A 55448-nucleotide genomic window follows, 5' to 3' on the forward strand; every position below is an offset into this window, starting at 1 on the left:
GGTGTGCCATCGCCTGCACTCATTAAAGTTCCGGCAATTGCCGATGTGATCGAGAAGGCGATGAGCTGCGTGGTGGTAATCGCCGCTGCTGCCTTGCCGCCTTCGGCGGGGTCGTTGGTACTGCTCATGGCTGCAACGCCGAGCAGCGGCCAGGAGATGCCAATTCCGACACCGGCCACGCCGAGCGCTATCGTCCATAGCAGCACTGTCGCCGTGGATGCATGATCGATGAGGAGCAGGCTGTAGGCGATCAGGCCAACTGCCAGCAGCAAAGGTCCGAGACGAATGGCACGGCGGCGGGTCACTTCTGAATTGATCGATACGGCAAAAAGCTGTGCGATCACCCAGGCGAGCGACAGAACCGCACCCAATAGCCCTGCCAATAGAGGGCTGAGACCGGCGAGTTGCTGGCTGAACAAGGGGATAAAGTTTTCGAGCATGACGCCAGCGCTCAATGCTGCGACGGTTAGGTAAGTCCATTTCAACGAATTGCCCGGTAGGTAGGTTATGCGGGGGAGGATCGTGTTTGTGGCACCGCGTTCAATCGATACGAAGACGATAAGCAAAAGAATGCCGATGCCGACTGCAATCAATGTGGGTAAGCCGATTGGCAGAATAGAGCTGACGCTAATTGCGATGATTGCCAGCAACAGAGGGATAAGTGAAGCAAATGGCACGGGCGCGCGATAGTCGCCGGTTTTTGCCTGTTTGAAGGAGCCACGGGCAATGACGGCCAGCAGGAGTGCAGCCACTGCCAGTGCAGCATAGGCCCATCGCCACAAACCAAATTCTGCAAACAAGCCACCCAATGACGGGCCGAACAGCGTGCCAAGCCCCCACATTGCGGAAACAACACCTGTCGCACGCGCCCAGAGCTTTTCAGGAAGGGCAGACCGGATCACAGCATAGCCGAGACCAGCGAGCAGACCACCGCCCAGTCCCTGAACAACGCGGGCCGCAATCAGCGATTCCATTGTAGGGCTGATCGCAGCACCAATCGCTCCGAGAGCAAAGATCGTGAAGGCGATAACATAGGCAGATGCGGCACCCTTCCAGTCGAGTACACGACTTACGAAAAGCGATGCAACAATGGCTGCAATGACGAAGGCAGTTGTGACCCACGCATAATAATTTTGCCCACCAATATCCATGACAATGGAAGGCATCAGCGCTGCCGTGAAATAAAGATTCATTGCATAGAGCAGAATGCCACCCGCCATGACGGAAACAACGGCCAGATGCCGACCTGAAAACAGATCAGCCCAGTTGGCTGAAGACGCGTCGAGGCTCCCGGCCTCGTGTGAGAGTCCAGTCATTGTAGTTCTCCATAGTGTAGAGCTTGAGTTAGTTTTCTGGGTGTACGCCCTGCGACAGAATGAACGTCAGCAATGACACGGTGAGCACGATCAGAGGTGCAATCGCCTGGTCGTATTCGGCATGAAAAAGCGTCGTGAGACTGGCTGCTGCCATGACAAAGCTGCCTATTGCAGCACCCAGTTTTCGTGTGGCTGGGTTGATCAACAATGCTGCGGCCGCCAGTTCCAGAGTAGCGGTTATATAGTGAAACCAGTCCGGATAGGCCCAGCGGGCATAGGAGGCCGCGTTCTGGGGTGAAAGCAAAAAAGCAAGGCCAGTGGTGAAGACGGAGCGGATAGTCATGTTGCGAATTCTCAGATTGGGCGCGACAAAACCCGTCGCCCGAACTGGTATTTTCGGGCGTGACATTTCGTCTGTACTGCTGTTTTAGGTGCATCTGCCGAGGCAGAATGGTATATTAGAGTTGTCACTCTATTTATGTTCGACCCGGTGTCAAGCATAATTAGAATGATCGATCTATTTATGGAGATATGAATGGTTCGCACCGTCAATCCTGAAAAGCACGAAGAAAAGCGGCTGGAAATTCTGGAAGCTGCACATCGCTGTTTTCTACGCGAAGGGTTGCAGGGTGCGTCCATTGCAAAAATCTGCAAGGAGGCGGAAATCAGCCCCGGCCATCTCTACCACTACTTCTCCAGTAAGGAGGAAATTGTGGAGCAAATGGCAGATGAATATCTGCGTAAGTTGCATGGAGATTTTGCAAGCCACCCGGAAGGGCAAGACACTGCCACCGTGTTGCTGTCAGAACTCTGGGGCATGAGCGGTTGGGGTGAGGTCGATCATTGCCGCATTCTGTTCGAGCTGTTGTCTGAGGCGGGCCGAAGCGAGCGTATCAGGGAAATTCTGCGCAACAATACGGCCAGCATTCGCAGAATGCTGGCCGATACCTTGAAAGCAGGGCAGGCTCGCGGCGAAGTTGATCCATCGCTGGATGTAGGGCATACGAGTGCGATGCTGATTGCGGTTCTGGATGCAGCACCCATGCTGCCTTTGATGGTGCCGGATGTGAGCTTTGAGGAGAGCCGCAAGCTGTTGACCACGATGATCACACGTTTCCTGCGGCCTCAATAATCTACTCTATCAGGGATGCAACTGTGCGCCCTTGATCGCTTTGTCGATGTGTTTCTTGGGGCCATGAAGAGCGAGGCCGACCAGATCCGGTGTATCGGCATTTTCGGCGCGGAAGACTTCGCGATTGGCAGCATCGTGGCCGGTTGCAAACATCGCACGGACATAGGCTGCACGCGTTAAATCCCGTTGCAGGGATTGCTGCCATGCGCGTTGAAGAATTTCGAGTGATGCCGAGAAAACGACCACCGGCTGACTGAACAGACGGGCATGTTCCCGCCCGAGCGCATCCACATATGGCTCGCCGATGCCATTTGGAACGGCACCGGCAATACCAGAGGCCAAAAAAGCCGTGACATTGAGTTTTTGCCAGATTTGCAGATCGCTTTGCACCAGAATGGCAATTTTTGTATCGAAAATCATAGGATGCTCCTTTTAAAAAGCGCATCCCGAAAAGTGTGTGATTGTTTTCGGAAAAGATGCGCGCTCAAAATGGAGCAGGTAGCGTAGCTAACGCGGCAAATCTGGAACGTTTGTGCGCCCACGACGATATTGTGCTGGCGTTAGTCCATAAGCGCGTCGAAACCATCGGCCCATATGGCTTTGATCGGCAAAGCCACTCAGCATGGCGGCCTGTGCAGGCGTTTCCTGCTCACGCAATAACCGACGTGCAGCAGCGAGCCGCAATTGCACCAGATAGGCGTGAAGCGAGGTTCCGTAGCGGCGTCGAAAACTGCGCGAAAGGGAGAAGCGATCGGTCGCGCCGACGGCTTCGACCAATTGCTCAAGTCCGATATCTTCTTCAAAATGTGCGCGGAGATAGTCCATCGCCCGTGCAGAAATATCAGATGCGATAATGTCAGGCTTAGGCTCTGCTCGTCCGAGATGTCTGCAAAGAAGTGCAATGATTTGGTCACGGCTTTCTTCAACCGACAGCCGTGTTGCGGCTTCAATAATCAGACTTGTGGTTCGCATCACTGCCTGCGCCAGTTGAGGGTCGTCGGTTAATGTGCTGCGAAATCCGATTGCAGCATCGTTGCCACCCATTTCCTGTCTAATCAGCGATTGCGGTAGATAAAGCATGGAATAGGCAAAGCCATCGTCCTGAATAGCCTGCCCATCATGCAATTCGCCCGGCTCAATGAGCATAATCTTTCCAGTGGTACTTTGACGTCGCTGTCCGCGACAGAAAAAATCCTGCACACCATAATGCGTCACGCCCACCAGCCATTCATCATGGAAATGCATGTCATAGGCATGGCTATGAAACCGTGCACCCAAAGCTTCAAGCCCCGTTGTCTGATCGCGCCGGAGCTGAAAAGCATCGCGCGCCGTATGACGGGTCTTAACCAAACACGCCGCCTTCATCAGCATCGACGGTAATCGATAATGTTACATGACGTGGGCGGGTGAGGGCAAAGAGCACGGATTCGACGATATCGCGACTGGTGGCCGCTTGACCTTTCTGACGGTTGGCCGAAGCTTCCCAACTATTATCCAGTGGCGAAGCGTCTTCGAGATATGGTGGATGAACGACGATGGAACGGACAGGTGTTCCCGCAAGCTTTTGCCGTAGGCCATCCGCGAGTGCGGCCTGCGCGCGCTTCGCGGCATAGAAAGGCACCGAAACAGTCTGTAACGGCGCGTTGGGCAAACCACTGATCGAGCCGATTGTTATGATATCCGGGCTGTTTGAATTATTGAGTGCAGGCAGAAGCCCCTGTGTGAACAGGAACGTTCCTGTGACAGCGGCATTGATGACACCTGCAACTTCCGCCTCTGAATAGTCTTCCTGTCTGTCTTCAAGCCACATCGCGCCGTTGTTTACGAGAATGTCGATTGCAGGATGGCTCGCTTTAATGGCGTCGATGGCAGCCGTGACGCTTGCCATATCGGCGAGATCAACCTGCACGGTATCAACTCTGCGTCCGGTATGTTTTGTAATCTTATCGGCAGTCTCTTCGAGAGCTTTCAGACTGCGTCCGCAAAGCACGACATTGCATCCGGCTTCGGCCAGTGAGAAGGCGAGCGCTGCGCCAAGGCCGCGGGCAGCACCTGTTACAACGGCGGTGGTTCCTTCAAAGCGGGACATAGGCTCTCCAGTCATTTTGTATGCGATGCGTTCTGCGTCGAATTATAGCATTTCCAGCAAAAGTGCGAAGCGGTTTTGCGTCGGATAATGCGTAAAAACAAATAGTTACAGTGGTTCCAACGATTCATTTCTAACTGGAACCGCTGTATGTGCGGATAGATAGTGCGAATGGAAGCGCGATGCGAGCTTTCAAAAGTCCCCTCCCACAAGTGTTACAGCAGATAGGCTTCCTCAATGATCGAATCAGTAGTATAGTCCCCTATACTATATCTTCAGCAGCAGGTTCTCATGTCGCACACCATCCACCAGAAGGAAAAGCTCATTGCCCGCGTTCGCCGCATCAAGGGGCAGCTCGAAGGCGTTGAGCGCGCACTGGCTTCGGAAGCAGCCTGTGCCGAAGTGTTGCGGCAGCTTGCATCAGCGCGCGGAGCGCTGACCGGACTAACAGCGGAGGTGATGGAGGATCATCTGCGTGAACATGTTGTCGAAATCGACGACGCTGGTGAACGTCGAAAGGGTGGTGACGAGATGATCGAAGTCATCCGCGCCTATATGAAATAGTAAGGAGCGTCCCATGGCTGGGAACCATCACCACGCACACCATTCAGTTCATAATTTATCGGCGTCGCATGAACACGTCTTTCTCGGCGAAGACCATCATCGAAACGAACGCAAGGTCTGGCTTGTTATTGCTCTGACTGCGACCATGATGGTCGTCGAAATCATTGCGGGCTCGATTTATGGTTCAATGGCTCTCGTGGCTGACGGCTGGCATATGTCCACCCATGCAGGCGCCATGCTGATCACCGCGCTCGCCTATTTCTATTCACGACGTCACGCGCATGATCCGCGTTTCAGCTTCGGCACCGGAAAGCTGGGCGATCTCGCTGGCTTCGCTAGCGCCGTAGTGCTGGCCTTGATCGCCTTGCTGATTGGGTGGGAGAGCTTCCTTCGCCTGACAAACCCAATTGAGATCAGCTTTAATCAGGCAATTGCAGTTGCCGTGGTGGGACTGGTCGTCAATCTCGTGAGTGCATGGCTGCTGAAAGACGATCACGGCCACCACCATGGGCACAACCATCATCACGAACATGACCATGACCATGACCATAATGATGAAACAGGTCATACGCATGAGAAGGTGCGGGATAACAATCTCCGGGCGGCCTATCTGCATGTTTTAGCTGACGCACTGACCTCTGTGCTTGCGATTGCCGCACTTCTGGTTGGCAAAAGCTATGGCTGGCTCTGGGCCGATCCATTGATGGGCGTTGTTGGGGCGCTGGTTATTGCGCGCTGGTCGTGGGGACTGATCCGTGATTCCGGTCAGGTTCTGCTTGATGCTGTTCCAGAAGCGGCGCGCCTCAAGAACGAAATCACGAACCACCTTGAGCGCTCGGGGGATCACATTACCGATCTGCATATCTGGCAGATCGGTCCGGGACATCATGCGGCGATTGTTGCGATTGCCTCGCATAGCCCCAAGTTGCCGTCGGTTTATAAGGAACGCCTTGGTCATATCCATGGATTGTCTCATGTGACTGTCGAAGTGGACGCAGCCTGATCTTTGCATCAAGGGTTGAGTCTGCATCCTTGGTCTGCTAATCCGCCGCCTCCTGAAAATCCCCACCATCAGAGGCAGATCATGACGACAGTGAACCAGAGCCAGTTTGACGGCGTCACACTGGGCATCGACTTCGGCACGACAAATACTGTTTTGTCGCTTGCATCGCCCGATGGTTCGACTGCAGTGCTGAGTGTGCCGAAAGATGGCGTCGATATCACCGGTTATCGCTCGATCCTGTGTTTCTGGCAGGATCGGGAAACCGGCGAACGCACATCGGAAAGCGGGCCGTGGGCGATGGATGCATTTGTGAATGCGCCGCATTCGACCCGTATGCTGCAGTCTTTCAAGACGTTTGCGGCTCAAAAATCTTTCACCGACACACCGGTCTTCGGCAAGCGCTTCAAGTTTGAAGATATTCTTGAGACGTTTCTGGAATCAGTTGCTGCGCGCCTTGGCGATCGGCTGCCCCCAAAGGGCAATCGTGTTGTCATTGGACGCCCCGTCATCTTTGCGGGGGCAACGCCGGACGAAGAGCTGGCCATGCAGCGTTATGAAAAAGCGTTCCGCGCTTTTGGCTTCACAGATATTCACTATGTCTATGAGCCGGTGGCGGCTGCATATTTCTACGCACAGGAACTGAAAGCCGAATCGACTGTTCTCGTTGCTGACTTTGGTGGCGGCACGAGCGACTTCTCCATTGTGCGGTTCGAAGTGGGCGCGGATGGCCTGAGTTTCACGCCACTGAGCCAGACGGGTCTCGGCATTGCGGGCGATACGTTCGATTATCGCATCATCGACAATGCGGTATCGCCGCTGCTTGGCAAGAATGGTGAATATAAATCCTTCGGCAAGCGCTTGCCGGTGCCCAAGCACTATTATGCAAATTTCGCACGCTGGAACACATTGTTCCTGATGAATTCGCCCGCAACCATTCGCGCGCTGACCGATCTTGCCAAGAATGCTGTCGATCCGGAGCCGCTCGAACATTTCATTCACCTGATCGAAAATGATTATGGTTATGAGATCTATCGCGCGGTCTCAAATCTCAAAGTCCGTTTGTCATCGGAAAGAATTTCCGAGCTTCACTTCAAGGCGGACGATTTCGAGATCCGCTCAGACATTACCCGCAACGACTTCGATAATTGGATCGCCGATGATGTGGCGAATATCGAGCAGTCGGTCGAGCAGGCTGTGGAGAATGCAGGCCTGACGTTTGACGGGATCGACCGCGTGTTCCTGACGGGCGGCACTTCCTTTGTGCCCGCGATCCGTACCGCTTTTGAGAAGCGTTTCCCCGACGCGATGGTGACAAGCTCGAACCAGTTTGATTCGATTGCCAATGGTCTGGCATTGATTGGTCAGAGCACAGACATCGAACGTTGGGCTGTTAAAGCAGCTTAAGGCATGATGGTAATCGGGGTGCCATTTGGCACCTTGGACCATATTTCGCGCATTTCAGCATTGGTCACGCCGATGCAGCCATCCGTCCAGTCCCAAAGGTGATGCACCGGTGCAAGCAAGCCCCAACCATTGGGCAAGCCGTGGATCATGATATTGCCGCCGGGCGAATACCCGGCCGCATCGGCGGCGTTCTGATCTGCTGCATTCGGGTAGGAAACATGCAAGCTCAGATGTGCCATTGAGCGCGGATTGCGCCAGTCGATGATGTAAGCGCCTTCGGGCGTCTTCTGATCACCTTCGCGCGCCTTGTGTCCTCCATCGCCATTCCCACCAAGCGCAATGCGATATGTGCCAATCACGGCGCCATCCCGAAGCAGGGTCATCCGGCGTTCGCCTTTATTGACCTCTATGGCATCGGCTTGTTGTTCGGCGGGAGCAGGCTGCGGTGGTTCGCCAGAACCAATGCGCGCCATAACCTTTGTATAGCCAAACAAAGCAACAGCGATGACAACGACAGCGAAGAGGATTTTCTTGATCATATTGCCCGCTTATTTCTGCTCTGTGGCCTGTTCAAGACCGCTTTTTCCAGATGTCTTTTAAAAGCACAAGTCTCGCCGCTTCGCATTGTGATGATCGGGATGGGCGGCTAAGCTTACTTGAAGTCCTCAAGAATGCGGAGCCAAGGCCCACTTATGTCGATAATCACTGAACAAAAATCGGAACGATTTTCCGAAAATTTGCGCAAAAGCGCTGAGCCATTCTGGTCCGAGGCCGTTCAACACCGTTTGGTGCAGGAAATGTTTGATGGCTCTGTTCCACAGGAAGTTATGAAGCGCTATCTCGTTCAGGATCATCGCTTTATCAATTGCTTCCTGTCGCTTCTGGGCGGCGTACTCGTCAATTGCGATAATATGAATGCCAAGCTGACACTTGGGCGCTTCATCGGCATGATTAGTAATGACGAAAATTCTTATTTTGAACGCGCTTTTGCTGCGCTCGATGTAAGCCATGTTGAACGTTATGATGCACCAGACGCGGAACCAACCGCAGCCTTTAAAGCATTAATGCTGGAAGCTGCGACTTCGGGTTCGTATGCCGCCTGCCTCTCCGTTCTGACGGTTGCAGAATGGCTTTATCTTGATTGGGCGCAAAAGGCTCCCAAGAACCTACCCGAAAGTTTTGTTTTCTCTGAGTGGATTGTTTTACACGACAACCCTTATTTTTCAGATTTTGTTGCTTTTCTGAGATCAGAACTCGATCGAGTTGGGCCTCAGAAGGAAGCAGAATGCCGTAGCTTTTTTCAGCGCGCCGTAGAGCTTGAGAAGGCCTTCTTCGATTCAGCCTATGAATAACTCAGGTTAGTTTCGCAGGCAGTCAATGATTGTTGTCTCACAAACAGGTGTCTGGGCGCGGCTTTCTGGGTTGTCGCGCCAATGCTTGTACGTGATCCAAAACTCCACATCCTTATAGGCATAGGTTTTGGCTTGCTTCTGAGTGCGACTCTTATCGAGTGCGTCGGGCGTAATGACCATATGGTGAGCGAGCCGTTTGAACACCCAGGGCTTAGCCCCTTTCTTATGCTCGAACACTTCCAGATGATAGTAAGGGTCATTGTGTGCCGGGTCAGGCACCTGATGAATGTCAGCCCAACGCGTTAACTTCACCGTATCAGCAAGAATGATTGTGCGCTCTGGCGTCTGAGCATTCACTATTGGAGCCGCAAAGGGGAGGGCTACCAGCGCCAATATAAGAACTTTCGATCGCTTTTTGCCCATTATTCAAAATTCCTTCGGCATCCGAGTTAAAGCGCAGGCGTTTCACCCTGCGCATATTTGCTATTGAGAAGGCTAAAAAAGCAAATGAAAACAAACAGCCATTAAATGCCGTTAATTCAAAATTAATCAATCTTTTCAAAGGGTAAACAAAGGCGCGTTAACGATCCATCAAGGTTAATACTCCATTATTCGCTATAGTTAAGTAATCGTTGCGAGTGGAGTTTGCGGTGCGTTTTGGTTCCATACGAGCGCTGTTTGGCCGGTCGAAGGCCGTAGCCGAGCCGGTATGGCACTATCCGGTCACGGGCTATTGCCCGGAGGATGGTCGCTATTACGCCGTACGCGCAAAACCGCGTCAGGTGCTGCATAAGCCGCATCGTCTCGTGCCGCTGGTTCTGGCGGCAATTACCTATCTCTTCAATTCCAACGCAATCGCCTTTCAGGACATGGCCAGCCTTGTTCCGACGGCTGATGTAGCCGGTCATCGCTGGACCGCGTTTGTTGCCAAAGCTCCCGTCGGATCGCTCCATCAGGCAGAAATGCCCTTTGTCGATGCCACGACCGTCACTGGCAGCATCGCCAGCAGCGGTATCGAAGTTCCGGGTATTGGTCGCGTAGCGCTTTCGGGTGGCAGGAAGACTGCCAAGCTGGGTGTTGACGATCCCAATCCCGATGAAAACCGCATCAATCGCTCCGATAAGACCGGTCGTCTTGTCTCTGTGAAGCCGAAAGCTCCCGCGCGGACTTTCAACGCAGGTAGCATGTTTGAGAAGATCAGCATGATTACTGCCCCTCGTGAGAAGATTGATGCGCGTATGGCTTTCTCCAAGTCCAGTGTCGAGGGCAAGGAGGTCGAAATCGCAATGGCGTTTCATGCGGTCAAACCGCCCAAGCCCAAACCGGACATGCCGGTGCAACTGGCAAAGCTAATCAACAATGATCAGCCCGACGTTCTCGCGTTGGGCTATGCGCCTTCTAAGCCTGACTATGGCAAAACCTCTCCCTTCGAGAGCATTCTGACACCGGAGGCCGATGCAGGCCGCTTCGTGCCGCCAATCAGCGATCAGGATCATGCATGGGCTGCAACGCCTCTGCCTGCAGAATCATTTGGAACCAAAGAGCAGAAGTGCCTCGCCGAAGCGGTTTACTACGAAGCGCGCGGAGAAAACGTCAAAGGGCAGGTGGCTGTTGCTCAGGTAGTGCTCAATCGTGTGCGTAATCCTGCTTATCCCGGCACGATCTGCGGCGTTGTCTATCAAAACCGGAACTGGCTCAATGCCTGCCAGTTTTCCTTCGCCTGTGACGGTCAGAAGCATCGTGTAACCGAGATTCCGCAATGGCGTCTTGCACAGCAGGTGGCAAAGACTGTGACTGCAGGCCAGATCTGGTTGCCGGAAGTTGGTTCATCCACCCATTATCATGCAACCTATGTCAGCCCATTCTGGGCGCCGACCATGAAGAAGATGACCAAGATTGGCCTTCATGTGTTCTATCGCACCTATGGCGGCGGTTGGAGCTGATAAGCGACAGCATGGGTGCGATCACTTTCGGACACATTTATTTGTCTGAAGGGTCGCTTGAAACGCGTGCACAATGATGAATCTATGTGCTGACTTTCGCCCAATTCGATTCCAATTTTGAGGCCGAATTGCCGCCTGTTCTCCGACTTTGATCGGAAAATGAGTCGCACCAATAGCTAAATTATTGTATTTCCAAGAGAAAAAACCTTCTGAAGCAACTGCTTGACTGCCTTGACTAGCGGGCGGTGTGTCAATATGTTGCGCGCAACTTGGAAATGGGCTTGTAGCGCCCGCATTTCTTGCAAAAAGGAGCTGCCAATGACGAGCGGCACTGAGCCGGGAAAAACACCCGGTCAAAGCAGGAATGTGGACAGCAAAACTGTTTCCGGGGGGCTGGATCAGCGTTTGAATCGCCTTGAGGTCGAATTGGCCAAAAAAGGTGTACTCAAGACACCGGCTTCCGAGGATGAGCGGTCGGAAACATCCAGTTCCGTCGCGCAGGCCATGAAACTCTCCAGTGAGTTTATCGCTGGTATCGTGGTTGGTGCGGTAATTGGTTGGGCTCTTGATCGCTACGCGGGCACGTCGCCATGGGGGTTAATCGTATTTCTCCTTCTAGGCTTCGGTGCAGGCACCCTCAATGTGCTCCGTTCCGCAGGTTATGTCGCCGATCAAGGCAACATTAAGTCTAGCGTGGAAAAGAGCGATAAGGAATAAGTCTTCGCGGACATCACGAAAATGTTCGCGTATAGACATTTGAGACAAAGCGGGCGGTTCGCCCGAGACTGAAACGCCTTAGGGCAGGAACGACAGACGAGGTTAAGTTGGCCAACGATCCGATCCATCAGTTCCAGGTTTCCCGGTTGATTCCTATCGACGTCGGTGGTTTGGACCTGTCGTTTACCAATGTTTCGGCTTTCATGGTCGCAACTGTGGTGCTTGCATCAGGCTTCCTCTACTTCACATCGTCGAGCCGTGGTCTGGTTCCAAGCCGCCTTCAGTCGGTTTCGGAAATGGCATATGAATTTGTGGCGTCCAGCTTGAGAGATTCAGCTGGCTCAAAGGGTATGAAGTTCTTCCCCTTTGTTTTCTCGCTGTTCATGTTCGTGCTCGTCGCAAACTTCATTGGCCTGTTCCCTTATTTCTACACGGTCACAAGCCAGATCATCGTAACCTTCGCTCTTTCTTTGCTGGTTATCGGTACAGTCATCATCTACGGTTTCTATAAACATGGTCTCGGCTTCCTCAAGCTGTTCGTACCAAGCGGCGTTCCGGGCATCATCGTGCCGCTGGTTGTTGCCATTGAAATCATTTCGTTCCTCTCGCGCCCAATCAGCCTCTCGGTTCGTCTTTTCGCGAACATGCTGGCAGGCCACATCACGCTCAAGGTTTTCGCAGGCTTCGTTGTCTCGCTGAGCTCGCTTGGTGCACTGGGTGTTGGCGGCGCTATCCTGCCTCTCATCATGACGGTCGCGATCACCGCGCTTGAGTTCCTGGTTGCATTCCTCCAGGCCTACGTCTTCACCGTTCTTACCTGCATGTACATCAACGACGCAGTACATCCGGGTCACTAAGGTTCTCGCCGGCGGGTTTCCGCCAGAACAGAAATCCGCACTAATTTGCAATCCAGAAGGAGCTTTAACATGGAAGCGGAAGCAGCAAAGTACATCGGCGCCGGTCTCGCCTGTTTCGGTATGGCCGGTACGGCTCTCGGCCTCGGCAACATTTTCGGTAGCTATCTCTCGGGCGCTCTGCGTAACCCATCCGCTGCTGACAGCCAGTTCGGCCGTCTGGTATTCGGTTTCGCTGTGACGGAAGCTCTGGGCATCTTCTCGCTGCTCATCGCGCTTCTGCTCCTCTTCGCTGTTTAATAAACAGTCGCAAGAAACTGGCCTGCCGCGATCTGTATCTTAAAATGCAGCGCGGCTGGCCTTTGCATATGAAGTCTGAGTGAGCATGTTTAATGCCGGAAATTCTTTCTGGTAAGAATATGCTGGATTAAAGGGGAAATCTGGATGTTCGTGTCCACGGCGTTTGCCCAAACCGCCACCGAATCGCAACCGGCACCTGCTGCTGGCGAGCACGGCGCAGCCGATGCTGTGCACACCGAAACCGGGGTCGCGCACGATGCCGGACACGGCAGCGGCGTATTCCCGCCGTTTGATTCCACCCATTATGCATCGCAGCTTCTGTGGCTGGCGATCACTTTCGGCCTTTTCTATCTGTTCCTGTCGCGTGTGGTTCTCCCACGCATCGGTGGCGTGATCGAAAACCGTCGTGACCGTATCGCACAGGATCTCGAGCAGGCTGCCCGCCTTAAGCAGGATGCAGACAACGCTATTGCTGCCTATGAGCAGGAACTAGCCGCTGCCCGCACCAAGGCTGCTTCGATTGCCGAAGCTGCTCGCGAAAAAGGCAAAGGCGAAGCAGACGCAGAACGTGCGACTGCGGAAGCTGCTCTTGAAAGCAAGCTGGCAGAAGCTGAAGAACGTATCGCCGCAATCAAGGCCAAGGCCATGAGCGATGTCGGTACGATCGCTGAAGAAACCACGTCTGCGATTGTTGAACAGCTCCTGGGTACCAAGGCCGACAAGGCTGACGTAACAGCAGCAGTCAAAACCGCAAACGCCTGAGGAGACGAAAATGGATTCAACATTTTGGGCATTTATTGCTCTTCTTCTCTTCATTGCTCTGATTGTTTACTTGAAGGTTCCAGGTATGATCGGTCGTTCGCTTGATGAGCGTGCCGAGAATATCAAGAAAGAACTGGAAGAAGCCCGCACCCTGCGCGAAGAAGCACAACAGCTTCTTGCTGAATATCATCGCAAGCGCAAGGAAGCGGAAAAAGAAGCTGGCGACATCGTTGCCGCCGCTGAACGCGAAGCCAAGGCTCTTCTTGAAGATGCCAAGCGTGCGACCGAAGAATATGTTGTTCGCCGCAACAAGCTTGCTGAGCAGAAGATTGCAACTGCTGAAACCGACGCAATCAATGCAGTTCGCGCTTCGGCTGTTGATCTGGCAGTAGCCGCTGCTGGCAAGATCGTTGCCGACAAGGTCGACGCAAAGGTTGCAGGTACCTTGTTCAAGGATGCACTCGGTCAGGTTAAGACCAACCTGAACTAAGTTCGGCAATTTGATAGTTTTAAGAAACGCCGCCTCAAAAGGGCGGCGTTTTTGTTTTCTGTTCTGTCTTCTTTTTCAAGGAAGCAGTTCTTAATCCCCGTCCGGTTCAGCGAGTTGGCTGAGCGCCAGTTCCCCTTGAGCCTTGACCGTCTGGATCGCGAAATTGCTGCGGATATCTATAACGCCTGGAAGGCGCAATAAAGTGCCGGTTAGAAAGCGTTCATAGGCTGCGAGGTCAGCCACGACGACTTGCAACAGGAAGTCGGATTCTCCCGATACAAGATGGCAGGAAAAGACTTCAGGCAGGTTCTGCACTGACGTACGGAATGCTGTTGCTGTTTCCTCATGATGGCGCTCTACACGGATGCCAACAAAGACAGTCAGTCCCAGTCCTATGGCATTGCGGTCGAGTGCCGCGTGGTAGCCTTGAATGACGCCAGCTTTTTCGAGGAGTTTGACTCGTCGCAAACACGGGGAAGGGGATAGCCCTATTTTATCGGCAAGCTGAACGTTTGAAAGACGCGCATCGTCTTGCAGTGCAGCGAGTATCTTACGGTCCGTTGCGTCTAGTTTTAATTTTGGCATAAGCCACCATTCTGAAAAGTCATATTGGCAGATTATATCAACTTCGATCCACTCCGCACCATAAAACGCAAGGACACGGACTGCACTTACGAGTTAGCTTCGGAAAGCTCTATCAGCTGTAGCTCATTCATCATATGCAATGAGCCAACCCGATGGCAGCTGCGTGAATTTTAGCTGTTCGGGGCGATATTGATGAGCGAGACGTGGTTATTTGCAAGCGCACTGGCGGCTGCATTTCTTCTTCCTGGGCCGGACATGATTCTGCTTCTACAGACGGGAGCGGCGCAGGGCAGAGCTCATGCACTAGCTGCTGCCGCAGGGCTTGCAACGGCCCGTGCTTGCCACGTCCTGCTCGCTGCATTTGGTTTGGCCGCTCTCCTGCACGCATTTCCAATCGCGTTTCAATTCTTGCGGATCGTGAGTGCCTGTTATCTGGTCTGGATTGCGATCGGCATCTTGCGTCACCCATTGGCGTCCCTCGATACAGCAACCAACGGCATTGAACGACGCTCTTATTTGGCGTCCGCCCGTAAGGGTTTACTCACCAATCTGCTGAACCCGAAAGCTTTGCTTTTCTGCTCGGTTCTATTGCCGCAGTTCGTTCATCCAGACAGAGGCAGTATCATGATGCAGTTTGCATTTCTGGGTGGGATGATGACCATCGTCGGGCTGTCGTTCGATACGATCTATGCCTTTGCAGGATCGTCACTCGGCAACCTGTTCAAGCGATATCCGGTCATACAATCTATTCAGCGTTGGGGCTTTGCGGCTCTGCTTTTTGGCTTTGCAGCCAAACTGGCGACGGTTTAAGCCTTTCATTGATCTATGATTTAGACACTATAGCGCCCTTTGATCGGCGCGAACGTATAGCGGTGGATGCCGGGCACCGGCCCATCTGTCTCAATAGCCGCTCGATGCTTGGCCGTACCGTAACCAGCATGTACCTCGAGACTGTATGGTGGATGGGCTAGACCGGCACGGATCATCATTCGGTCACGTGTAACTTTCGCAACGATTGATGCGGCCGCAATTGAAATAGAACGTTGATCGCCTTTCACCAATGCAGAACCGGGGCAGGGCAAACCGGGCGGCACATCGCGTCCGTCAATCAAGGCATGATCCGGGCTGAGTGTCAGCCCCATCAATGAACGGCGCATTGCTTCAAGCGCTGCTTTACGAATGTCACTGGCGTCTATACTTCGCGCGCTTAGGCTTGCAACAGAAACGGTCAGTGCTTTGGCGAGGATGATTTCGTAAAGCGCGTCGCGCTTGGCAGCTTTCAACCGCTTTGAATCATCTAGCCCTTCTGGCAGGTCATTCGGATCAAGCACCACCGTCGCCGCAACGACCGGACCGGCGAGTGGGCCGCGGCCAGCTTCATCAATGCCTGCAATATGGCGAAGCCCTCGCGACATATGCCTTCTCTCTTCGGAGAAGTCGGGGGCAAGCGGGATTTCAAAGAGGAGCGGAGAATCAGAACTCAAGCGTTTCATTTGGCGGCAATGCTCGCATTGCTTCTGATTCTCCGCAAGGTCCCTGCCGAGGATAGTGGCGTAAAAGCAGGGGCCTTCCGCCTGAAAAAACCAGACGGGGATCAAACTCACAACTGACAACTCATGCACACTTAAAGCCAACAAGACACAGGGCTCTTTCACCTCACTTTGATGATAGGAGCGCCGATATCCAGAAGTAGTGCCGCTTAAAAAAGCGAAAGCTGTTTGCCACCCTTCTCAACAGGCTCAAACAGATCCGTGCGCAGGGGAATACGCTTTGAATTGAAGCCGAGCTTGCGTGCAGCGATCTCGAAGCGACGGCCAATCTGCCAAGCATAAGGGCCTGTTCCACGCATACGCTTGCCCCATTCGGCATCGTAGTCTTTCCCGTCACGCATGGAGCGGACGAGCGACATGACATGGCGGTAGCGATCAGGATAATTGCGCAGCAGCCAATCTTTGAACAAAGGGGCTACTTCAAGCGGTAAACGGAGCAGTACATAGCCTGCTTCGCGTGCGCCCTGTGCGTAAGCTGCATCCAAAATACGCTCAATCTCATGATCGTTGATGCCGGGTATAATCGGTCCCATCATCACATTCGACGGAATGCCGGCATCGGCGAGCTTGCGAATGGCCTGCAGGCGCAAAGTCGGCGTTGATGCGCGGGGCTCCATTGTGCGCGCAAGATTGGCATCAAGCGTGGTGACTGAAAGCGCTACCTTGGCCAGCCCTTTTTCAGCCATGCGAGACAGGATATCAATATCCCGCACGACCAGAGCTGACTTGGTGACGATGCCGACAGGATGATTGGCAGCCTCCAGCACTTCAAGAATCTCGCGCATTACGCGCCATTTTTTCTCGATGGGCTGATATGGATCGGTATTGGTGCCAATTGCTATGGTCTTGGCCTGATAGCCGGGTTTTGCCAGTTCACGCTCCAGCAGGCGTGGTGCATCTGGTTTGGCGAACAGACGCGCCTCGAAATCAAGTCCGGCTGAAAGCCCCATATAGCTATGTGTTGGCCGCGCAAAACAGTAAATACAACCATGCTCGCAACCGCGATAAGGGTTAATCGAACGGTCGAAGCTGATATCCGGTGAATCATTGCGCGTGATGATGGTGCGGGGCTTCTCAACCTGAACATCCGTCTTGAAAGGTGGCAGGTCTTCAAGTGTCTCCCAGCCATCATCAAATTCGTGTCGTGTGGTTGGTTCGAACCGGCCGCTAGGATTGATGCCTGCACCGCGCCCACGACGTCGCGAGTGGTCAATGCGCAGGCCTGCTTCACCGACAAGCGCGTTGGCATGTTCCGCCCGTCCTGTTCCGAATGCTGCCTTGTCTGCCTGCTGGATAATTTCCATAACCGACTCTCTCGTTTCAGAATCTATTCGTAATCCAACGTCGGGAACAAAGCAAGAACATATAATCCGAAAGCTTTTCGATCACGCGGCCTTGATATAAAAGAAAGCATGTTATCAGTTCTGATTTTCACGCGAAATTCTGAGGGGCTTCTGGCCCAAACACTGTCAGCACTGGTGCCGGCAGTTGTGGAAGGGCTATTGCGTCGTGTTGTCGTTGTGGATAAGGCGTCCACTGACGAGACAAGGTTGGTTGCAGAGGGGGCAGGTTGCTCACTTTACGACGAAACGGATTTGCAGTCGGCTTTTGATGATCTGCGAGCGGACTGGCTTTTGTTGCTGAAACCGGGTGCTATTCTTGCAGACGGTTGGGAAGACGCGGTGCGTCGGCATATGGAAATGAGCCAATCGCCTGCGCGGTTTTCATCGCCTCAGGATTTAGGCCTGATGGGTAAGCTTTTGGGCGCGAAACCTTCACTCGATAATGGGCTTCTGGCGCCCGTCATAACAATTCGACCCGTAGTCGGAGATGGAGGCGTTCCTGGCGCTGTCTTGAAACGACTCAAGCCAATCCGGCTTCCGCATCAGATTTTACCACCAAAAACAACAAAAGGCGGAGCCTGAGGGCTTCGCCTTTTTGTATTCTACCGGCTTGCGCCGATATTAGTTCTGATAGCTTGAAGGCGATGCGTCGCCAAAGCGATGAGCAGAACCGTCCTGATAAGTGGTCGTCTGACCGATAGAAGCGGTTGCAGTGTTATCAACCTGCTGTGTTGCAACTGGCGTGCGGTCATTTGCATAAAGATCGGCAGGTTCACCAACATGTGGGTTTTCAGCGAAAGCTGCACCGGCGCTAAGAGCAACGGCTACGGCAGCAAGAGCAAACTTTTTCATTTTTCTATTCCTTCTTCATCGCCCTTTGGATGGCATCAGTGCTTCCGGGGCACCGGGGTGGCACCAATGCCATCCACCGGGGAGATAACTCGTATGCGTTGATCTGATGTAGTCAGATTGAAACGCGGTTTGGTAAGCTGGGCTTAGTTCTGGAAGCTCGAAGGCGATGCATCACCGAAGCGATGAGCCGAACCGTCCTGAAACGAAGACTGACCAATCGAAGCGGTTGCAGTGTGATCGACCTGCTGGGCTGCAACTGGTGTGCGGTCATTTGCATAAAGATCGGCAGGGGTGCCAACATTTGGATTTTCAGCGAAAGCTGCACCGGCGCTAAGGGCAACGGCTACGGCAGCAAGAGCAAACTTTTTCATTTTCTATCTCCTTGGTTTTGTGAAGCGACGTTGTGTTCGTCGTTTCGATGACCAAGAGATAGGCCTTTCAATCGGCTGCGCCTAGCTACCGTTTGGTTCACAGATTGTATCTCAAAGAGTAGACAATAAACCCTTGAAACGGGCAAAATGTCCAAGACAACACGGTTTATTCAAGTATATGTGAACAGTGTGAGGCGAGAAAATGACCGTTTTGTCAGAGCGCTGACGGAGCTGTTTGGCTTGAAACCACGAACCAGTTGGGATTTTTCGCCAGGATTTGAGATGCGGCGGCATCCGCGCTTTGCTGATCTTTGAAGATTGCAAAGCAGGTAGCGCCTGAGCCGGACATTTGCGCATAAAGCGCGCCATGCGCACGTAGCAGATCAAGCTTACCGTTAATCTGCGGGGCAAGAGCCAGCGCTGCGTGCAGAAGGTCGTTACGGGTTGAGCCGAGATATGTGCAGATGCTTTCAACATCGCCATGTGCAGGTGCCGGGAGCTGCTGGTTGTCACGCTTTGTCAACGCACGGAAGACATCGGGCGTCGCAACAGCGGTGCCATCATTGACCAGCAGTATCGGAAACGATGGCATTTGCGGTATTGCGGTGAGTTGTTCACCGATGCCACGCGCAACAAGCGGTGCTCCGAGAGCGGCACCACGCAGACACATGGGAAGGTCGGCGCCCAAATTGAGCCCGAGTTCAGCCAGCGTGTCGAGGTCCAGATTGAGCCGCCAGATTTCGTTGAGTGCGAGAAGCGTTGCCGCCGCGTCGCTGGAACCACCGCCGATGCCTGACGCGACGGGCAAGTTCTTCTCTAAGTGGATTGAAACGGGGGTAAGCGCGCGATCCGCATGTGATCGCAAAGCGTCGCGCGCCTTGACGACTAGATTGCCGCTATCAAGCGGTATGCCTTGAGCGAAGCGCCCGCCAATGCTGAAACTATCTTCGTCGGCTTCTTCGATGGTGATGCGGTCGCCATAATCAGCAAAGACGACCAGCATATCGAGCAGATGATAGCCATCATCTCTACGCCCTGTCACATGCAGCGCGAGATTAACCTTGGCCGGTGCCACGCGATGAACAGAAGGACGATCCAGAGTGGCAGCCTCAGCAGAATGATGCATTCAGAATGAAATTAATATTAGTCTTTTTTGACGTAATATTCACCCGTCTTCGGGTCCTGAACCAGTGTGCCATGGGCGCGGTTCTGGGCCTCTTTTTCTGCCCGACGAACGCGCTGGGTAACACGTACCGCTTCGCGCTTGAACGAGCGATAACCGTACCAGGCGGCAGCGAGTATCAACAGCAGAAAGATAAGCTGGGGCATGGCCTCTAATCCTCAGGCTAGCATAGGTTCCCGAAAGGCCTTTTCGGGATCACGGAGTGAAACTTATTCGCAGGCAGCATAACACTACTTTGTAGGATTATGCATCATATCATGGTGAAACAATGAATTTCAAAGGCCATATCGCGCCCAGAGCGCCTTTTCTTCGGCGACTGACAGAAGGCCGTCACCGAGATTAGCTGCGATCGCAGCAGGATCAATGCCACTAAGCGCTATTTCGACACCCGGTGCCTTACGTCCGAGTAGTCCGCGCTTGGGTTCAATCAGCTTGAGCTTCACCTTGTCACCATAGGTCTTGCGCAGGAAGCTGCGCATATCCCCAAGTCCGTCAACGAGGCCCAGTTCTTTGCCTTTAATGCCTGTCCAGAATAAGCCGGTGAAGAGGCTCTCGTCATCGGCGAGTTTGCTGCCGCGACGCTCCTTCACCATGTCGATGAAGGTCTGGTGAACTTCAAGCTGAAGCGATTTGAGACGTTCAATATCGGCTTCCTTCTCTGGCTGAAACGGATCAAGCGTCGACTTGTTTTGGCCTGCTGTATAGACACGGCGTTCGACGCCGATTTTCTTAAGCAGCTCCGGGAAACCGAACGACGCTGAAACAACGCCGATGGAGCCGACAATCGACGACGGATCGGCGATGATCTCATCACCTGCGAGCGCAATCATGTAACCGCCTGATGCAGCAGCATCTTCCACAAAGACAAAAACTCGCTTCTGATGCTCGTCTGCCAAATCGCGAATACGACGATAGATGAGGCGTGACTGCACCGGTGAGCCACCGGGCGAATTGATGGAAATGGCGACTGCTGGCGTTTCCTTGTCAGTGAAGGCCTTTTCGAGCACAGCGGAAGCACTTGCGAGCGACAGCGATGGGCGCAGCGATGAGCCGCCGCTCATGATCACGCCATGCAAACGCACAACAGGGATTTCAATCTCTTTTTTGCGAAAACGACGCGGAATGAAGCGGGACAATATTCCTGACAAATCAAACTCCAACCTGAAAAATACTTGTTGCAGCGAATGTAGGAAGCAAATTGGCAAACACAAAGAAAAATGCCCGGAATTTCGTTCCGGGCATTTTGTTTTCGTCAGTTTTTCGGCTTGGCCAGCATTCTGAGCAGTACATAACCACATATTGCAGAGAGTGCGGAGCCAGTTAGAACGCCGATTTTTGTCTCGGCTTGTAATAGTTCCGACTGATAGGACAAAAGCCCGATAAAAATGCTCATCGTGAAGCCGATGCCGCAAAGAAGTGAAACACCATATATCTGCCCCCAGCTGGCGCCCATTGGCCGCTGTGCCAGACCCGTTTTGATTGCGAGCCATGCAGCACCAAACACGCCAAGCTGTTTGCCGACAAAAAGACCGAGCATGATGCCAAGCGGCAGAGTATCGAAGATGATGGAAGGCGTCATTCCGGTGAACGAAATACCGGCATTGGCAAAACCGAACACTGGAACGATGAAGAAAGCGACAGGTTTTGCCAGAGCGTGCTCCAGCGTATGAAGTGGCGAAGTCATATCATCCGGCTTCGCTTTGGCAGGCTTCAGCGGGATCATGAGAGCCGCGGCAACGCCAGCGACGGTCGCATGAACGCCGGAGTTGAGCACGAAGAACCACAATATGGCAGCGCCAATGAGATAGGGTAGCAGTTTCGAGACGCCTATGCGGTTCATAGCAAACAGAACGGCGGCCGTTGCAAATGCTGCGCCCAGATAAGGCATGGAAATCTCAGCAGTATAAAAGATCGCAATGATGATCACTGCTGCCAGATCATCGAGAATGGCAAGCGTCGCCAGAAAGACCTTGAGGCTTGACGGCACGCGCGATCCGAGTAGCGATAAAACACCAAGCGCGAAAGCGATGTCGGTGGCTGACGGTACAGCCCAGCCGCGCACTTTCTCAGGATCGTTATAATTGAAGGCAACGAAAATCAGTGCGGGCACGATGACGCCGCCTGCGGCAGCTATGCCCGGCAAAATGCGATTAGGCCAGCTTGCAAGCTGGCCATCGAGAAACTCACGTTTTATCTCAAGTCCGACCAGCAGAAAGAAGACGGCCATCAGCGCATCATTGATCCAATGCGAAAGACTGAGTGGACCAATATAGGACTGCAATGCGCCGAAATAGGTCTTGGAAAAAGGCGAATTCGCAACGATCAGCGCGAGCGCTGCAGCGGCCATGAGAACAATACCACCAGCAGATTCGCTGTCGAGAAAGCGACGCATGATGGAAACGGGGCGGACGGGCTTCGGATGTGACGTCATTATTCTTCTTTTCAGGTTATTTCCGGAGCGTCTACTTCGTAGAGCGTGAGGTTGCGATCCGTAATGCCAAGTCTTGGCCATTCGGAACGCCACTTCCCTATGTGGTCAGACACGAAGTGTTTGTCCAGTGAAACCCGATCGCGCCATAGCTCTTTTACATGAATGACGTTTGTTTCAAGTACATCTTGAGAATAAGAATACGAAAGGCAGCCGTCCTCTGCGCGACTTGCTTCAATCATCCGCTGCATAACTGGTCGAGCTTCATCAAGTTTTTCGGCCGGCAAGCGAATGGTTCCAACGATGAGAAGCATGTCTTCAGTTTTCCAAACTATATTGTTTACAGATTCTGTCGCCCGATGTGCGATATGTGCGAAAACCCATCGCTTCATAATAGGCGAGGCCCATATCGTTATCGGCACCGATGGTTGCGTCGATATCAGTGATCTCTGCCGCTTCCGCCGCCTGACGGGTTGCTGCGAATAGGGCCGATCCTACGCCTTTGCGGGCAGCACGCGGACTGACATGGGTGCCGATAATTCCCCAGCCGACTGCAACGCCGTAGGGATTGTCTTCGGTCGCATGTTTCAGTGATTGAAAACCTAGTATCTCGCCATCAGCAACCGCTACGTGACATTCGATCCGGTTCGGATCGGAAATATAGCGCTCAATGACATGGTCGCGATCATAATCCCGCTGGAGTCCGGTTGCGTCGATGATCTCTTTGAGAACGCGGCTCATGCCATCCGCATCGTCAATTTTGACTGGTCTGATTTCCATGAAGCCCTCGCTTGTTTCAATCACGGAAAGCCATTGGATCAGCGCTCTCGCTTCCCGCATGGCTTCGGTCTGGTCATTGTAAAGCCCGGATGCGTAAGCCGTACCCCAATAAGTGTAGGGTCCAATCTCAGGCACTTCATCCAGAAACTCTTGGGTTTCTTCAAAAGAATAAAGCCCGTTTCTGTGATCAAAGAGTTCGAACCGAGCCTTTCCGTCGTTGCGATCAACCGCGTTCAGACATTTTTTCACGGGTTTTCCTAAAGCAGCGAAGTCTGGCCATTATTAATGGCTGTGGCGCGTGGCGTGAAATCATTACCCGCATCGCCGTGCAGAATAAGGGCTGGCATGAGCGAAAGGCCTGCACGGCTACCGCGAATGCCGGTAATCACGATGCGGATGGCCGCCGCGTCAGGGCGTGGCAGGATCGGAATGATCTTCAGTCCGCCAAAACGCCGCTCAAGCGCTTCCAATATCGGCGCGAGCGAAGCAGGGCGTGCGATAATCGAAACGCCGCCGCCGGGCCGCAGAAGCGCCGATGCGGTGCGCAGCCATTGGTCGAACATGCCTTCGGGCATGACATGCGCTTCAGCTTTCAAGGGATCAGGTGTCGAGCGGTCGCTCGCCTCATTAAAAGGCGGGTTCATGATGACATAATCGAAGCTGTTATCGATCAGGCCAGCGCTGGCCCGCGCCTTGCCGGTCAGTGAGACATCGGCTTCCAGAATATCGACACGGTCGCGCAAGGCGGTATTTAGTGGATGGTTGACGCTCTTATGCGCAAAGTTAAGCATAAAGCCCGAGCGTTCGATGAGTGTAGCGCGCGCGTCCTTGCAGCGGGCAGCCACCGCGAGGCCTGCAGCACCTGCACCACTGCCGAGATCGGCAAGGCGGCCTGAGAAACCATTTGGCACGCTGCTTGCGAGAATCATTGCGTCTACACCGGACCGATGGCCTTTCATCGCGGGCTGCACGAGATGAAATGCACCACGATGAAACACATCCAGCGTTTCTTCCATGGTATCCTGTGCGCGCTCGGAAATGTTATTCGTCATGGTCTTTGAGTTCATGTTCCAGACCGGCATCGATCAGGTAACGTCTGGCTTCGTCCAATCGGTCTTCCTCAACGAGGAATCGCCTAGGTATAACGCCTAATGAACCTTCGAGAATGCTCATATTGGTGTCGGCAATGAAGTAAATGATGCCGGCCTCTTTCATAAGAGCTTCGGCAACGGACAGGAGAACGGAATCATTTGTGCGCATAAGTTCGATCATTTCGACAATGTGTAATCAATAGACCGCATTGACAACTGCTTCCTTCAATGGTGAACAGGCTCTGAATAAAAAGCTTGGGCGTTGCAGGGGCTGTTAAGCGTCTTGAGCATTCTGATCCGCACAAATAGTGTGGTCAGCAGCTAGGAGTAACGACATTGGGTGTGGTTTTGAATCTTGACGGGAAACAGAAGCGGGAAGGATCGGTTCAGCCTCTGGTCGACCTGACGAAGGCCGATATGGGCCGCGTGAACGAAATGATCCTGTCCCGTGCGGGCTCCGATGTCGAGATGATCCCGGAAGTGGCGAACCATCTCATTTCATCTGGTGGCAAGCGCCTCCGCCCAATGATGACGTTGGCTGCTGCCCGCATGTTTGGCTATGAGGGTGACGGGCATGTCCGTCTCGCAACCTCGGTCGAATTCATGCATACCGCTACTCTTCTGCATGACGATGTGGTCGATGAAAGCGATCTGCGTCGCGGTAAAAGCACGGCGCGCATGATCTGGGGCAACCAGGCAAGCGTTCTGGTTGGCGACTTCCTGCTCGGTCAGGCTTTCAAGATGATGGTTGATGTCGGCTCGCTCGATGCTCTTGATGTTCTTGCAACTTCCGCTTCGGTTATTGCTGAAGGCGAAGTGATGCAGTTGGCTGCCGCCAAGAACATGGAAACCACGGAAGACGAGTATCTGGCCGTCATTAAGGCTAAAACCGCAGCGCTGTTCTCGGCTGCTGCCGAAGTCGGTCCGATCATTGCTGATGCGAAACCTTCCGATCGTGCAGCCCTGCGCGATTACGGTCTTAATCTTGGCCTCGCTTTCCAGCTTGTTGACGATGCGCTGGATTATGGTGGTTCGGCAGCCGATCTTGGCAAGAACACCGGCGATGATTTCCGCGAAGGCAAGATCACACTGCCAGTGATCCTGAGCTATCGCCGCGGCACTGATGAAGAACGCGCTTTCTGGAAACATGCAATTGAAGAAGGTGCGAGCGACGACGCTTCGCTTGAAAAGGCCATTGGCCTGATGACAAAGCACGGTGCAATCGCTGACACTGTACAGCGTGCCCGTCATTTCGGCGAAATTGCCCGCGATGCCTTAGCGCCGTTGAAGGCCTGCCCTGAGAAGGATGCGCTGATTGAAGTCATCGACTTCTGCATCAGCCGGGTAAACTAAGGTCTTTGTAAAATTTAAAGAATGGCATCCTTCACGGATGCTTTTTCAAGCATGTCGCCTGAAAGTGGAAACCGGTTTCAGGTTGACGACATGCTGATAAGGAGTAACAAGAAAAGCATCCTTCACGGATGCTTTTCTTGCGCTTGGACCCCAAAAAGGCCATGCTTGAGGTGCCTCTGAATAGGGGATCTTATACGGAATCGGAAAGAGGACTGGGCTTTATGCGGCAGGGATCTAAACGTCGTCCGCTTTACGGATTGCTTCTTCTGGCTTTGGCGGGAGTGGTGATACCGGCAAATGCGGCAATGGCTAAAACAAGCACAGATCCAGTCTCGCAGGTGCGTGCCGGTTCATTTGCCGGCGCTTATCTCGCAGCGCGCACAGCTGAAGCCGACAACAACATTTCCGCAGCTGTCGATTTTTATCGTCAGGCCATGGCGTTTGATCCGGGAAATGACATCATCAAGCAGAACCTGCTATTGGCGCTGTTGACGGAAGGTCGTTTCAAGGATGCTCTGCCGCTTGCCGAAGAGCTTAAAGATCAGCCGGAGATTGAGCGCTTTTCACGCGTAGCACTGGCAATCGATGCCATTTCCAAGAAGCAGTATCGCAAGACCGGCCCGCTTCTGATGTTGTCGATTCAGTCCGACATGGACCAGCTCGCGACCAGTCTCATGAGCGCATGGGTGAAGGTCGGGCAGGGCAATCCAAAGCGTGCGCTTGCTGATGTTGTGAAGATCAACGGTCCTGAGTGGTACGGCCTGTTCCGCATTTATAATGCAGCGCTTATCGCCGATATTGCTGGCGATAAGCAGGACGCACGCAATTATTATCAGCAAGCGCTCGATGATCGCGCCGGTGGTAGCGCAGCGCCTGATACCTATGAGCGTATTGTGATGTCCTATGCCGCATTCAAGCTGCGTCAGGGCGATAAGGCCGGTGCTGTCAAGATTCTCAAAGACGCTGAAGAGCTTCTGAATGGCCGTATGACGATCACAGAGATGCGCGAAAAGATTGAGGCGGGACAGAAATATCCTCGCCTGATCGATACGCCACAGCAAGGTGTGGGCGAAGTGCTTTATACGCTTGGCACTGCGATCAATCGCGGTGGTGCAGAAGCATTTGCGAAACTGTACCTGCAAATGTCGTTGCCACTGCGCCCAGACAATGATGCTACGCTTTACCAGCTTGGAGATATTTCGGCGAAGCTGCGTCAGCCGGAAAAGGCTGTCGAATATTATGCTCGCGTTCCCGAAAAATCGCCGTATCGGCGTGATGCGGAAATGCAGCGCGCACTTAATCTTGCTGAAAACGAGAAGACTGGCGAAGCAATCACCCAGCTCAAGACCTTGCTTGAGCGCGACAAGACGGATCTGCGCACCTATTTGGCGCTCGGTGGTGTCTATGCGCAGGACAAGAATTTTGCCGACGCTGCAAAAATCTATGATGCAGCGGTAGAGCAGATCAAATCGCCGGAACGCAAGGATTGGCCAGTGTTCTACCAGCGCGGCATCGCGCATGAACGGCTGAAGGAATGGGATCAGGCAGAGCCAAATTTCAAGAAGGCTCTGGAGCTTTATCCTGATCAGCCACAGGTGCTGAATTATCTTGGTTATTCATGGGTTGATCGGGGTGAAAATCTCGATGAAGCACTGAAAATGATCAAGAAGGCAGTCGAACTGCGTCCGCAGGATGGTTACATCGTCGATTCGCTCGGCTGGGCTTATTACAAGCTCGGTCGTTATCCGGAAGCCGTGGTCGAGCTTGAAAAGGCCGTGAAGCTTCGTCCGGAAGATCCGACGATCAACGACCACCTTGGCGATGCTTACTGGCGCTCGGACCGTCAGCTTGAAGCGACTTTCCAGTGGAACCACGCCATTGCTGGCAAGCCTGAACCTGAAGAGCTGGCCAAAATTGAAGAAAAGCTGAAAAAGGGTCTGGCTCCTGATCCAAATCCTTCGGAGGCGCGGGCTCAGGACAAGAAGCCTGAGCCGACAAAAGCGCCTGAAACCAAAACCGAATAATTTCAAAGCCCGGAAGTTTGATCAATTTCCGGGCTTTCCATTTCTCTATGCCGGCGTGAGCAGCGTTCAGCGATCAAATGTCATGCTTGACCGTGGCAGGCTGACAAATTAGACCGGGCCATCATTTCAATAACAAGGCCTGACCCCGTGTCCAGTACGTTGCCAGCACATATGCACCCCACCCGTTCCTTTCAGGGTTTGATCCTGACGCTCCATAACTATTGGGCGGAACACGGTTGCGCTATTTTGCAGCCTTACGACATGGAAGTAGGGGCGGGTACGTTCCACCCGGCGACGACTTTGCGTTCGCTCGGGCCAAAGCCTTGGAAAGCTGCGTATGTGCAGCCGTCGCGCCGTCCGAAGGATGGCCGCTATGGTGAAAATCCAAACCGCTTGCAGCATTATTATCAGTATCAGGTGATCATCAAGCCATCGCCGCCGAACCTGCAGGACCTTTATCTCGGTTCGCTTCGCGCTATCGGTCTTGATCCGACGCTGCATGACGTGCGTTTCGTGGAAGACGACTGGGAAAGCCCGACGCTCGGCGCTTGGGGTCTTGGTTGGGAATGCTGGTGTGACGGCATGGAAGTGTCGCAGTTCACTTACTTCCAGCAGGTTTGCGGCATTGAATGCTCGCCGGTCGCGGGCGAATTGACCTATGGTCTTGAACGCCTCGCCATGTATGTGCAGGGCGTGGACAATGTCTATGACCTCAACTTCAATGGTCTCGAAGGCGAAGAAAAAGTCACCTATGGCGACGTTTTCCTACAGGCTGAGCAGGAATATTCCCGCTACAATTTCGAAATGGCGAATACCGATATTCTGCACCAGCATTTTATTGATGCAGAGCGCGAATGCGCTGCGATTTTGAAGGCAGGCAGCACGGGCGAAGGCTCGCTGCATAAATGCGTTTTCCCGGCCTATGACCAGTGCATCAAGGCATCCCATGTCTTCAACCTGATGGATGCGCGCGGCGTGATCTCGGTTACTGAACGTCAGAGCTATATCCTGCGCGTGCGCAATCTCGCGCGTCAGTGCGGCGAAGCTTTCTTGTTGACGGATGCCGGTGGTTTTAATCTCAAGCGTGAGGGCGAGTAATTAATATGCCTGATTTGTTGCTCGAACTTTTCTCCGAAGAAATCCCGGCCCGCATGCAGCGCAAAGCTGCAGGTGATTTCAAGAAGATGATCACCGATGGTCTGGTGGAAGCCGGTCTGACCTATGAGGCCACGACCGCCTATTGGACCCCGCGCCGTTTGACGCTCGATATTCGCGGTCTGACCGTGCGCTCGAAAGACGTGCATGAGGACGTAAAAGGCCCATCCGTCACGGCACCGGAACAAGCCATTGCGGGCTTTCTCCGTAAGGCTGGATTGACCGATGTGTCTCAGGCACATGTGCATTCCGATCCAAAGAAGGGCGATTTCTACGTTGCTCATCTGACCAAGCCGGGCCGCGCTGCGGAAGAAATCATTGCTGAACTCGTACCGCAGACAATCCGCAACTTCCCTTGGCCAAAATCCATGCGCTGGGGTGCAGCTTCGTCAAAGCCGGGTGCACTTCGCTGGGTGCGTCCGCTGCAATCGATCCTCTGCACCTTCGGTCCTGAAACCGAAGAAACGGTTGTGGTCGAGTTTGACGTTGACGGCATCAAGTCGGGCAATCTCACCTATGGTCATCGTTTCCTGAGCGATGGTCAGGCGATCAAAGTGCGCCGTTTTGACGATTACGTCGAAAAGCTCGAAAAGGCTTTTGTGGTGCTCGACGCCGAGCGCCGCAAGGAAATCATCTCGCAGGACGCGCATAACCTGGCTTTCGCCTCCGGTCTGGAACTGGTCGAAGATGCGGGTCTTCTCGAAGAGGTTTCTGGTCTGGTCGAATGGCCTGTCGTGCTGATGGGCGAGTTTGAGGAAGAGTTTCTGGCGATTCCGCCGGAAGTCATTCAGCTGACAATCCGCGTGAACCAGAAATGCTTGGTCACCCGCAAGCAGGGCGAAACAGAAGCACTGTCGAACAAGTTCATTCTGGTGTCCAACATCGCTGCACGCGATGGCGGCACGGAAATCGCTTACGGCAATGGCAAGGTCGTGCGCGCACGTCTCTCCGATGCGCTTTATTTCTGGCACACGGATCAGCACGATCTGCCGGACCTCGACAAGCTTTTGGCTTCTGGCGAAAAATTCGGCCTTGATCTGAAAAAGCCGCTTGATCAGCGCATGGCGCGTCTGGATGCGCTCAATGTGACCTTCCATGCCAAACTCGGCACGCAAGGACAGCGAGTTCAACGCATCCGCGAGCTGGCGGCTGAGATCGCGCCGCTGGTCGGTGCCGATCCTGCGCTTGCAGCGCGCGCGGCAGTTCTGGCAAAGGCCGATCTGACAACGGAAGTTGTCGGCGAATTCCCTGAACTTCAGGGCGCGATGGGTCGCAAATATGCTCTGCTTCAGGGCGAAGACGAATCCGTCGCTACGGCTCTCGAAGAACATTACAAGCCGCAAGGCCCGTCTGATTTCGTACCGAAAAATCCGGTTGCCGTTGCTGTCGCCTTGGCTGACAAGCTCGACACGCTGATTGGTTTCTGGGCGATTGACGAAAAGCCTACCGGCTCGAAAGACCCGTTTGCTCTGCGTCGTGCAGCGCTGGGTGTGATCCGTCTGGTTCTGTCGCAGGACTGGAAGTTCCCGCTCTTGCCACTTCTGCGCTCGGCTTATGCCGCTCTCAAAGAAGGTCAGGTTCAGCGCAGACTGCGTGAGTTTGAAGCCAAGCTCGCAGATGAAAAATCTGGCGATGTTGATGGTGAGCAGGACGTCGATAACGCATTGCGCAATCTGGAAGCAGAGGTGCGTGCGCAAGAAGCCAATGCTGAGCCGTTGCTGGCTGATCTGCTGTCCTTCTTGCATGACCGTTTCAAGGTTCACTTGAAAGAAGACGGCGCACGTCACGACGCAATTGATGCGGTTCTGACTTCGGATGCCGACAATCTTCTGCTGGTTGCCCGTCGTTTGGAAGCCTTGATCGTCTTCATCAATGAAGAAGACGGCAAGAACCTTCTGGCTGGCACGAAGCGCGCTGCCAACATTCTGGCCGCGGAAGAAAAGAAGGGCACCAAGGTCGCTCAAAGCGTCGATGCCGCTCTCTTGAAGCTCAATGAGGAAAAGGCGCTTTATGCGGCTGTAAACCTCGCAGCTCAAGAAGCCGAAGAAGCCATTGCCCGCGAAGATTTCGGCGGCGCAATGCTGGCGCTGGCCAAGCTGCGCGGTCCGGTTGATACTTTCTTCGAGAAGGTACTGGTCAATGACGAGGACGAAAACGTCCGCGCCAATCGCCTTGCACTGCTTGAACAAATCCGCACCGCTACCAGCAAGGTGGCCGATTTCTCGAAAATCGCCGGATAAGTAAAAAAGCCGCCTCAAAGGCGGCTTTTTTAATAACTCATTCCGATCTTGCATGAAGTGCTGATTGGAGTCTCTTGCTCAAAAGCGACGCTTTGTGTAGCTACGACATGCACGCAAAAGCGCAGTAACAATGAATAAGGGCTGAAGCCTTTGGCCGACATTCTGGAATTTGACGATAAAGCTGTTTCGCGCGCGGTGGCTGTGCTCACCCGTGGCGGCCTTGTCGCGATTCCGACAGAGACGGTCTATGGTCTTGCGGCTGACGCAGCGCATGGCGAAGGCGTTGCCGGTATTTTCGCCGCCAAAGGCCGTCCGCAGTTTAATCCGCTTATCGCCCATGTCGATAGCATCGCCATGGCCGAGCGTTATGTGACTTTCGATCCGATCTCACGCAAACTCGCAGAGGCTTTCTGGCCGGGACCGCTGACACTTGTTCTGCCGCTTAAAGCTAAACAGGACACGCCGCGCCCTATCCATCCGCTGGTGACGGCAGGGCTTGATACACTCGCCATCCGTATGCCAACGGGGCAGGTGCGTGATGTTATAAAGAATCTGGACGGCCCTGTTGCTGCACCAAGCGCCAATACTTCGGGTCGTATCAGTCCGACATCTGCGAAAGCCGTGGCGGATGATTTGGGCAATAAGATCGACATGATCCTCGATGCTGGTCCGTGTGGCGTGGGTGTTGAATCGACTATTCTTAAGGTTGAAGACGAGCGCGTGCGTCTGCTGCGCCCCGGTGGTTTAGCCGCAGAAGAGATTGAAGCGTTGATTGGCGTTAAGCTTGAACGTGCGGAGCATAAGGCCGCTATTCAAGCGCCGGGCATGATGGAATCCCATTATGCGCCTGATGCTGCCGTGCGGCTTGATGCTGCAAGCGTTGATGCGGGCGAGGCATTGCTGGCTTTCGGACCAGAGCGCGTGACCGGTGCCGATAAAGCGCTTGCTGTGCTGAACCTCAGCCCATCGGGCGATTTGCGCGAAGCGGCCAGCAATCTGTTTGATTTCATGCGCAGGCTTGATGCAAGCGGCGCGCGCACCATTGCTGTTGAACCCATTCCTTTTGATGGTCTCGGTGAGGCCATCAATGATCGTCTTAAACGCGCGGCTGCCCCGCGCTAATTCCCCCAACTGACAAGAGAAGCACATGCTCGACACCGCCCTGATCGAACGTTTTGCAGCCATCGTTGGCGAAAAAAATGCGCTGACCGCGCCGGAAGATATTGCGCCTTTCATGATCGAACAGCGCGATCTCTATCAGGGCCGTTCGCCACTGGTTCTGCGCCCTGCTTCGACGGAAGAAGTTTCTGCTATCCTGAAACTTGCCAATGAAACCAAGACGCCGGTCGTCCCGCAGGGCGGCAATACTGGTCTTGTTGGCGGTCAGACGCCTGATCAGAGCAACACCACGATTGTTCTGTCGCTTGGCCGCATGAACAAGGTGCGCTCGGTTGATCCGGTCGGTAATCTGGTGACGGTCGAAGCCGGTGTGATCCTCAAAAACCTTCAGGACGAAGCGCAGAAAGTGGGCCGTCTGTTCCCGTTGTCGCTTGGTGCGGAAGGTTCCTGCCAGGTTGGCGGCAATCTTGGTTCAAACGCTGGCGGCACGGCTGTTCTGGCCTATGGCAATATGCGCGAGCTTTGCCTCGGTCTTGAAGTGGTTCTGCCAAGCGGCGAAATCCTCAATGATCTGCGCTATGTGAAGAAGGACAACACCGGCTATGATCTCAAAGATCTGTTTGTCGGTTCGGAAGGCACGCTTGGTGTTATCACTGCTGCCGTTTTGAAGATTTACCCGCAGCCAAAGGGCAAGGGCGTTGCCTATGCCGGTCTTCGCAGCCCGGAAGACGTGCTTCGCCTGTTCCAGCTTGCCAACGAACATGCAGGTCCGTCGCTCACTGGCTTTGAACTGATGCCGCGTGTCGGCGTTGAGTTTACAATTGCTCATGTCGACGGCGTTCGCGATCCGCTCGAAAGCCCGCATGACTGGTATGTGCTGGTGGATATTTCTTCGACCCGTTCGGAAGACGATGCGCGCACGACGCTTGAAACCATCCTGACGGAAGCGTTCGAGAACGATATTATTCAGGATGCAGCGATTGCCGAGAGCGTTGCACAGGCACAGATGTTCTGGAAAATGCGCGAGGAAATGTCCTGGGCGCAGAAGCCGGAAGGCGGCTCGATCAAGCACGATATCTCGGTGCCTGTCGCAAAAATCCCGGAATTCATTCACGAAGCCAATGCGGCAACGCTGGAAATGATTCCCGGCTCGCGTATTGTTTGTTTCGGCCATATTGGCGATGGTAATCTGCACTATAACGTGTCGCAGCCGGTGGGTGCCGATAAGCAAGCTTTCCTTGATCGTTGGCACGATTTAAATCATCGCATTCATACAATTGTTGCTTCTTATACCGGATCGATCTCCGCAGAGCACGGTATCGGCGTATTGAAGCGCGAGGAGCTCGCCTTCTTCAAACAGGACGTAGCTCTTGAATTGATGCGCCGTATTAAGAAATCATTCGACCCGAATGGCATTATGAATCCGGGTAAAGTGCTGTAATTCCAGCAAATAAGAAGAAATTAAGGCGGGCAGGAAACTGTCCGCCTTTCATTTATGTAAACGCAAATTAGCAAGAATTACTGACTTCTTACACCTGGTTGTAAAGCAGTAACCAAATGAAAAAGCAGGGAAAAGTTAACCTAACGCGTTAAGCGCATCGGTAATAAACGCGGTCTATTCTCCAAATCAACAAGAGCGAACATCGCTCAAAAGAGAAGCCGGAATAACTGGCTCTCAAAAAACAGGCAGAGATAGACAGAGGCGTCGAAAATGATGAGCAGCGGACTTAAGAAGCCAGAATGGGCAGGTCAGGAACTTCGGCTCGATCCGTTTCACCTTCCGCAGGTTGTGACCTATGCGGCAGAAGATTGCGATGCAGACGTAACCTTCACCATTAGTGAACGTGGTGCGGTTATCCGCCAGATCCTGCCATCGAGCGGCTTGCCAATGTCGCTCGCTCTTCCGATCAACGCATTCATCGGCGTGACAGCTCGCGCTGTCGAAGACGAGTTTGGCGAAATCACCGTAACGCTTGAACTGATGCATGAAGATCCGCAGCTTTCTGTGCCGCTGCTGGTTGCTCACGACCTGACCGATGTTGCTGCTGACTGGCGCGCCTGGGCTGCAACCTTCAATCTGCCAATGATGCTGGTGGAAGAAGATGGCGTTGCGCGTCCGCTTTATGAAAGCACTGGCCCGGTTCGCACCGGAGAACCACAGGCACGCCGTCAGGGGCAGGAACCGCGCCGCCGCCGCCCTCGCTTCCTTGCCCGCCGCAAAACCGGTTCGCTGGGCGTGCGTATGGTCATTGAAGGCCGTGAGATTATCGCTCGAAACTAGAACGCATCCAGAAATTCGCTCCAAGAGCTGCATCAAAGCGATACGAATTTCGGGTTCGCCATACTAGTAGGTCATCACATTCGCGTGTGAACACGTTCTCGTCGGATTTCTATACTATCTAAAGAATAACGCACCGCTCGGTGGTCGTCTGGAAAGATGAAGGACCTTTCCAGACATCAAAGGCCTCGATGCCGGAGCAACCAACTTGGCTGACCTCCAGCAAGCCACCCGGATGGTAATCCCATCCGGGTAATTTTTTATTCAGATTACTTTTTGCGACTGAGAAACGCCATTACGGCTTCGCGCGCTTCGCTCGACGTGAGCCGCTCGGCAAAATGCTTTGCTTCTCTTGCGATGCGATCAGCAACAGGTTCGGCAGGCATACGCATCAGGCTGCGAGCAATCTGCATGGCCTGCGGAGGCTTGGCAGCAATTTCCTCTGCAGCTTTCAGCACTTCTGCTTCCAGCTCGCTGCTTTCTACAACCTTATAGACAATGCCCGCTTCAAGTGCTGCCTGCGCATCGAAGCCATGCCCCAGTGCGAGCAATGCAAATGCCTTCTGATGCCCCATCAGCGATGGTGCAAGCAGGCTGGAGGCCGCTTCCGGTACGAGTCCGAGATCAACAAAAGGCGTGCGAAACAACGCATGGTTAGTGGCAAACGTCAGGTCGCAATGAAGATGGATTGTCGTGCCGATCCCGATAGCCAGGCCATCGACGCCGGATATGACCGGCTTCTTCGAGCCCGATAGGGCTGCGAGAAAATTCAGAATGTCATTGCCCATATTGCCGTCCGACGCGGCAGCCATGAAATCCTGCATGTCGTTGCCTGACGAGAATGCGCCGGGCACGCCCAAAAACACATGCACGCGCACCGCATCATCGGCATCGCCATCTACAAGCGCCTTGGCCATTGCCGCATACATTGCGCGGGTGATGGCATTTTTCTTGTCGGCCCGATTAAACCGGATGATCTGCACTGCACCTTTGCGTTCGATCAGAACATGCTCGCTCATAATCAGACCTCCAGCGCGGATTTTGCAGCTGCAAGGCTGACTGCGCCGCTGATGACGGTGTCCTTGAGGGATGAGACTTCCGCAAGCATGTTTTCGGCAAAGAAACGGCAAAGCGCAGCGCGGCCGGCATCGTCACTGTTAAGTGCTGCGCGCGCGAGATACGCACCGCCAGCAGTCAGGGAGAGCAGGCGCTGATACGGCGTTGCGCCAGCCAGCGCTTCTTCTGTACGGCCTTCGCTTGCCGTCTTTTGCAGCCATTCGGTGGCTTCACGCGCATCTTTGATGGCGGCCGAAAGACGTGAACCCGTTTCGCCAAGTTCAGGACGGTTCGATTTTGTCGCTTTGTCCGCTTCTTGCTGCAGTTCGGCGAGATAGTTGCCGATGCGCTCACCATTGCCGAGCGGTAACTTGCGCAGCACAAGGTCAATGGCCTGAATGCCATTTGTACCTTCATAAATCGGAGTAATGCGGGCATCGCGCAGCAATTGCGCTGCACCGGTTTCTTCGATGAAGCCCATGCCGCCATGGATCTGCACGCCAAGCGAGGCCACATCCACGCCGACATCAGTTGCAAAGCTTTTGGCCAAAGGTGTGAGCAGTCCGGCGCGATCCGACCAGAATTGTGCGTCAGCACCCTCTGTTGCATGACTCATATCGATCGCATGGGCGCATGAATAGGTGATGGAGCGGGCAACCTGTGTCAGCGCTTTCATGGTGAGCAACATACGTTGCACATCCGGGTGCTCGATAATTGGGCTCATGCCAGCCTTGGGATCAGCACCCAAGGCGCGGCCCTGTTTGCGGTCTTTGGCGTAGTTCAATGCCTGCTGATAGGCGGCTTCGGCCACGCCAACGCCCTGAATACCAACCAGCAAACGGGCATTGTTCATCATGGTGAACATGCAGGCGAGGCCGCGATTTTCTTCGCCAATCAGATAACCAACGGCACCTGTTTCCTCGCCTTTCACGAACCCATCGCCATAGATCATGGTGCAGGTAGGGGAGGCATGAATGCCCATCTTGTGTTCCAGGCCCGAGCAGAACAGATCGTTGCGTCGGCCAAGCGAACCATCTGCATTGACGAGGAATTTTGGCACAAGAAACAGCGATATGCCCTTGGTTCCGGCAGGTGCATCAGGCAGGCGAGCCAGCACCAGATGCACAATATTGTCGGTCAGGTCATGTTCGCCATAGGTAATGAAAATCTTCTGGCCAAAAATACGATATGAACCATCATCGCTGCGCTCTGCACGCGCACGCAATGCACCGAGATCAGAGCCCGCCTGTGGCTCTGTCAGGTTCATGGTGCCCATCCACTCGCCGGTGATGAGTTTCTCTAAATACGTGTCTTTCAGCTCTTTTGAGGCGTGCTTTTCCAGTGCTTCGACCGCGCCCATGGTGAGCGTAGGAGCGATAGCAAACGCCAAAGTGCCGGAGTTCCACATTTCGCTGACAGCCACCGACATCATGGTTGGCAGGCCCTGGCCGCCATATTCCGGCGTGCCGGTTAGTGAATTCCAGCCGCCCGCAATCCAGTCGGCATAAAGCTCTTTCCAACCGGGCGCCGTCGTTACAACGCCATCTTTGACAGTGGCTCCATGCCTGTCACCGGTGATGCGAAGTGGTTCCACGCGCTCGGAGGCAAACCTACCTGCTTCTTCCAGAATAGCTTCCGCCAGATCGGCGGAAAATTCGGGGAAACGGTTCTCTTCAATGGCTGTTTCAAGGCCTGCGACCTTCATCAGCGTATGGGAAATTTCGGAAACCGGCGCGCGATACATCTTTCCTCCACTTGGCCTTTGTATGGGTCTCTCCTCGGAAACCCGTCCCGCGGCCAATCAGGCAGCGGGAACATAACGGCTATTGATATAAGAGCTATCGGCTTATTACGTAAACGTCAATATTGTGAATTGTCTTGTTGGATCACGTTCGGTTTCCTTGGGTGGTCGCAACCTCGCGCCAGATTTCCTTTTACAGCGCGAAGAAAACGCAAGTTTGTTGCGTGACAGAAAACAAACCATCTGGTAGGTTTCTTTATGTCAATCGCTAATCGTCGCCAGAAAAACCCTCAACTTGTCCGTTCGCAGCTCATTGAAAGTGCTGTCGAGTTGGCACTGGAGTCTGGTTTGAATGCGGTGAGCCTTGAGGCTGTGGCAAGTAGAGCTGGCGTCACGAAGGGCGGTCTGCTGCACCACTTCGCAAACAAACAATTGCTGATTGATGCAGTCTTTGACGAATTGGTACTGGATTTTGAAACTGCCCTGCGAGCCAGAATGGCGAATGACCAAGAAACTCGCGGACGTTTTACAAGAGCCTATCTTGAGCTGGCGATAGAGGCGCAACAGGATGACAGTCGTGTATGGGCTTTATGGATATCGGTATTTTCCGATGCAAGACTTCGCGATGCCTGGGGCCATTGGCTTAATGCGCGGCTCGAAGAATACGGCGACACGGAAAGCGGGGCAGATATGGAAGCGGTGCGTTTTGCAGCTGATGGAATCTGGCTGAGCCATATGGTTGGCGTCGTCCCGAATGACTGGTCAGCACTTCGGAGCCGTCTGGTGAAAATGATTAGTGATTAAAGCATTTCCGGCAAAAGTGCGAAGCGGTTTTGCGTAAGAATAATGTATAAAAACAAAAAGATAGAGCGGTTCCAACAGTTTAATATTAACTGGAGTCACTCTAATAACTGGCTTTACCAACAAAGTTAAATCTCATGAAAAACTATCTGTTTCTCGGTGTTGCTATCGTTGCAGAGGTAATTGCGACATCTGCGCTCAAGGCGTCCAACTCTTTTACAGTTATGGTTCCAACCTTCACGATGATTGTTGGCTATGCCGTGGCCTTTTATTTTCTTTCCCTGACATTGCAAACCGTTCCGGTAGGTGTCGCTTATGCGATCTGGTCCGGCTGCGGTATCGTTCTGATTTCTGCCTTTGGCTGGCTGGTCTATGGTCAGAAGCTGGACTTGTGGGGAATGATCGGAATCGGCTTCATAATTTTTGGTGTGCTGATTGTTAATTTGCTCTCCAAGTCATCAGTGCATTAGAAAGCGCGCGAAGGTTACGTTTTCTCATGCTCCAATCCGAAAATAGACCTTAAAAACAAAACACTGCACTTAATCCAATTTTTAGTTCATTATTGTAAACGTCAGTAATGTTCGTAGGTGTTTTTATATGACGCTTGTTCCGTACTTCCTGACTGTCAATCTGACGGTGTCATGTGTTTTCATCCTGACATTTGCGTTCGTTGCCATTCAGGAACGGAACTATGCAGCCCCGCGCTGGTTCACGCTGGCATCCATAGCAGCAGCACTCGTTGCAATCTTCGGCTACTGGATCCCGCTTGCAGAAAATCCACGCCTATTGGTCCTGGCTTCCTTCTCGCTTCTGATGGCGGCGTTTCTGGCCATAACGATCGGCCTGCAAAGTATTTATCACCAGAAGATCGACTGGAAATTTTATGGCGGCTTCTTCCTTGCAGCCATCATCTGCAATCTGCTCATCTATGATCTGCCGCGAACGTCGTTTTTGCATCGCTTTCTTTATCAGTTGCCGCTCTGCCTCGCGCAGCTTTGGATGATCCGTGTGATCTATCTATCGCGTATGCCACGCCTGGTCGATAAACTGATGATGGCGCTCGCGATATTCAGCTGCATTTACTACCTTTCAAAAGCCTTCCTTATCGCTTGGCCGGGTTCCGATATGCGGCCGGAGGACGATGCCAACACGCTGCATGTCATCGTTTCCCTGGCAGTGGGTGTGCTGGTGCAGGTAGCGCGCGGACTGCTTCTTTTGCTTAGCACTGTGTCGCATATGGTGGGGGAGGCCAGCGAGCAATCGGAAGTCGATGAGCTTTCGCAGATTTATAATCGACGCGGTTTTGATCGGCATGTTTCCCGCGTTTTGGCGCGCAAGGGAGCTCGTATTCGCTATTCAGTGATTATGAGCGATCTGGATTTTTTCAAACGCGTCAACGATACCTATGGTCATGATGGCGGTGACAGGGTGATTGCAGCTTTTGGTAAGCTGCTCAAAACGCAATTGCCGAAAGCAGCGGTTGCCGCCCGAATGGGCGGCGAGGAATTCGTTGTCTTCATTCCAGACAACGACATGGCTGCTGCGGAAGCTTTGGCGCAAAGCTTGCGGGAAGCTCTATGCGAGCTTCGCTTTACAGGCAAATCTCCGGCTTGGAGCCCGACGGCAAGCTTTGGTGTTGCCGAGCAGGTCGATGATGAGAGCCTTTATGAGACGATGCGCCGTGCAGATGCGGCACTCTATCAGGCGAAAAAAGCCGGGCGCAATCGTGTCCATATCGCTTGAAGTGCTGCGGCCGCATGAGACGGGTTATTACTTGCCCGAGCGTTCGCGTTCTACTGCACGCCAGCCAATGTCTGAGCGATAAAAACCTTCCGGCCAGTTAATCTGCTTGATGGCGTCGTAAGCCTTGCTCTGGGCTTCGGCCACCGTTTCAGCAATCGCTGTTACGTTGAGAACGCGACCACCATTGGCAATGAGGTTGCCGTCTTTTTCAGCCGTACCGGCGTGGAAAACTTTGAGCCCGTCAATGTTATTGAGCTGGTCGAGACCACGAATGATGCTGCCTTTCTTCACATTGGCAGGGTAGCCTTCTGCAGCCATAACCACGGTGAGGGCAGGTTGGTCTTTCCACTCAAGCGATACTTCATCAAGCTTGCCGTCCACGGCCGCATTGATAAGATCAAGCAGGTCGGTTTCAAGGCGCATCATTAGCACCTGACATTCCGGATCACCAAAACGGGTGTTGTATTCGATAAGCTTCGGCCCGTCCTTGCCGATCATCAAGCCCAGGAACAGCACGCCCGAGAAAGGTGCGCCAATTTCCGCCATGCCGCGCATGGTCGGTTCGATCAGTTCGCGCATGGTGCGCTCAACGATTTCGGGTGTCATTACAGGAGCGGGGGCATAAGCGCCCATACCGCCGGTATTCGGCCCGGTGTCGCCATCGCCCACGCGCTTGTGGTCCTGTGCCGAGCCAAGCGATAGGGCAGTTTTGCCATCACAAATGCAGAAGAAGCTTGCTTCTTCACCTTCAAGAAACTCTTCAACGACCACTTCGGCACCAGCAGAACCGAATGCGCCTTCAAAACAGGCATCAACCGCGTCCAGCGCTTCATCGAGCGTCATGGCAACAACAACGCCTTTGCCGGCGGCAAGTCCGTCGGCCTTGACGACGATAGGTGCGCCCACTTCACGGACATAGGCCTTGGCTTTTGGTGCATTGTTGAAGCGGCCATAGGCACCTGTTGGAATGCCAAAACGCGCGCAAAGATCCTTGGTGAAGCCTTTCGAGCCTTCAAGCTGGGCGGCAGCCTTGGATGGTCCGAAAACGCGAATATTCTCGGCTTGGAGATCGTCGGCGAGGCCCGCGACCAGTGGGGCTTCCGGGCCAACGACAACCAGATCGATTGCCTTGTCCTTGGCGAATGCGATGACCGCTGCGTGATCGGTTACGTCGAGCGTTACAAGTTCTGCATATTCGGCAATGCCGGGGTTGCCGGGCGCGCAATAAAGCTTTGTCAGCTTTTCGGAAGCGGCGAGTTTCCAGGCCAATGCGTGTTCGCGGCCACCAGAACCGATCAACAGAACTTTCATGCCTTGCTCCCTGCGCGTGAGATCAGTAAATGTTTATTGATACGGGTCTCTATTGCCCAACGCGTTTGCGGGCAAGGGCAGTACCGCGATTTTTGGATAAAAAGCGGGTGGAGCCGTAGCAGTTTCTAGAAAGCAGGCAATCATGCAGCAGTCAAAACCCAATGCAGGGTCCGGTATTGGGGCCAATTCAGATGTGCAGTCGCGCGATGTGCGTGGACGCGTGAAAGACGCGCCTTCGGGCCATTGGGTCTATCGCGTTCTTCCGCCATCGCTGTGGCCCTATGCGCAGCTTGCGCGCTGGGATCGCCCGATTGGTTGGCAGCTTTTGCTCTGGCCTTGCTGGTGGTCGGCAGCACTCGTTGCTGGCGCAGGCGCGCAGCCTGGCGACGGTGCATGGTCCGTCATACCCTCAATCTGGCACCTTGTCCTGTTTTTGGTTGGCTCAATTGCCATGCGCGGTGCAGGATGTACCTATAACGATATTGTCGATCAGGATATCGACGATAAAGTCGATCGCACGCGGTCGCGTCCACTGCCATCGGGACAGGTCACGAGCAGGCAAGCGAAGATTTTTCTCGTTTTGCAGGCGCTGGTTGGCCTTGCTGTGGTGCTGCAGCTTAACTGGTTTTCAATCGGGCTTGGTGTCTTCTCGCTGCTGATTGTTGCTGCCTATCCATTCATGAAGCGCTTCACCAATTGGCCGCAGCTGGTACTTGGTCTGGCCTTTTCTTGGGGCGCGCTGATGGGTTGGGCGGCCGCGGAAGGCTCTCTCGCATTGCCGCCTGTGCTGCTTTACATCGGCGCGATCCTCTGGGTGATCGGCTACGATACGATCTATGCCCATCAGGATAAGGAAGATGATGCGCTGGTTGGAGTGGGTTCAACCGCGCGGCTGTTTGGCAAACATACCAAGACTGCGCTCATGGTGCTTTATGGTGGAGCAATCGGTTTTTTTGCGGCGGCGTTTGCTGTTGCGCAGGTTCCGATGCCAGCACTTGCCGGTTTGCTGGCCGCTGGTGCCCATCTTTATCGCCAGATCATCGTGCTTGATATCGACAATCCCGATCAGTGTTTGAAACTGTTTCGTTCCAACAATATTGTGGGCCTGATCATCTTTCTGGGCCTCGTGTTCGGAAGCCTGTGGGTGGCCGTCAAACCGCTCGTCTGAATTAAAAAGGCCACCGAAACGGTGGCCTTTTTCTTATTTGGTTACGGATAAAGCCGATCTTTGTTCCAGTCGCCTTCAGGTGTGTCGCGGGTAAACAATACGCGGTCATGCAGGCGGAACGGACGGTCGTGCCAGAATTCGATGGAAACCGGGCGAATGCGGAATCCGGACCAGTGAGAAGGCCTTGGAATGTCGCCGATGGCGTAACGAGCGGTATATTCGGCAACAGCCTTTTCAAGCGCAAAACGGCTTTCGAGCGGTCGCGACTGTTTCGATGCCCATGCTCCTATGCGGCTGCCGCGTGGGCGCGATGCATAATAAGCGTCGGCTTCTGCGTCGCTGACCTTCTCAACTGGCCCGCGCACGCGCACCTGACGGCGCAGCGACTTCCAGTGAAAGCACATGGCAGCCTTTTCGGCGGACAGGATTTCCTGCCCCTTCTTGCTTTCATAATTGGTGTAGAAAACAAAACCGTGCTCGTCGAAATCCTTGAGTAGCACCATACGCACATTGGGCAGGCCGTCAGGATCAACGGTGGCAAGTGCCAGTGCATTTGGGTCGTTCAGTTCGCTCTTGGTGGCGTCATTCAGCCATTCAGCAAAAAGTCGGAACGGTTCTGAGCTTTGGGTGAAATCGTCGCTGGTGTCTGTCATTTGCCGCTATTTCAGATATCTGGAAAACTTGGGTACGCGGAACTTCCTCCAATTCGTCCGCTTTGTCCATGGCTGAGAGCTGCGACGCATCATGCCAGCATGTTGTGTTTTCTCAACCAGGCTTCATACCATTGCGGCCATTGTTCCGTAGGCGTTCCCGTCTTACCCATGCCAAAGCCATGGCCACCTGATGGTATCGCATGAAACTCCACATCCACGCCTGCCTTCACACAAGCTTGCTGCATGATAAGGCTATTGGCTGGATTGGAAATCTGATCGTCATCCGCTTGCGTGAGAAAAACCGGAGGGCAATCCTTGTTAACATGGCTTTCAACCGACCACTCCCGCGTTGCTTCTTGTGTTGGATGCTTGCCAACAAGCGAGCGACGGGTCGATGTGTGATCATAAGGCGCTTCAAGTGTAATAACCGGATAAATCAGCGCCGCCGCATCTGGCCGGGCTGATTGTGTGTCGATGTCATCGACAGGTTCGTAAGACGCAAAAGCTGAGCGGGTCGCGGCAAGCCCCATCAAGTGCCCGCCAGCAGAAAAGCCCAGCGCACCGATCTTGTTTGGAGCAATCTGCCAGTCAGCCGCTTTCGCCCGCACCAGACGAAATGCTCTTTGAACGTCCTGTAGCGGTGCCAGTGGTCCTGCAGCCCATCCCTCAATTGGCAGTCGATAGGTGAGGACAAAAGCAAAAATGCCTCTTTTTGCGAGCCAGCGTGCAGCGGGATAAGACTCTTTGCCTTCCTCAATGCGCTTATATCCGCCACCTCCGGCAATGATCACTGCAGAACCGTTTGGCCGCTCAGGGTTGAATATCTCTAAGCCAGGTACTGCAATGTTTGTGACCGCGCCTCTCTTGGTTATATCAGGCGAACCGCTCGGGCCTCCGCCACCGGGTGGCGATGCAGGCCAAAGGGATAGGCGGCTGCTTTGTGATCGAACACTGATAATTGGCAAGCTGAATGCTGTGGTAAGCGCGGCGCCACCAATCAGTAAGTTACGGCGTGAAATCAAAGTTCATCCTCACTCGAACCGATGTTTCAGACTCTTGAATCTGCTCACTAATCATGGCGATTTTTGCCCGCAAAAGCTTGTTTTCGCAATTAACACTGAACATCTGCAATAGAAGCTCTGTCAGCCAACTTTATACCGTTGTCCTTTGGTAGCGATTTGTTTACCTTGCCCGCGAACCGCTTGTTAACCCCATACCCCCATATTCGCTACATCTTTAGGATGTATTTAAGGGAAGACCGTTGGCTGCTGAATCCGCTCGCCGCGACACACATGACGATTCTACGATTCTTGGTATGGCTTTTATTCGCCGTGCAGCGCTCGTTATGGTTGTTTTGCCGCTGGCAGGCTGTGCGATGGGTGGCGTCAGTATTGAGAAGGCTGTGCCCGATTCGTCTACAATCACGGGTTCAGTCAAACCAGCACAAAAGACAGAAACAGATACTGGCAAACTTTCGGACCAGTCCACGATCAAGAGTGTCGTTTCGGCGCTTGATTTCACCCAATGGGGCAAGAAGCCAGTGCCGTGGGCTAATCCTGATACGGGTAGTCAGGGCACGATTACCACGATTGCCGAGACCAAATCCGACGATGGCCTCTGCCGGAAATTCGAGACCTCTCGTGAGGCTTTTGACGGTGTTTCGATCTATCGCGGCGAAACCTGTATGCAGCGCGGCGGTCAGTGGACAATCACCTCATTTGCACCGATCTAAGCTTTTTTGAAAACATCCCTTTGTAAGTCTGGAAGTTTTCCGGCTTCGTGCGCATATTATGGCAAACTGAGTCTAGCGACTGAGATTACAGTCATTTTTCCAAATGAGGACTATATATGCGCGATCCCTATAGCGTGTTGGGCGTCGCCAAAACGGCGAAGCCCGAAGAAATAAAATCGGCATTTCGCAAACTGGCCAAAAAGCACCATCCGGATCAGAACCAGGATGATCCGAAGGCACAGGAGCGTTTTGCGGAAGTTAACCAGGCCTATGAAATCGTCGGCGATAAAGACAAGCGCGGACAGTTTGACCGTGGCGAAATCGATGCAGAAGGCAAGCCATTGTTTCAGGGCTTTGCCGGTCAGGGTGGCGGCTTTGATGGGCATGCCGGTTTCGGCGGCGGAGATCCGTTCGCGGGCTTTCGTCAGCGTGGCGGTGGGCAACAGGGTGGCTTCGGTGGCGCTGAAGACATTCTCAATGATTTGTTTGGCGGCGCTTTCGGCGGCGGGCGCGGTGGCGCACGTCAGCAGCGCGGGCCGGTCAAGGGCAGTGATCTTTCAGCGTCGATTAATATCACGCTTGAACAGGCTGCAGGTGCCGACAAGGTTGAAGCCGTCTTCCCCAACGGCAAACATCTGAAGATCAAGCTGCCGCAATTCGTCGAAGACGGCCAGACAATCAGGCTCAAAGGTCAGGGCGAGCACGTCCTGGGCGGAACACCCGGCGATGCGCTGGTCACGATCCACTTCAAACAAAGCGCACGTTTTAGGCTTGAAGGTCGCGATGTGCATGTCGATCTGCCGGTCGAGCTTGAGGACGCCGTCCTGGGCGGTAAGGCTGAAGTCGAAACGCTGAGCGGTCGTATCGCCGTCAAGGTTCCGGCTTGGTCCAACTCAGATAAGGTTCTGCGCCTCAAGGGTAAGGGCCTGCCACTGAAAGCTGGCGGTCATGGCGACCTTTATGTACACGTCCGCATCATGCTGCCGGAAGGTGGCGATGCCGAACTTGAAGAGTTTTTGCGCAAGCGCAAAGGCGAATAAGTCAAAATCGTTATAAAAGCCAATGCGGGGATTAACTGCTAAAGCTGCATTTAATCCCCGTAAAAAGGCTTAGCAGTGTCTTTTGCGTCCTCAACCGATGCTCAAGCACAACTCTGTTGTGCGATAAAATCACAATACCCGGCTTTTTATGCGCAATTGCTTGAAGCTGTTGCAAGCCTGTGCGATAGGGCATCTAGTTGATTATATTTCGATGAGGACCCTTAATGACCGCAAAGTCAGGTTTGTTGCAGGGCAAGCGCGGATTGATTCTGGGCGTAGCCAACAACCGTTCCATCGCCTGGGGTATTGCCAAGGCCGCTCGTGAAGCTGGTGCGGAACTCGCATTCACCTATCAGGGTGATGCGCTGAAGAAGCGCGTGGAGCCGTTGGCCGAAGAATTGGATGCTTTCGTTGCAGGACATTGTGATGTTGCTGACGGCGCAAGCATTGATGCTGTTTTTGAAGCACTTGAAAAGAAGTGGGGCAAGCTCGACTTCGTCGTTCACGCCATTGGTTTCTCCGACAAGGATGAACTGACCGGGCGTTACGTCGATACCAGCGAAGCGAACTTCCAGAACACCATGCTGATTTCGGTTTATTCGCTGACGGCAATTTCGCGCCGCGCGGAAAAGCTGATGGCTGATGGCGGCTCCATTTTGACGCTGACCTATTACGGCGCTGAAAAAGTCATGCCGAACTACAACGTCATGGGTGTTGCAAAGGCTGCTCTTGAAGCAAGCGTCAAGTATCTGGCCGTTGATCTTGGCCCGCAGAATATCCGCGTCAATGCGATTTCAGCAGGTCCTATCAAGACTCTGGCTGCATCCGGCATTGGTGACTTCCGCTATATTCTCAAGTGGAACGAGTATAACGCACCGCTGCGCCGCACGGTTACGATTGATGAAGTGGGCGATGTTGGCCTTTACTTCCTCTCTGACCTCTCGCGCTCGGTCACGGGTGAAGTTCACCACGCTGACAGCGGCTACCACGTCATCGGCATGAAGGCTGTTGACGCTCCGGATATCTCAGTCGTTAAAGACTGATTGTTGTAAGACGAAATCCCGAAAAGTTGACCGACTTTTCGGGATTTTTCTTTTGTCTTTCCGTCAGCGGGAAGGTTATCCAAAGAATGGGCACTAGCATAATGTGCGCCAGAAAATCATTAGCGGCAGATAGAGGTAATGCTTTGGCTCGGGAGATCATCTACTTTTCGCGTCACGGTGAGACGGATTGGAATGTCTCGCAGCGCATTCAGGGGCAGCTTGATATTGATATCAACGCCCATGGACGTACCCAGGCAGACCGTAACGGCGATATGCTGAAATCGCTGATTGGCGACGGTGCCGGTTATGATTTCGTTGCAAGCCCGCTGCGCCGCACACGCGAAACAATGGAGCGCATTCGCCTGCGCATGGGTCTCGACCCATATGATTTCCGTACTGATCCGCAGCTTATGGAAGTGAATTTCGGCGATTGGCAAGGCTTCATGATGGAAGATATTGCCAAGGAGCGTGATGACCTTGTGCAAGCGCGCGCTCGCGATAAGTGGAACTTCATCCCGCCGGGCGAAACGGCTGAAAGCTATATGCGTCTTTCTCAGCGTATCGGGCGCTGGGTTGAAGCGGTCGAATGGCCAACCGTCTGTGTGACGCATGGCGGCTGCATTCGCACCCTGTTTTATCTCTATGGTGATATCGACGGCCACGATGCTGCAAATATCTCCATCCCGCAGGACAAGATATTGAAGTTCGAAAACGGCAAGCTTGATTGGGTTTAAAGCATTTCCAGCAAAATTGTGAAGTGGTTTTGCATAGGGATAATGCGTAAAAACAAAAAGATAGAGCGGTTCCAACGGTTCAATATTAACTGGAACTGCTCTTAAAAGCCGGGTAGCTTTTGATATCGATACGCTGCGTCGTTGCGGTCGTTGAAAAGCCCTACTTTGCGAGTGTTCATGTCATTCAAACGCTTTGCGGTTATTGCTGACATTCATGGCAACAGTGATGCGCTGGCAGCAGTGCTCGCTGATATTGATGCCCTGAATATCCAAACCATTGTCAATCTCGGGGATCATTTAAGTGGGCCGCTCGCTGGGCGAGAAACGGCGGATATGCTGATGGCGCGTGAGATGATTGCAATTCGTGGCAATCATGACCGTTGGCTGGTTGAAAAAGCCGTCGAAGACATGGGCCCATCTGATCGCGTTGCCTATGACCAGTTGGAAGAGCGGCATCTTGCCTGGCTGCGAGATATGCCCGCAACCAAAGTTCTCGCAGATGGCCGCATTTTTCTGAGCCACGGCACGCCCACGAGTGACACGACTTACTGGCTCGAAACTGTGACTGCCACTGGCGATGTCGTGCTGAGGCCGAAAAAGCAGATTGAAGCGGAAGCAGAAGGCATTGCCGCATCACTGATCCTCTGCGGTCATACGCATACGCCGCGCGTTGTGCGGTTGAGCGATGGTCGCCAGATCGTCAATCCCGGCAGCGTTGGCTGTCCCGGCTATGATGACGATCAGCCCGTGCCACATATTGTGCAGACCGGAACGCCGAATGCGTCTTATGCTGTAATCGATGATGATGCAGGTAACTGGCGTGTTACATTCCGCAGTATCCCATATGACCCATCTCGAATGGTTTTGCTTGCTGAGAAGGCAGGCAGGGAAGAATGGGCACACGTCATTCGCACTGGATGGCTTCGCGTCGAATAAGCGCGTGAGTTTTCTGTTTCTTGCCATTTGGCAAAATTATGCTATCTTTCCGCCATAAGGAAGGTATGCCATGGAGCTTCAGCCAATCAGCATAACGCCTGCGGGCAATCTGTCGAAGGTAATCACTGACGAAGAAGCGGGCGCATTGGCGCGCACCACGGTCAATTTGTTCAAAGCGTGGAAACTGTCAGATACGGAAGCCAGTACGCTTTTGGGTGATATGTCCCCGCGAACATGGGCGCGCTGGAAAGAAGGGAGCATAGGTCGCATCGACCGTGACTTGCGGATGCGTATGGCGCATCTTATGGGCATTCACAAAGGCCTGCGCTACATGTTCCGCGATGCTACGCGCGGCTACACCTGGATCAGAAAGCCAAATGCCGCATTCGGCGGTTTGTCGGCGCTCGATCTCATGTTGCGTGGTGAAATTTCAGATCTTGCTGCACTACGAGAATGGCTCAATGCGGAGCGCGGCGCATGGTAAGCGGGCTGGCTCAAAAGCAACATGTTCACTGGCCACAGACTTTTCGCATCATCCGCTCCATCCATCCGCCAATCGATCTGTTTGAAGATATCGCTGATCCGCGTGATTGGGAGGCGCTGGCTTCGGTTGAGGAGAAGACAAACCCGCGCATTCGTTTCGAAATTGGCGATCTTGGCAAGGTGCCTGCTGATCGGCGCGTTGCCGGGCAGGGTGCAACCTATGTGATGGCGCCTTTCGTACATTGCTCGACAACCCGTCCGGGGCGTTTCAGCGATGGCAGCTACGGTATTTATTATGCCGCTGATCGTGAAGATGTGGCGGTGGCGGAAACCATCCATCACCATGAAAAATTCATGCGGGCAACCGATGAAGAACCGGGCTGGACTTCCGATTTTCGGGTGCTGATTGGCAGTGTCGAACAGGAACTGGACGATGTGAGCAAAGTACCAGGCGTGCTTGATCCGGTTGACTATGGGGCTTCACATATTGAGGGAAAAGATCTGCGCGCAGCGGGAAGCAACGGACTTCTCTGGCCAAGTGTGCGGATGCGCGGTGGCTCTTGTATCGGGATTTTCTGGCCGAATGTTATAACGATTCCCGTTCAGGGTCGGCACTACAGCTATCACTGGAATGGAACCCGCGTCGATTTTGTTCGCCAGTACGACACGGGTCTAGTGCTTGCGGTAAGCTGATCTTATGGGGCTTCCTGAATGTCGGTGACGAAGCGCGTATTGTCGGCTTCATCATAGAGAATGATAACTTTCATGCCCTTGCTGATAGCAGAGAAATCGAACTCTCCGGGCAATTTGTAGGTCTTGCCGTCATCCAGTGTAATTGTTTCTTTATCCTGATTGATGCCGGTGATCTTGCCTTCGACATCATCCGCCATGGCAACGGTCGAAAAGAGCGAGGCAATAATGAAGAGCAGTCCCACAATATACTGCATGGGTGTCATCCTCCTTTTGAGTGCCCGACCGTCAACTGACTGATTCGACACGAATTGCATTTTGCGCAATTGCTTCCCTCAAAGTTTGTATGAGCCGACAGTATGGGCTGAAACTAAAGGGCGCAACTTGATTGTGGGCGCATTTTAGCCGACGGAATGTGTCAAAAAGAATGCGGTATGTGGATGATCCGATGGAAATTTTGCGAACCGTATGTGGCTAATCCCAGCTATAATTTGACCGTTGCTCAAAAGGCCAATAAAACCGGCCCATATCTTGCCGGCAAAGGCGCTCCGTAATCAGGCTTAGCTCATGTCTCATAACAGTTTCGGTCATCTGTTTCGCGTAACCACCTGGGGCGAAAGCCATGGTATTGCGCTTGGTTGTGTCGTGGATGGTTGCCCTCCTGGCATTACCTTTACCGAAGCCGAAATTCAGTCCTATCTCGATAAGCGCAAGCCGGGTCAATCGAAATATACGACCCAGCGTCGCGAGCCGGATCAGGTTCGTGTGCTTTCTGGTGTGCTTCTGGGCGACGATGGCGTCACCATGACCACCACCGGCACGCCGATTTCGATGATGATCGAAAACACAGATCAACGCTCCAAGGATTATGGTGATATTGCAAAGCAGTATCGTCCGGGCCATGCCGATTATGCTTACGACGTCAAATACGGCATTCGCGATTATCGCGGCGGTGGTCGTTCCTCGGCACGCGAAACCGCAGCCCGCGTTGCGGCTGGCGCAATTGCTCGTAAGGTTGTTCCGGGTTTGCAGGTGCGTGGTGCGCTCGTCTCGATGGGTGTGCACGACATTGATCGCTCGCGCTGGGACTGGAACGAAGTCGATAACAACCCGTTCTTCACGCCGGATGCTGGTTCTGTGGAGGTCTTCGCGGACTATCTGGATGGCATCCGTAAGAATGGCTCTTCCATCGGCGCGATTATTGAAATCGTCGCAGATGGCGTGCCTGCAGGTATTGGTGCGCCGATCTATGGCAAGCTCGATCAGGATATTGCCAGCCTGCTGATGTCGATCAATGCCGTGAAAGGCGTCGAAATTGGCAACGGCTTTGAGGCTGCGCGCCTGACAGGCGAAGAAAACGCCGACGAAATGCGTATCGGTAATGATGGTCAGCCGATGTTCCTGTCCAATCAGGCGGGCGGCGTGCTTGGTGGTATTGCAACCGGCGCCCCCGTGGTGGCACGCTTTGCAGTGAAGCCGACGTCATCGATCCTGACGCCACGCAAATCCATTGATAAGGACGGCAAAGAAGTGGATGTGATGACCAAAGGACGCCACGATCCTTGCGTGGGCATTCGCGCTGTGCCGATTGGCGAAGCGATGGTCGCTTGCGCAATTGCCGATCACTATCTGCGCCATCGTGGACAGACGGGACGTATCTAAAAAATAGAAAGTTCAGTTTCAGGAACTGAGGGCCGGTTTTCGACTGAAGCTGTGGTACAACCATTGAGGCTGAAATGAGCTATAATCAGAAACAGGTCGTTGATGCGCTGCGCGCTTTTGAGCGTGGCGAAATTGTTGTGGTCATGGATGATGATGGGCGCGAGAACGAAGGCGATCTGATCGTTGCAGCCGTTCACTGCACGCCGGAAAAAATGGCCTTCATCGTTCGTTACACGTCGGGCATCGTCTGCACGCCAATGACGCGTGATGAAGCCAAGCGTCTTAATCTGGCGCCGATGGTAGCGGAAAATGAGTCCGCTCACACAACGGCTTTCACGGTCACTGTTGATTATCGCCACGGCACCACCACTGGCATTTCGGCTGAAGACCGCACGCTCACTGTCCGCAACCTCGCAAACCCGAATGCAGGTGCTTCGGATTTCGTGCGTCCCGGCCATATTTTCCCGCTGATCGCGCGCGAAGGCGGTGTGCTGATGCGCTCCGGTCACACGGAAGCAGCTGTTGACCTCTGCAAGCTCGCAAATCTCCCGCCAATCGGCGTGATCTGCGAACTGATCAATGATGATGGCACGGTTATGCGTGGCCCTGATGTGACGGCATTTGCTGAAAAGCATACGCTGCATCGCGTTACGGTAGCTGATCTCATCGCCTATCGTCAGCGCAAGGAAACGCTGGTCAAGCGCATCAGCGACGCGCCAGTCAAAACCTGTGCTGGCCCGGCCCATGCCTATACCTACGAGTTGCCGTGGGAGCCGATGCAGCATGTCGCTGTTGTCTTTGGCGATATTCGTGATGGTGAAGAAGTGCCTGTCCGTCTGCACCGCGAAGACGTGATCAATGATGTTTTCGGCAGCAGCGGCAACAATCTCGACGCGATTATGAAGCGTATGGGCAAGGAAGGCCGTGGCGTTCTGGTTTACCTGCGTGAAGGTTCTGTCGGGGTTCGTGCAGATCACCGTGATGCGCGTGCGCGTGAAGCGCTGCTTGGCGAACACGAAGCCCATGCGGAAGCTGTGGCCCGCGAAGAAGAATGGCGCCAGATCGGTCTGGGCGCACAGATTCTGAAAGACCTGGGCATCACATCGATCGTGCTTCTGGCATCGCGTGAGCGCCACTATGTTGGTCTTGAAGGTTTCGGCATCAATATCGCCCGCACCGAAATCATCTGACACAGTGTTGTCGGCTAAAGATGCTACAGGATCGCAATGACAACACGGCTTTACTGGCATCCTACCTATCTTGAACATATCGTGCCGCCCGGACATCCCGAGCGGCCCGACCGCATTCGTGCGCTGATGAGCGAGCTGGAAGGACCGGATTTCTACCGTCTCGACCGTGTGGAAGCGCGGATGGCATCAGAAGATGCCATCCTGCTCGTGCATCCTGAAAGCTATGTCGACGAAATCCGTAAGCAAATTCCCGATGGCATAGACGATGAGGAAGCGCCGCAACCGATCAACAAGCTTGGCGTCGATACCTATGTGAGTCCGAAAAGCTGGGAAGCAGCATTGCTAGCCATTGGTGGCGCAAATGCTGCCGTAGACGATGTGTTTTCCGGAAAAGCTGATAACGTCTTTGTCGCTTCACGCCCGCCCGGTCATCATGCCGAGCTGTCAACGGCAATGGGCTTCTGCCTGTTTAACAATGTTGCTATCGCAGCGCGTCATGCGCAGCGCAATCATGGTGCGGAACGCATCGCAATAGTTGATTGGGACGTGCATCATGGCAACGGCACGCAGGATATCTTCAAAGATGATCCGAGCGTTCTTTACTGTTCGACGCACCAGTTTCCGCTTTTTCCTGGCACAGGCCGGAAAGATGAGGTAGGTGTCGGTAACATCGTCAATGCTCCGCTTTCGCCCAATACCGGCAGCCGGGAATTTCGCGAGGCATTTAATAGTCGTGTATTGCCTGCTTTGGACAACTTCCGGCCAGATTTGATCCTTATTTCGGCTGGCTTCGACGCGCATTTCCGCGATCCTCTTGCCGAGATCAATCTCGATGAATCGGATTTCGATTGGGCGACGGGCAAGCTCATGGAACGTGCTGAACGGTTCTGCAATCACCGACTGGTGAGTGTGCTTGAAGGTGGATATGATCTTGAGGGCTTGTCGCAGTCCGCGTCTTCTCATATTACGCGGCTGTTGAAAGGATAAACCATGGTAACCGAACCGTCCAACACCGACATTGCAGTTATGAGCTTTGAGGATGCCTTGAAGCAGCTTGAGAAGATCGTCGATGATCTGGAGCGGGGCGATGTGCCGCTGGAAGAATCCATCCGCATCTATGAGCGTGGCGAAGCGCTGAAGAAGCATTGCGATACGCTGCTCAAATCTGCAGAAGACAAGGTCGAGAAAATTCGCATTGGCCGTGACGGTCAGCCAGCGGGTACAGAACCGCTCGACGCTGAATAAATCTCAGACTTAAAACATCGCCTTGAGCTGGGCGGCGTAGGGCGCAAGCACGCCGCTCAGGAGATAGGGCCCTAGTCCCCAGACAAGTGTCCAACCGGCAGCGCCAATCACATTGGCAGCCAGAAAATGCATAGGGTTCATTTTCATGGAACCTGCGACAATGCCGTTTAATTGTCTAAGCAGGACGACAAAGCGCGCTGTCGCGACCACATAAATACCCTTGCTCTCAAACATTTTCTCGAATTTATCGAGACGCTCCGGCGTCAGTTTCACGTAGTGCCCGTATCGCAGAATGAGCGCTCGCCCGCCAAAGCGTCCAATCGCATAGCCGGTACAATCACCTAAAACCGCACCAACAAACACCGCCAGAATGACCATCTCGATATTGAGTGTGCCATGCAGCGCTAAGAGCGAACTTGCAATCAATGCGCTTTCACCGGGAAGCGGTGCGCCAAAAGACTCGAAATAGACGATGACGAAAAGGGCCAGCGCGCCATAGGCGGCGATATAAGGCTCAATAAAGCTCATTCGGAAACCACGCTAAACATAAAAAGGCTCCGGCGCGAACCGGAGCCTAAGCACTATAGTTGGTTTTGTTAGCCGATGGAACGCTTGCCGGTGATCTTGTGGTAAGCCCACAAGACGATAATGGAACCGATAATTGCAATGATCAGGCTCATTGGATCAAATGCGCCTGTGACGCCTCGACCGAAAAGAGCGGAAGAAAGAACGCCGCCAACGATTGCTCCGACAATGCCCAAAGCAATGTCGAAAAACACCCCCTGACCGCTTTTATTGACGATTTTGCTGCCGATGAAGCCGGCAATCAAGCCTAATATAATCCAGCTTATTACAGACATCTAATATCTCCGATTGCGAAAATAAGGTTTTGCATCAGACAGTTAGAAAATTTTCACAATAGTTTCGATTTGGCAAGGTATAATGCTTGTCAAAGGCGGAAACTTATTTCACCTTAACTTATCGCGTGTGAGAAAACCACAGCGACCAACAGGGAGTATCGTGTGATGGGAAGTTATGACGACAATTCCAACAATTCGCCGATCCCCGGCGGCAGCCTTGCCAAGCCGGTTCTGATCGCGCTCGGTGCGCTTCTGGTCGGCAAGATGCTGAAAGGGCATAGTGAGGAGCCTGAACAGCCAGCTTCCATTCCAGACCAGTCTGCTCCTCAGCAGGCGGATAACGGTGGCGGTCTGCTTGGCGGTATTCTGGGTGGCCTCGGTGGTTTGCTGGGTGGTGCGCTCGCAAGTGGCGGTGCAGCTTCCGCACCGACTGCTCCCGGTCCACTTGGCGGCGGCTTAGGCGGTCTTCTCGATCAGCTCAAACAGGCAGGTCTTGGCGATAAGGTGGATTCCTGGGTTGGGCAGGGCAACAATCATCAGATTGAACCAGGTCAGCTCGGAGATGCACTCGGCCAGAAGACGTTGAGCGAAATCGCTGCTCATGCAGGGATTGATCAGCAGGAATTGCTTAATCAGCTATCGCAGGTTCTTCCGGGGTTGGTGGATAAGCTCACGACCAACGGACAGGTGCCAGACACAAACGAATTGTCGCGCCTGTTGCACAATCGCTAATACGGTCTTATTTTTCTACATCACGCACCGGCAAACGGCTTGCCGGTGCGCTTTTATTTGGTGGCAGTCCGATGAGTTTTTTCCCTTGTCCTGATCCGGTTCTTGGCGACAAGACTTCCGTAGATGCAATTGAAACTCTGGTCATTCCGCGTACGAGCGATATTGGCGGGCTGGAAGTGCGTCGGGCTTTGCCGACCGTACGCAGGCGTCTGGTTGGGCCTTTCATTTTCTTTGATCGCATGGGACCGGCAGTTTTAAAGGATGGCGATGCGCTTGATGTCCGCCCGCATCCGCATATCGGTCTATCTACCGTGACCTATCTTTTCGATGGTCATATCCGCCATCGTGACAGC

65 protein-coding genes (2 of these 65 running past the window's edge) are annotated in these 55448 nt (G+C 53.6%); 37 read left to right on the plus strand and 28 right to left on the minus strand.

The features are described 5' to 3' along the window. Together CEV34_RS09280 and CEV34_RS09285 are read right to left on the minus strand one after the other, a co-directional pair. Positions 1-1316, minus strand: the 5' portion of a protein-coding gene (locus tag CEV34_RS09280; RefSeq protein WP_179253479.1) for an MFS transporter. It extends 94 nt beyond the left edge of the window; only the first 1316 of its 1410 coding nucleotides appear in the window; the start codon lies at positions 1314-1316; its stop codon lies beyond the left edge, outside the window. 28 nt (positions 1317-1344) lie between these two features. After that, positions 1345-1659, minus strand: coding sequence for a DoxX family protein (locus tag CEV34_RS09285; RefSeq protein ID WP_094543529.1), 315 nt, complete (start codon positions 1657-1659; stop codon positions 1345-1347). A gap of 192 nt (positions 1660-1851) precedes the next feature. Here CEV34_RS09285 and CEV34_RS09290 point away from each other — a divergent pair, with 192 nt between their 5' ends. Continuing rightward, the gene (locus CEV34_RS09290; protein ID WP_007873646.1) at positions 1852-2448 is read left to right on the plus strand and encodes a TetR/AcrR family transcriptional regulator; all 597 of its coding nucleotides are present in this window, start codon (positions 1852-1854) and stop codon (positions 2446-2448) included. Positions 2449-2457: 9 nt separating this feature from the next. On the opposite strand, the gene CEV34_RS09295 is transcribed toward CEV34_RS09290, so the two are convergent. From CEV34_RS09295 to CEV34_RS09305, 3 genes are all read right to left on the minus strand, one after another. Continuing rightward, positions 2458-2868 carry a DUF2000 domain-containing protein gene (locus tag CEV34_RS09295; RefSeq protein WP_094543531.1) on the minus strand — a complete coding sequence of 137 codons (411 nt, stop codon included), beginning with the start codon at positions 2866-2868 and terminating at the stop codon, positions 2458-2460. An 87-nt stretch (positions 2869-2955) separates the two neighbouring features. Then, on the minus strand, positions 2956-3798 hold the full coding sequence (locus tag CEV34_RS09300; protein ID WP_007873650.1) for an AraC family transcriptional regulator: 843 nt from the start codon (positions 3796-3798) through the stop codon (positions 2956-2958). Then, positions 3791-4537: an SDR family oxidoreductase gene (locus CEV34_RS09305; RefSeq protein WP_007873655.1), complete on the minus strand. Its 747-nt coding sequence runs from the start codon at positions 4535-4537 to the stop codon at positions 3791-3793. The genes CEV34_RS09300 and CEV34_RS09305 overlap by 8 nt, the downstream gene beginning before the upstream one ends. A gap of 288 nt (positions 4538-4825) precedes the next feature. Between CEV34_RS09305 and CEV34_RS09310 the strand changes: the two genes are divergently transcribed. From CEV34_RS09310 to CEV34_RS09320, 3 genes are all read left to right on the plus strand, one after another. Continuing rightward, a complete protein-coding gene (locus CEV34_RS09310) occupies positions 4826-5098 on the plus strand; it encodes a metal/formaldehyde-sensitive transcriptional repressor (RefSeq protein WP_007873656.1) in 273 nt (90 codons plus the stop codon). 13 nt (positions 5099-5111) lie between these two features. After that, complete coding sequence (gene dmeF, locus CEV34_RS09315) at positions 5112-6101, plus strand: CDF family Co(II)/Ni(II) efflux transporter DmeF (RefSeq protein ID WP_007873657.1); 990 nt, start codon at positions 5112-5114, stop codon at positions 6099-6101. 81 nt (positions 6102-6182) lie between these two features. Beyond that, positions 6183-7505 (plus strand): Hsp70 family protein, encoded by a 1323-nt coding sequence (locus CEV34_RS09320; RefSeq protein WP_007873658.1) that lies wholly within the window; start codon positions 6183-6185, stop codon positions 7503-7505. On the opposite strand, the gene CEV34_RS09325 is transcribed toward CEV34_RS09320, so the two are convergent. After that, the gene (locus CEV34_RS09325) at positions 7502-8044 is read right to left on the minus strand and encodes a L,D-transpeptidase family protein (protein WP_007873659.1); all 543 of its coding nucleotides are present in this window, start codon (positions 8042-8044) and stop codon (positions 7502-7504) included. The two genes, CEV34_RS09320 and CEV34_RS09325, sit on opposite strands and share 4 nt — an antisense overlap. 153 nt (positions 8045-8197) lie before the next feature. On the opposite strand from CEV34_RS09325, the gene CEV34_RS09330 reads away from it, so the two are divergent. Beyond that, a complete protein-coding gene (locus tag CEV34_RS09330; protein ID WP_007873660.1) occupies positions 8198-8857 on the plus strand; it encodes a TenA family protein in 660 nt (219 codons plus the stop codon). 6 nt (positions 8858-8863) lie between these two features. Here CEV34_RS09330 and CEV34_RS09335 read toward each other — a convergent pair whose 3' ends face one another. Further along, on the minus strand, positions 8864-9280 hold the full coding sequence (locus CEV34_RS09335) for a DUF5086 family protein (protein WP_007873661.1): 417 nt from the start codon (positions 9278-9280) through the stop codon (positions 8864-8866). Between the two features lie 227 nt (positions 9281-9507). Here CEV34_RS09335 and CEV34_RS09340 point away from each other — a divergent pair, with 227 nt between their 5' ends. From CEV34_RS09340 to CEV34_RS09365, 6 genes are all read left to right on the plus strand, one after another. After that, positions 9508-10800, plus strand: a complete 1293-nt coding sequence (locus tag CEV34_RS09340) for a cell wall hydrolase (RefSeq protein ID WP_007873662.1) — start codon at positions 9508-9510, stop codon at positions 10798-10800. Positions 10801-11118: 318 nt separating this feature from the next. Then, a complete protein-coding gene (locus tag CEV34_RS09345; RefSeq protein ID WP_039859526.1) occupies positions 11119-11517 on the plus strand; it encodes an AtpZ/AtpI family protein in 399 nt (132 codons plus the stop codon). Between the two features lie 107 nt (positions 11518-11624). After that, on the plus strand, positions 11625-12374 hold the full coding sequence (locus tag CEV34_RS09350) for a F0F1 ATP synthase subunit A (RefSeq protein WP_007873664.1): 750 nt from the start codon (positions 11625-11627) through the stop codon (positions 12372-12374). A gap of 69 nt (positions 12375-12443) precedes the next feature. Continuing rightward, positions 12444-12671: a F0F1 ATP synthase subunit C gene (locus tag CEV34_RS09355; RefSeq protein ID WP_007632966.1), complete on the plus strand. Its 228-nt coding sequence runs from the start codon at positions 12444-12446 to the stop codon at positions 12669-12671. 144 nt (positions 12672-12815) lie between these two features. Beyond that, complete coding sequence (locus CEV34_RS09360; protein WP_007873665.1) at positions 12816-13433, plus strand: F0F1 ATP synthase subunit B; 618 nt, start codon at positions 12816-12818, stop codon at positions 13431-13433. A 10-nt stretch (positions 13434-13443) separates the two neighbouring features. Further along, on the plus strand, positions 13444-13923 hold the full coding sequence (locus tag CEV34_RS09365; protein WP_007873666.1) for a F0F1 ATP synthase subunit B: 480 nt from the start codon (positions 13444-13446) through the stop codon (positions 13921-13923). A gap of 90 nt (positions 13924-14013) precedes the next feature. Here the strand turns inward: CEV34_RS09365 and CEV34_RS09370 are convergent, their stop codons facing one another. Next, a complete protein-coding gene (locus CEV34_RS09370; protein WP_007873667.1) occupies positions 14014-14508 on the minus strand; it encodes an Lrp/AsnC family transcriptional regulator in 495 nt (164 codons plus the stop codon). A gap of 192 nt (positions 14509-14700) precedes the next feature. Between CEV34_RS09370 and CEV34_RS09375 the strand changes: the two genes are divergently transcribed. After that, positions 14701-15318, plus strand: a complete 618-nt coding sequence (locus tag CEV34_RS09375) for a LysE family translocator (RefSeq protein WP_007873668.1) — start codon at positions 14701-14703, stop codon at positions 15316-15318. Positions 15319-15338: 20 nt separating this feature from the next. Here the strand turns inward: CEV34_RS09375 and CEV34_RS09380 are convergent, their stop codons facing one another. Both CEV34_RS09380 and CEV34_RS09385 read right to left on the minus strand, forming a co-directional pair. After that, positions 15339-16001, minus strand: coding sequence for a ribonuclease HII (locus CEV34_RS09380; protein WP_007873669.1), 663 nt, complete (start codon positions 15999-16001; stop codon positions 15339-15341). A 206-nt stretch (positions 16002-16207) separates the two neighbouring features. Further along, positions 16208-17362, minus strand: a complete 1155-nt coding sequence (locus tag CEV34_RS09385) for a PA0069 family radical SAM protein (RefSeq protein WP_007873672.1) — start codon at positions 17360-17362, stop codon at positions 16208-16210. A 108-nt stretch (positions 17363-17470) separates the two neighbouring features. Here CEV34_RS09385 and CEV34_RS09390 point away from each other — a divergent pair, with 108 nt between their 5' ends. Next, positions 17471-17983 carry a glycosyltransferase family protein gene (locus tag CEV34_RS09390; RefSeq protein WP_007873674.1) on the plus strand — a complete coding sequence of 171 codons (513 nt, stop codon included), beginning with the start codon at positions 17471-17473 and terminating at the stop codon, positions 17981-17983. A 39-nt stretch (positions 17984-18022) separates the two neighbouring features. On the opposite strand, the gene CEV34_RS09395 is transcribed toward CEV34_RS09390, so the two are convergent. From CEV34_RS09395 to CEV34_RS09440, 10 genes are all read right to left on the minus strand, one after another. Then, complete coding sequence (locus CEV34_RS09395) at positions 18023-18253, minus strand: hypothetical protein (protein ID WP_064320232.1); 231 nt, start codon at positions 18251-18253, stop codon at positions 18023-18025. A 143-nt stretch (positions 18254-18396) separates the two neighbouring features. After that, complete coding sequence (locus CEV34_RS09400) at positions 18397-18624, minus strand: hypothetical protein (protein WP_007873677.1); 228 nt, start codon at positions 18622-18624, stop codon at positions 18397-18399. 214 nt (positions 18625-18838) lie between these two features. Next, positions 18839-19750, minus strand: a complete 912-nt coding sequence (locus CEV34_RS09405) for a 4-(cytidine 5'-diphospho)-2-C-methyl-D-erythritol kinase (RefSeq protein WP_007873678.1) — start codon at positions 19748-19750, stop codon at positions 18839-18841. Between the two features lie 17 nt (positions 19751-19767). Continuing rightward, the gene (locus CEV34_RS09410) at positions 19768-19953 is read right to left on the minus strand and encodes a hypothetical protein (protein WP_007873680.1); all 186 of its coding nucleotides are present in this window, start codon (positions 19951-19953) and stop codon (positions 19768-19770) included. A 129-nt stretch (positions 19954-20082) separates the two neighbouring features. Further along, on the minus strand, positions 20083-20955 hold the full coding sequence (locus CEV34_RS09415; protein ID WP_007873681.1) for a S49 family peptidase: 873 nt from the start codon (positions 20953-20955) through the stop codon (positions 20083-20085). Positions 20956-21059: 104 nt separating this feature from the next. After that, on the minus strand, positions 21060-22238 hold the full coding sequence (gene nhaA / locus CEV34_RS09420) for a Na+/H+ antiporter NhaA (protein ID WP_007873682.1): 1179 nt from the start codon (positions 22236-22238) through the stop codon (positions 21060-21062). Between the two features lie 11 nt (positions 22239-22249). Next, the gene (locus CEV34_RS09425; protein WP_007873683.1) at positions 22250-22549 is read right to left on the minus strand and encodes a putative quinol monooxygenase; all 300 of its coding nucleotides are present in this window, start codon (positions 22547-22549) and stop codon (positions 22250-22252) included. A 4-nt stretch (positions 22550-22553) separates the two neighbouring features. Beyond that, complete coding sequence (locus CEV34_RS27700; protein WP_007873685.1) at positions 22554-23264, minus strand: GNAT family N-acetyltransferase; 711 nt, start codon at positions 23262-23264, stop codon at positions 22554-22556. 8 nt (positions 23265-23272) lie between these two features. Then, positions 23273-24067: a tRNA1(Val) (adenine(37)-N6)-methyltransferase gene (locus CEV34_RS09435; protein ID WP_374891495.1), complete on the minus strand. Its 795-nt coding sequence runs from the start codon at positions 24065-24067 to the stop codon at positions 23273-23275. Next, complete coding sequence (locus CEV34_RS09440) at positions 24057-24287, minus strand: putative signal transducing protein (RefSeq protein WP_007873690.1); 231 nt, start codon at positions 24285-24287, stop codon at positions 24057-24059. Before CEV34_RS09440 ends, CEV34_RS09435 begins: the two co-directional genes overlap by 11 nt. Before the next feature lie 155 nt (positions 24288-24442). Here CEV34_RS09440 and CEV34_RS09445 point away from each other — a divergent pair, with 155 nt between their 5' ends. The 7 genes from CEV34_RS09445 (at position 24443) to CEV34_RS09475 (ending at position 34278) form a co-directional block, all read left to right on the plus strand. Beyond that, positions 24443-25459 carry a polyprenyl synthetase family protein gene (locus CEV34_RS09445; RefSeq protein ID WP_007873698.1) on the plus strand — a complete coding sequence of 339 codons (1017 nt, stop codon included), beginning with the start codon at positions 24443-24445 and terminating at the stop codon, positions 25457-25459. 221 nt (positions 25460-25680) lie between these two features. Beyond that, positions 25681-27483: a tetratricopeptide repeat protein gene (locus CEV34_RS09450; RefSeq protein WP_039859561.1), complete on the plus strand. Its 1803-nt coding sequence runs from the start codon at positions 25681-25683 to the stop codon at positions 27481-27483. Positions 27484-27654: 171 nt separating this feature from the next. Continuing rightward, positions 27655-28581, plus strand: a complete 927-nt coding sequence (locus CEV34_RS09455) for a glycine--tRNA ligase subunit alpha (protein ID WP_007873704.1) — start codon at positions 27655-27657, stop codon at positions 28579-28581. Between the two features lie 5 nt (positions 28582-28586). Continuing rightward, positions 28587-30878: a glycine--tRNA ligase subunit beta gene (gene glyS, locus CEV34_RS09460; protein ID WP_094543533.1), complete on the plus strand. Its 2292-nt coding sequence runs from the start codon at positions 28587-28589 to the stop codon at positions 30876-30878. 150 nt (positions 30879-31028) lie between these two features. After that, positions 31029-32000: an L-threonylcarbamoyladenylate synthase gene (locus CEV34_RS09465; protein ID WP_007873712.1), complete on the plus strand. Its 972-nt coding sequence runs from the start codon at positions 31029-31031 to the stop codon at positions 31998-32000. A 25-nt stretch (positions 32001-32025) separates the two neighbouring features. Next, positions 32026-33438 carry an FAD-binding oxidoreductase gene (locus CEV34_RS09470; RefSeq protein ID WP_007873713.1) on the plus strand — a complete coding sequence of 471 codons (1413 nt, stop codon included), beginning with the start codon at positions 32026-32028 and terminating at the stop codon, positions 33436-33438. A 270-nt stretch (positions 33439-33708) separates the two neighbouring features. Then, the gene (locus CEV34_RS09475) at positions 33709-34278 is read left to right on the plus strand and encodes a DUF6101 family protein (protein ID WP_007873714.1); all 570 of its coding nucleotides are present in this window, start codon (positions 33709-33711) and stop codon (positions 34276-34278) included. A gap of 266 nt (positions 34279-34544) precedes the next feature. On the opposite strand, the gene CEV34_RS09480 is transcribed toward CEV34_RS09475, so the two are convergent. Both CEV34_RS09480 and CEV34_RS09485 read right to left on the minus strand, forming a co-directional pair. Next, positions 34545-35294: a crotonase/enoyl-CoA hydratase family protein gene (locus tag CEV34_RS09480; RefSeq protein ID WP_007873715.1), complete on the minus strand. Its 750-nt coding sequence runs from the start codon at positions 35292-35294 to the stop codon at positions 34545-34547. A gap of 2 nt (positions 35295-35296) precedes the next feature. Further along, entirely contained in the window at positions 35297-37075 is a 1779-nt protein-coding gene (locus CEV34_RS09485) for an acyl-CoA dehydrogenase (protein WP_007873717.1), read from the minus strand. A 255-nt stretch (positions 37076-37330) separates the two neighbouring features. On the opposite strand from CEV34_RS09485, the gene CEV34_RS09490 reads away from it, so the two are divergent. The 3 genes from CEV34_RS09490 (at position 37331) to CEV34_RS09500 (ending at position 39616) form a co-directional block, all read left to right on the plus strand. Continuing rightward, complete coding sequence (locus CEV34_RS09490; protein ID WP_007873719.1) at positions 37331-37876, plus strand: TetR/AcrR family transcriptional regulator; 546 nt, start codon at positions 37331-37333, stop codon at positions 37874-37876. 134 nt (positions 37877-38010) lie between these two features. Then, positions 38011-38343 carry a DMT family transporter gene (locus CEV34_RS09495; RefSeq protein WP_007873721.1) on the plus strand — a complete coding sequence of 111 codons (333 nt, stop codon included), beginning with the start codon at positions 38011-38013 and terminating at the stop codon, positions 38341-38343. Positions 38344-38470: 127 nt separating this feature from the next. Then, positions 38471-39616, plus strand: coding sequence for a GGDEF domain-containing protein (locus CEV34_RS09500; protein ID WP_007873723.1), 1146 nt, complete (start codon positions 38471-38473; stop codon positions 39614-39616). 27 nt (positions 39617-39643) lie between these two features. Here the strand turns inward: CEV34_RS09500 and purD are convergent, their stop codons facing one another. After that, positions 39644-40927 carry a phosphoribosylamine--glycine ligase gene (gene purD, locus CEV34_RS09505; protein ID WP_007873725.1) on the minus strand — a complete coding sequence of 428 codons (1284 nt, stop codon included), beginning with the start codon at positions 40925-40927 and terminating at the stop codon, positions 39644-39646. 142 nt (positions 40928-41069) lie between these two features. Between purD and ubiA the strand changes: the two genes are divergently transcribed. Next, positions 41070-42095: a 4-hydroxybenzoate octaprenyltransferase gene (ubiA, locus tag CEV34_RS09510; protein WP_007873735.1), complete on the plus strand. Its 1026-nt coding sequence runs from the start codon at positions 41070-41072 to the stop codon at positions 42093-42095. Positions 42096-42136: 41 nt separating this feature from the next. Here the strand turns inward: ubiA and pdxH are convergent, their stop codons facing one another. After that, positions 42137-42748, minus strand: coding sequence for a pyridoxamine 5'-phosphate oxidase (gene pdxH / locus CEV34_RS09515; protein WP_007873737.1), 612 nt, complete (start codon positions 42746-42748; stop codon positions 42137-42139). An 89-nt stretch (positions 42749-42837) separates the two neighbouring features. Then, positions 42838-43770: an alpha/beta hydrolase gene (locus tag CEV34_RS09520; protein WP_007873739.1), complete on the minus strand. Its 933-nt coding sequence runs from the start codon at positions 43768-43770 to the stop codon at positions 42838-42840. A gap of 239 nt (positions 43771-44009) precedes the next feature. On the opposite strand from CEV34_RS09520, the gene CEV34_RS09525 reads away from it, so the two are divergent. From CEV34_RS09525 to CEV34_RS09555, 7 genes are all read left to right on the plus strand, one after another. Beyond that, positions 44010-44480 carry an RT0821/Lpp0805 family surface protein gene (locus CEV34_RS09525; protein WP_007873741.1) on the plus strand — a complete coding sequence of 157 codons (471 nt, stop codon included), beginning with the start codon at positions 44010-44012 and terminating at the stop codon, positions 44478-44480. Between the two features lie 116 nt (positions 44481-44596). After that, on the plus strand, positions 44597-45520 hold the full coding sequence (locus CEV34_RS09530; RefSeq protein ID WP_007873742.1) for a DnaJ C-terminal domain-containing protein: 924 nt from the start codon (positions 44597-44599) through the stop codon (positions 45518-45520). Positions 45521-45744: 224 nt separating this feature from the next. Next, positions 45745-46563, plus strand: a complete 819-nt coding sequence (fabI, locus tag CEV34_RS09535; RefSeq protein ID WP_007873744.1) for an enoyl-ACP reductase FabI — start codon at positions 45745-45747, stop codon at positions 46561-46563. A 143-nt stretch (positions 46564-46706) separates the two neighbouring features. Then, the gene (locus CEV34_RS09540; RefSeq protein ID WP_007873745.1) at positions 46707-47297 is read left to right on the plus strand and encodes a histidine phosphatase family protein; all 591 of its coding nucleotides are present in this window, start codon (positions 46707-46709) and stop codon (positions 47295-47297) included. 177 nt (positions 47298-47474) lie between these two features. After that, positions 47475-48233: a metallophosphoesterase family protein gene (locus tag CEV34_RS09545; protein WP_007873747.1), complete on the plus strand. Its 759-nt coding sequence runs from the start codon at positions 47475-47477 to the stop codon at positions 48231-48233. A 70-nt stretch (positions 48234-48303) separates the two neighbouring features. Beyond that, the gene (locus CEV34_RS09550; RefSeq protein WP_007873748.1) at positions 48304-48717 is read left to right on the plus strand and encodes an MbcA/ParS/Xre antitoxin family protein; all 414 of its coding nucleotides are present in this window, start codon (positions 48304-48306) and stop codon (positions 48715-48717) included. Next, positions 48711-49409 (plus strand): RES family NAD+ phosphorylase, encoded by a 699-nt coding sequence (locus CEV34_RS09555; protein ID WP_007873750.1) that lies wholly within the window; start codon positions 48711-48713, stop codon positions 49407-49409. Before CEV34_RS09550 ends, CEV34_RS09555 begins: the two co-directional genes overlap by 7 nt. Positions 49410-49411: 2 nt before the next feature. Here the strand turns inward: CEV34_RS09555 and CEV34_RS09560 are convergent, their stop codons facing one another. Next, complete coding sequence (locus tag CEV34_RS09560) at positions 49412-49663, minus strand: DUF1344 domain-containing protein (protein WP_007873752.1); 252 nt, start codon at positions 49661-49663, stop codon at positions 49412-49414. 310 nt (positions 49664-49973) lie between these two features. On the opposite strand from CEV34_RS09560, the gene aroC reads away from it, so the two are divergent. The 4 genes from aroC to CEV34_RS09580 all read left to right on the plus strand — a co-directional run bounded on the left by aroC (position 49974) and on the right by CEV34_RS09580 (position 53503). Further along, entirely contained in the window at positions 49974-51068 is a 1095-nt protein-coding gene (gene aroC, locus CEV34_RS09565; protein WP_007873754.1) for a chorismate synthase, read from the plus strand. Positions 51069-51142: 74 nt separating this feature from the next. Continuing rightward, on the plus strand, positions 51143-52258 hold the full coding sequence (ribB, locus tag CEV34_RS09570) for a 3,4-dihydroxy-2-butanone-4-phosphate synthase (protein WP_007873757.1): 1116 nt from the start codon (positions 51143-51145) through the stop codon (positions 52256-52258). 36 nt (positions 52259-52294) lie between these two features. Continuing rightward, positions 52295-53245 carry a histone deacetylase family protein gene (locus tag CEV34_RS09575; protein ID WP_007873759.1) on the plus strand — a complete coding sequence of 317 codons (951 nt, stop codon included), beginning with the start codon at positions 52295-52297 and terminating at the stop codon, positions 53243-53245. Positions 53246-53248: 3 nt separating this feature from the next. Beyond that, on the plus strand, positions 53249-53503 hold the full coding sequence (locus tag CEV34_RS09580) for an exodeoxyribonuclease VII small subunit (RefSeq protein WP_007873761.1): 255 nt from the start codon (positions 53249-53251) through the stop codon (positions 53501-53503). Between the two features lie 9 nt (positions 53504-53512). Here the strand turns inward: CEV34_RS09580 and CEV34_RS09585 are convergent, their stop codons facing one another. Together CEV34_RS09585 and CEV34_RS09590 are read right to left on the minus strand one after the other, a co-directional pair. Next, positions 53513-54031 carry a DedA family protein gene (locus tag CEV34_RS09585; RefSeq protein WP_064320253.1) on the minus strand — a complete coding sequence of 173 codons (519 nt, stop codon included), beginning with the start codon at positions 54029-54031 and terminating at the stop codon, positions 53513-53515. A 68-nt stretch (positions 54032-54099) separates the two neighbouring features. Further along, on the minus strand, positions 54100-54363 hold the full coding sequence (locus CEV34_RS09590) for a GlsB/YeaQ/YmgE family stress response membrane protein (RefSeq protein ID WP_007873766.1): 264 nt from the start codon (positions 54361-54363) through the stop codon (positions 54100-54102). Positions 54364-54528: 165 nt separating this feature from the next. Between CEV34_RS09590 and CEV34_RS09595 the strand changes: the two genes are divergently transcribed. After that, positions 54529-55095 carry a YidB family protein gene (locus CEV34_RS09595; protein ID WP_079211567.1) on the plus strand — a complete coding sequence of 189 codons (567 nt, stop codon included), beginning with the start codon at positions 54529-54531 and terminating at the stop codon, positions 55093-55095. A gap of 71 nt (positions 55096-55166) precedes the next feature. After that, a protein-coding gene (locus CEV34_RS09600) for a pirin family protein (protein WP_007873771.1) crosses the window boundary here: on the plus strand, positions 55167-55448 show its start. It continues 639 nt past the right edge of the window; only the first 282 of its 921 coding nucleotides appear in the window; its start codon is at positions 55167-55169; the stop codon falls past the right edge of the window.

The sequence above is a fragment of the Brucella pseudogrignonensis genome (assembly GCF_002252525.1).
GTDB classification, from domain to species: domain Bacteria; phylum Pseudomonadota; class Alphaproteobacteria; order Rhizobiales; family Rhizobiaceae; genus Brucella; species Brucella pseudogrignonensis.

Coding starts and splice junctions, on each gene's coding strand:
- CEV34_RS09285 (WP_094543529.1), bottom strand. CDS start 1,659: ATGACTATCCGCTCCGTCTTCACCACTGGCCTTGCTTTTTTGCTTTCA.
- CEV34_RS09290 (WP_007873646.1), top strand. CDS start 1,852: ATGGTTCGCACCGTCAATCCTGAAAAGCACGAAGAAAAGCGGCTGGAA.
- CEV34_RS09295 (WP_094543531.1), bottom strand. CDS start 2,868: ATGATTTTCGATACAAAAATTGCCATTCTGGTGCAAAGCGATCTGCAA.
- CEV34_RS09305 (WP_007873655.1), bottom strand. CDS start 4,537: ATGTCCCGCTTTGAAGGAACCACCGCCGTTGTAACAGGTGCTGCCCGC.
- CEV34_RS09310 (WP_007873656.1), top strand. CDS start 4,826: ATGTCGCACACCATCCACCAGAAGGAAAAGCTCATTGCCCGCGTTCGC.
- dmeF (WP_007873657.1), top strand. CDS start 5,112: ATGGCTGGGAACCATCACCACGCACACCATTCAGTTCATAATTTATCG.
- CEV34_RS09320 (WP_007873658.1), top strand. CDS start 6,183: ATGACGACAGTGAACCAGAGCCAGTTTGACGGCGTCACACTGGGCATC.
- CEV34_RS09325 (WP_007873659.1), bottom strand. CDS start 8,044: ATGATCAAGAAAATCCTCTTCGCTGTCGTTGTCATCGCTGTTGCTTTG.
- CEV34_RS09330 (WP_007873660.1), top strand. CDS start 8,198: ATGTCGATAATCACTGAACAAAAATCGGAACGATTTTCCGAAAATTTG.
- CEV34_RS09335 (WP_007873661.1), bottom strand. CDS start 9,280: ATGGGCAAAAAGCGATCGAAAGTTCTTATATTGGCGCTGGTAGCCCTC.
- CEV34_RS09345 (WP_039859526.1), top strand. CDS start 11,119: ATGACGAGCGGCACTGAGCCGGGAAAAACACCCGGTCAAAGCAGGAAT.
- CEV34_RS09355 (WP_007632966.1), top strand. CDS start 12,444: ATGGAAGCGGAAGCAGCAAAGTACATCGGCGCCGGTCTCGCCTGTTTC.
- CEV34_RS09360 (WP_007873665.1), top strand. CDS start 12,816: ATGTTCGTGTCCACGGCGTTTGCCCAAACCGCCACCGAATCGCAACCG.
- CEV34_RS09365 (WP_007873666.1), top strand. CDS start 13,444: ATGGATTCAACATTTTGGGCATTTATTGCTCTTCTTCTCTTCATTGCT.
- CEV34_RS09370 (WP_007873667.1), bottom strand. CDS start 14,508: ATGCCAAAATTAAAACTAGACGCAACGGACCGTAAGATACTCGCTGCA.
- CEV34_RS09375 (WP_007873668.1), top strand. CDS start 14,701: ATGAGCGAGACGTGGTTATTTGCAAGCGCACTGGCGGCTGCATTTCTT.
- CEV34_RS09380 (WP_007873669.1), bottom strand. CDS start 16,001: ATGAAACGCTTGAGTTCTGATTCTCCGCTCCTCTTTGAAATCCCGCTT.
- CEV34_RS09385 (WP_007873672.1), bottom strand. CDS start 17,362: ATGGAAATTATCCAGCAGGCAGACAAGGCAGCATTCGGAACAGGACGG.
- CEV34_RS09390 (WP_007873674.1), top strand. CDS start 17,471: ATGTTATCAGTTCTGATTTTCACGCGAAATTCTGAGGGGCTTCTGGCC.
- CEV34_RS09395 (WP_064320232.1), bottom strand. CDS start 18,253: ATGAAAAAGTTTGCTCTTGCTGCCGTAGCCGTTGCTCTTAGCGCCGGT.
- CEV34_RS09400 (WP_007873677.1), bottom strand. CDS start 18,624: ATGAAAAAGTTTGCTCTTGCTGCCGTAGCCGTTGCCCTTAGCGCCGGT.
- CEV34_RS09405 (WP_007873678.1), bottom strand. CDS start 19,750: ATGCATCATTCTGCTGAGGCTGCCACTCTGGATCGTCCTTCTGTTCAT.
- CEV34_RS09410 (WP_007873680.1), bottom strand. CDS start 19,953: ATGCCCCAGCTTATCTTTCTGCTGTTGATACTCGCTGCCGCCTGGTAC.
- nhaA (WP_007873682.1), bottom strand. CDS start 22,238: ATGACGTCACATCCGAAGCCCGTCCGCCCCGTTTCCATCATGCGTCGC.
- CEV34_RS09425 (WP_007873683.1), bottom strand. CDS start 22,549: ATGCTTCTCATCGTTGGAACCATTCGCTTGCCGGCCGAAAAACTTGAT.
- CEV34_RS09435 (WP_374891495.1), bottom strand. CDS start 24,067: ATGACGAATAACATTTCCGAGCGCGCACAGGATACCATGGAAGAAACG.
- CEV34_RS09440 (WP_007873690.1), bottom strand. CDS start 24,287: ATGATCGAACTTATGCGCACAAATGATTCCGTTCTCCTGTCCGTTGCC.
- CEV34_RS09450 (WP_039859561.1), top strand. CDS start 25,681: ATGCGGCAGGGATCTAAACGTCGTCCGCTTTACGGATTGCTTCTTCTG.
- CEV34_RS09455 (WP_007873704.1), top strand. CDS start 27,655: ATGCACCCCACCCGTTCCTTTCAGGGTTTGATCCTGACGCTCCATAAC.
- glyS (WP_094543533.1), top strand. CDS start 28,587: ATGCCTGATTTGTTGCTCGAACTTTTCTCCGAAGAAATCCCGGCCCGC.
- CEV34_RS09470 (WP_007873713.1), top strand. CDS start 32,026: ATGCTCGACACCGCCCTGATCGAACGTTTTGCAGCCATCGTTGGCGAA.
- CEV34_RS09475 (WP_007873714.1), top strand. CDS start 33,709: ATGATGAGCAGCGGACTTAAGAAGCCAGAATGGGCAGGTCAGGAACTT.
- CEV34_RS09480 (WP_007873715.1), bottom strand. CDS start 35,294: ATGAGCGAGCATGTTCTGATCGAACGCAAAGGTGCAGTGCAGATCATC.
- CEV34_RS09485 (WP_007873717.1), bottom strand. CDS start 37,075: ATGTATCGCGCGCCGGTTTCCGAAATTTCCCATACGCTGATGAAGGTC.
- CEV34_RS09490 (WP_007873719.1), top strand. CDS start 37,331: ATGTCAATCGCTAATCGTCGCCAGAAAAACCCTCAACTTGTCCGTTCG.
- CEV34_RS09495 (WP_007873721.1), top strand. CDS start 38,011: ATGAAAAACTATCTGTTTCTCGGTGTTGCTATCGTTGCAGAGGTAATT.
- CEV34_RS09500 (WP_007873723.1), top strand. CDS start 38,471: ATGACGCTTGTTCCGTACTTCCTGACTGTCAATCTGACGGTGTCATGT.
- purD (WP_007873725.1), bottom strand. CDS start 40,927: ATGAAAGTTCTGTTGATCGGTTCTGGTGGCCGCGAACACGCATTGGCC.
- ubiA (WP_007873735.1), top strand. CDS start 41,070: ATGCAGCAGTCAAAACCCAATGCAGGGTCCGGTATTGGGGCCAATTCA.
- pdxH (WP_007873737.1), bottom strand. CDS start 42,748: ATGACAGACACCAGCGACGATTTCACCCAAAGCTCAGAACCGTTCCGA.
- CEV34_RS09530 (WP_007873742.1), top strand. CDS start 44,597: ATGCGCGATCCCTATAGCGTGTTGGGCGTCGCCAAAACGGCGAAGCCC.
- fabI (WP_007873744.1), top strand. CDS start 45,745: ATGACCGCAAAGTCAGGTTTGTTGCAGGGCAAGCGCGGATTGATTCTG.
- CEV34_RS09545 (WP_007873747.1), top strand. CDS start 47,475: ATGTCATTCAAACGCTTTGCGGTTATTGCTGACATTCATGGCAACAGT.
- CEV34_RS09550 (WP_007873748.1), top strand. CDS start 48,304: ATGGAGCTTCAGCCAATCAGCATAACGCCTGCGGGCAATCTGTCGAAG.
- CEV34_RS09555 (WP_007873750.1), top strand. CDS start 48,711: ATGGTAAGCGGGCTGGCTCAAAAGCAACATGTTCACTGGCCACAGACT.
- CEV34_RS09560 (WP_007873752.1), bottom strand. CDS start 49,663: ATGCAGTATATTGTGGGACTGCTCTTCATTATTGCCTCGCTCTTTTCG.
- aroC (WP_007873754.1), top strand. CDS start 49,974: ATGTCTCATAACAGTTTCGGTCATCTGTTTCGCGTAACCACCTGGGGC.
- ribB (WP_007873757.1), top strand. CDS start 51,143: ATGAGCTATAATCAGAAACAGGTCGTTGATGCGCTGCGCGCTTTTGAG.
- CEV34_RS09575 (WP_007873759.1), top strand. CDS start 52,295: ATGACAACACGGCTTTACTGGCATCCTACCTATCTTGAACATATCGTG.
- CEV34_RS09580 (WP_007873761.1), top strand. CDS start 53,249: ATGGTAACCGAACCGTCCAACACCGACATTGCAGTTATGAGCTTTGAG.
- CEV34_RS09585 (WP_064320253.1), bottom strand. CDS start 54,031: ATGAGCTTTATTGAGCCTTATATCGCCGCCTATGGCGCGCTGGCCCTT.
- CEV34_RS09590 (WP_007873766.1), bottom strand. CDS start 54,363: ATGTCTGTAATAAGCTGGATTATATTAGGCTTGATTGCCGGCTTCATC.
- CEV34_RS09595 (WP_079211567.1), top strand. CDS start 54,529: ATGGGAAGTTATGACGACAATTCCAACAATTCGCCGATCCCCGGCGGC.